This is a genomic window from Flavobacterium wongokense (genome assembly GCF_021608265.1).
Lineage (GTDB): Bacteria > Bacteroidota > Bacteroidia > Flavobacteriales > Flavobacteriaceae > Flavobacterium > Flavobacterium wongokense.
In genome coordinates, this window is the sequence record NZ_JAKIHP010000010.1 from 1 (window position 1) to 41,086 (window position 41,086).

Sequence of the window (41,086 nt, forward strand, 5' to 3'; positions counted from 1 at the left end):
TCCGGGAACTGAGCCTGAGCCGCAGCAAGAGCAGCAGCATCACTACATTCTACCGTTGCGTTAAGCGAACCAGCAGTAGTAGTCCATGTTGGAGCAGTTGTATCCTGAACGTTGATTACCTGAGTGAATGTTGCAGAAACATTACCACAAGCGTCAGTTACTGTCCATGTATTTGTATAAGAACCGGCATTAGCACAGTTAGCAGAAGCTACGAACTGACCAGCAACCTTCACGATGTTAGTCACATCAGCATCACATAAGTCAGAAGCTATCGGGAACTGAGCCTGAGCAGCAGCAATAGCCGCAGCATCGCTACATTCTACAGTAGCGTTAAGCGAACCTGCAGTAGTAGTCCATGTTGGAGCAGTAGTGTCCTGAACAGTGATTACCTGAGTAAATGTTGCAGAAACATTACCACAAGCGTCAGTTACCGTCCATGTATTTGTATAAGAACCGGCATTAGCACAGTTAGCAGAAGCAACGAACTGACCTGATACTTTTACGATGTTAGTTACATCAGTATCACATGCGTCAGCAGCTACCGGGAACTGAGCCTGAGCCGCAGCAAGAGCAGCAGCATCGCTACATTCTACAGTTGCGTTAAGCGAACCTGCAGCAGTAGTCCATGTTGGAGCTGTAGTATCCTGAACATTGATTACCTGAGTAAATGTTGCAGAAACATTTCCACAAGCGTCAGTTACTGTCCATGTATTAGTATAAGAACCGGCATTTGCGCAACCAGCAGAAGCTACAAACTGACCAGCAACTTTCACGATGTTCGTCACATCTGAATCACATAAGTCAGAAGCTACCGGGAACTGAGCCTGAGCCGCAGCAATAGCCGCAGCATCGCTACATTCTACAGTTGCGTTAAGCGAACCTGCAGCAGTAGTCCATGTTGGAGCTGTAGTATCCTGAACAGTGATTACCTGAGTAAATGTTGCAGAAACATTACCACAAGCGTCAGTTACCGTCCAAGTATTAGTATAAGAGCCAGCATTGGCACAACCAGCAGAAGCTACAAACTGACCAGCGACTTTCACGATGTTCGTTACATCAGTATCACATGCATCAGAAGCTACCGGGAACTGAGCCTGAGCCGCAGCAAGAGCCGCAGCATTGCTACATTCTACAGTTGCGTTAAGCGCACCAGCAGCAGTAGTCCATGTTGGAGCTGTATTATCCTGGATAGAAATAGTAACAGTTGCAGTATCGCAATTTGTTGGGTTTAATTTTTCACAGATTCTGTAAGTGAATGTATAATCACCACAAGATGCACCTGGCAATAGGATAACATTTCCACTATTATCAATAGAAACAGAAGGAAAAGTACCTGTAAGGATTGTTAAATTCACGTTGCTTAAAGTAGCAGCAGCTCCATTCAACAAATCGTTAGTCAGGATATTTGCAATGGTTCCTGTTGTTGGACATACAATATTCTGATAAGTATCATTCACAGCATCAATAACTGGAGGAGTACACACAATAGTAACAGTTGCAGGATCACAATTGGTTGGATTTAGTTTCTCACACAAGTTATATACGATAGTATATGTTCCTGCGGCAGTACCTGCTGGTACAGAAACTTGTCCGGTAAGAATATCTAAAACAGGAACCGGAGCTCCACCAATAGAAACTGCAGGAGTTGTAACAGTGATGTTAACCTGAGTAATATTAACAGGGTTGTTGTTTAATGTATCAGGACCATTACCATTGTTGCTTAATACGTTTCCAGCATTAGGATTTCCTGTAGTACCATTACCGCCAGACATAGTATCGTCCTGAGCAATGATTGCCGGAGGATTAACTGTAATAGTTACCGTTGCAGGATCACAATTTGTTGGATTTAATTTTTCACAAAGGTTGTATACAATAGTGTATGTTCCGGCTGGAGTTCCAGCTGGTACAGAAACCTGACCTGTAGTAGTATTTAAGACAGGAACCGGAGCACCGCCAATAGAAACTGCAGGAGTTGTAACTGAGATATTAACCTGAGTAATAGCAACGGCGATGTTGTTTAATGTATCGGGACCATTACCGTTATTGCTTAATACGTTTCCAGCATTAGGGTTTCCATTGAAACCATTACCGCCAGGCATAGTATCGTCCTGAGCGATGATAGTTGCAGCACTAACTGTAATAGTTACTGTTGCAGGATCACAATTTGTTGGATTTAATTTTTCACATAAGTTATATACGATAGTGTAAGTACCTGCCGGAGTTCCAGGAGGAACAGAAACCTGTCCTGTAGTGGTTGATAAAACCGGAACCGGAGCACCACCGATAGAAACTGCAGGAGTTGTAACTGTTATGTTAACCAATGCAATATTAGCAAGGCTGCCATTTAAAGTATCAATACCATGACCGTTATCATTTAAAACGTTTCCTGCGTTAGGATTTCCATTCAATCCATTACCACCAGACATAGTATCGTCCTGAGCAATGATTACCGGAGGAGTAACTGTGATAGTTACAGTTGCAGGATCACAGTTTGTTGGGTTCAATTTTTCACACAAGTTGTATACAATAGTATAGGTTCCTGCAGGAGTTCCACCAGGAACAAAAACCTGTCCGGTTGCAATGTTTAAGGTTGGAACCGGAGCACCACCAATTGAAACAGCTGGAGTTGTAACAGTTATGTTAACCTGTGTAATAGTAACAGCAATGTTGTTTAAGGTATCTGGACCATTACCATTGTTGCTTAATACGTTTCCAATATTAGGGTTTCCTGTTGTACCATTACCACCAGACATAGTATCGTCCTGAGCAATGATAGTAGCAGCACTAACTGTAATAGTTACTGTTGCAGGATCACAATTTGTTGGGTTTAATTTTTCACAAAGGTTGTAAACAATTGTATAAGTTCCTGCCGGAGTTCCAACTGGTACTGAAATTTGTCCTGTTGTTGTGCTTAAAACCGGAACCGGAGCACCACCAATTGAAGTTGCAGGAGTTGTAACAGTTATGTTAACCAGTGAAATATCAGCATTGTTATTGTTTAATGTATCAGGACCGTTACCGTTGTTGCTTAAAACATTTCCGGCATTAGGATTACCTGCAGCACCATTACCACCAATAATTGTATCATTTTGAGCAATGATAGTTGGAGCAGTAACCGTAATGGTTACAGTCGCAGGATCACAATTTGTGGAAGGGTTTAGTTTTTCACATAAGTTATATACGATAGTATAAGTTCCGGCTGGAGTTCCAGGAGGAACAGAAATCTGACCTGTATTGATGTTAATAACAGGAACAGGATTTCCATTTATTGGTGTAGCTGGAGTTGTAATCGTAATATTAACATCCGTAATTTGTGCAGGATTGTTATTTAATGTATCAGGACCGTTTCCATTGTTGCTTAATACGTTTCCAACATTAGGATTTCCGCTTGTACCATTACCACCAGCGATTGTATCATCCTGAGCAATGATAACCGGGCATTTAGTAATTGTAAAAGGGAAATTACATCCTGTACTTCCACCTGAAGGAACAGCATAATACGTTACAGTTGAACCAGCAACCAATGGAATAGGATTGGCATCTGTATACTGAATCGAATTGATTGTTACAGGGAAACTGTTGTAGAATAATGATCCCAATGGGAAGTTAGACGCAATTTGCGATGGCAATACAGAAGTACTTGCACTACAATAGGAGAAGTGTCTTGTGTAATCCTGGTTTGGACAATTTGCTCCAACATAGGCTGTTCCATTAATTGCAATATTAATAGGAGTAGGGATTGGTTCACCAACACAACTTCCATTTTGAGTATATCCCTGAATTAATGATGAGTTGTTCAAAGCTACATTAGTTGTGCTACCAATACCAGTTGAGCCACCATTTACAGCTATTACGCTGCCACATGATGTGTTACTCAAAATAGCACAATCGGTAGTAGATTTTAATTTGAATGTCAATCGAGCTAATAATGAAGCTGGATTAGCAGGTAAAACCAATGTTCCAAAATCCCAAACAATAGATCCGGTTGCTCCTAAGCTAGGATTGAAAGTGATGTTGTTTGGAGTAGGAGTTGTTTGTGGACTGAAAATAGTACCCACAGCACTTCCAGGAACATAGGTAGTGTTATAAGGAATTGGAATAATCAACTTATAATTGTTAACCGCTTCCGTTCCAATATTTCTGATATCAACGTTGAAACCAGCTTCCTGACCCGGTAAAATCGTGTAAGGCTGTACAGCAGGAGAACCGTTGATAGTTGCAGTAGTAATGATTCCTTCAACTTGAGGAACATAAGCATCAACCGACATTGCTATGGTAAAAATAGAGTAAGTATCTCCATTGGTACCATATAAGAATTTTGTTGATGTCTGACTGTTTCCAATAATACTATTATTGTTGTTCGGAATGTTGATGATACCGATATCAATACCGGTATTGTTATCCAAGTTTGGATTTCTTGTACCAGGAGCATTGATGTATGATCTAAAGAAGTTATCAGGATTTGGGATAACACCATCCGTAGTTCTGCTTAATGTTGTATAGTTCGCAGTGTTAAGATTTCTGATTTTAAAGTAGTCAGCAGTATATCCGATATCACCTTCACTGGCCATAACACCAATCTTCATTCCAACGTTACCAGATACGGTAGCGTTAAAACCAGACACAGGCAATTCGATACCAGCAGATGAATTTCCGGCTTCTACATAAGCATAACCATCAAAAATGGTTACGTCTCTCCATTTCATTTTAGAGTTTTCGTAAACAACGATAATACCCCATCCACCAGAATATCCGGTACCACCAGGATTACCTTCAAGCAAAGCCATATCGGCTACAGTATATTGACCTAAACCGTTGGTTCTTACATAATCAGTAATTTCCGCAAATGCAGAAAAGATATTGTCATCAGTTCCTGATGGATAGTAAATATCATTAGTACCAGCAGTAATGTCAGTATAAGCACCTGATAAAGGACCTTTAAGTTTTACAACTCTTTTGTTGAATGATTTGGTCACGTTAGTGTTAACGATGATAGTTCCGGCTACATTAACATCAGCAAATGAAGAAGATTGGGTATCATTTGTCGATAAGTTCGTTGCAGCATCACGGATTAACTTTTTGATTGTTAAGGTAACCGTTCCGTTTGTAATAGTATACGGAGTGGTTAGTGTAGCTTCTGTACCAGCAAGATTTATTGTTGCAGGAACATTTATCTCTGTTCCATTGTTGTTTAACATTACTGTTACCCTAGGAATAGAAAGTACATTATAGAATCTAAACGCATAACTAGTACCACCAGATGTAAAAGTATAGATTGGATATCTGGTAATATTGGTTGAACCACCTCTGCTTATTGCTAAGTTATAAGTAGTATTTGCAATGCTTTGATTGTGTCCTACAGTAAGGTTGTTGTTAATCGTCTGATTCGATGGGAATGCTTTAGTCACATCGAAAGTTGTATTGGCAGACGATTTACCTGTCCAGTATAAACCTGCAAAAACTATGTTTGAACAAGAAGGGACAGAACCATTTTCTGATGGAATCACTAATGTAGATGATGAAGAGTTCCAAGTATTTGAATCACTATCAGTATCTACATAAATCATTGTAGCATCATTATTATTTGTCGTCGCAGAATAATTCTGAGGAGTCAAACAAGTGTTACCCAACATTGTGAAATCACCTTTGATGTTATAGATAGTTCTATTAGGACTATAGGTTGAGGTTCTTTGGGTAAAAGCTTTTCTAACCTGAGCGTCAACTGCATTCGAAAATCCAAAAAGGATTGCCAGCAATACAATTGAATGCTTAAGTTTTTTTACGATTGAGTTAAAGTATAAATTTTTCATATATTCTCTTTTTATCAATTTTTATTGATTGCGGTCTCCTTTGTCTATTTTATACAATAAGTTGAATCTATTATCAAAGTTAACGATGTGGCTGGCAATAGCTTCGCTGGTCGTGTTTAGCTTTGTAATAAAATAGATATATTTCAAATTAGGGAAATTTGAAAAAGCAGCTAAATCAATAGTTGAATTTAATTCACTTGCAGTGTTTATACGAAGAGTAACAATCTCAATATTATCCTTTTGGGTAATTGCATTGTTAAGTTGGTTTAACGCACTTAAATCTGTAAAAAGATTTGTAGGCGCAGCACCATAGGTTTTAACAACTCCTTCATAGTAATAAGTCGAAGACTGAACCTGGGTTACCAAGGCTTTCAATCGCTCAACGTTTATCTGGCTGCTAGTAGTGCCTGCCATACGCGCTGAAGTTGATCCTGTTGAAAACAGTAGTGAATTCACATCTGTTACAACGATTGTTCCTTCAGCTCTGGTGCCTTGAGCAAAACTGACAGAGCAAAAGGAAACCAACATTAGAATTAATAATAGTTTTTGTTTCATAACTTGACTTGTTTTTTCAAGCAAACAGATTGCTTGATGGTTAAATAATACATTTGGGCTATTTGTTTTCATACAATAGTTTATCGGGAAAAATAATTTCGCAAAATGGGATTTCGGGCTCCGAAGTAGTTTAGATGTAGGCATATAGGTAATAGTTATTTTGGGTCATATCTATCTTGTCGGCTAAATTAGATAGGAAACTACTAACGCACCCAAATTTTTCTACGAATAACCCAAAAACTCGTTTAACTGACGATTTTCCTGCATTATTTCAAGTTCATCGATAATTTTTTTGCTTTTTTGTTTAAATTTTGACATCATGATTTGGGTTTTTTAGAGGTTATTTTTTGCTTTTTTTAACTCTTTAACAAATCGAAAGTAGATAGTTTTATTTTATCCACCAAAAAAAACATCGATAAAATGCTATATTTCATAGATAAAATGCATAATTTAACATTTTTAAATAGAAAAAGACTACAAAAATAATTAACAAGAACCTGTTTATAACATTTTTTGTTTTTAACATTTATTTTATTAAAATGAGAATTAAATTCTGTATAGTATGTTTCCTTGCGTTTATCGTTACCGATTTGCTTTTTAACAAAGAATTAATGTATTTACTTCCCAATGCTGTTTCATAATACACATTAAAAGCTTAAATTTATAACTTCAAACATTTTACAATACTCCGTTATGAAACAGCTAATATTGGTCAGGCACGCAAAATCAAGCTGGGACGCTCCGCTTCGGGACTATGACAGGCCCTTAACCAGCAAAGGAATCCAGGATGCACACCTAGTCTCTTCACATATTGGCAGTCAAATGCCTAAAACCTTTTTGGTATGGAGCAGCGCCGCAAAGCGCGCCTCAGAAACAGCCATGATTTTCGCCCAAAACATCTCATTTCCGTTTGACAGCATTATCTTTAAGGAAGAGCTCTATACTTTCGATGAAAGAAAGCTCGAGCAGATCATTAAATCTTGTCCCGATGATTACGAACATTTAATCGTTTTTGGTCATAATGAGGCAATTACCAATTTTGTCAATAAATTTGGAAATACTTTTATCGATAATGTTTCCACATCTGGGTTTGTAAATATTATATTTGACCAAACGAGTTGGAAATACATAGACAAAGGGGTAACTAAAAAAGTTGTTTTTCCAAGAGATTTAAAATTAGTATGAGTACAGAGAATGGTTTTCGATATATAGATAGAGAAAAAAGTTGGCTGGCATTTAACGCCAGGGTTTTACAGGAAGCTGCAGATGAGGCAGTTCCATTATTAGAGAGGCTTCGTTTCATTGGTATTTTTTCCAACAATTTAGATGAGTTTTTCAGGGTTCGCTTCGCGGCAATCCGAAGATTGAGCCTGGCTGGAATTTCAGGAGAAAAAATCCTGGGCGGAATATCAGCGCAACAACTGGTAAAGGATATTACGGAAACAGTTATCAAACAGCAGACAGAAAGCTTACGTGTCCTGGAAACCATTGAAAAGGAATTGGTTAAGCAAAATATTATCATCATTGACGAGAATGAGGTTAGTGACGAACATGAGAATTTTGTTAAGGATTTTTTCATCCAAAAAGTAAGCCCGGAACTTGTTACGATTATCCTGAATGACCTTGCGGAATTCCCTTTGTTAAAAGATACTTCGGGTTATTTGGCTGTAAAGCTGGTTATGAAAACCGAAGCCAAAACCAATGTGTTGGGTTTGGTAAAAAAAGTCAAGCCAGAAGTGCGTTATGCCGTTATCGAAATTCCAAAAAACACCAACAGGATTGTAGAGCTTCCTGAAAAAGAAGGCAGGCAGTACCTAATGCTGCTCGACGATGTCATCCGATATAACTTAAGCAGCATTTTCAATATTTTTGATTACGAAAGCATTTCGGCTCATATGATTAAAATTACCAGAGATGCACAGCTTGATATCGATAGTGATATGAGTAAAAGCATGCTCGAAAAGATTGCGACTTCGGTAAAGGAACGCCGTATTGGAGAACCGGTTCGTTTTGTTTTTGATAAACATATTGAAAAGGATACGCTCAAATTTTTCCTTTCCAAAATGGGAATCGATGCTTCCGATAGTATCATTCCGGGAGGAAGATACCACAACCGACGTGATTATATGAACTTCCCAAACCTGGGCAGGTTCGACTTATTATATCCTCCAAGAGTGCCACTTCCGGTCGAAGGATTGTCACTTGAGGGAAGTCTTTTGAACAAAATTGCAAGGAAGGATTATCTAATCAACGCACCGTTTCAGTCGTTTTCCTATCTGATAAAATTCCTGCGTGAAGCAGCATTAGACCCAAAAGTTACTTCGATAAAAATAACCTTGTACCGTTTGGCTAAAAATTCCCAAATCGTAAGTTCGCTTATCAATGCGGCCAAAAACGGGAAAAAGGTTACCGTCCAAATTGAGCTGCAGGCGCGTTTCGACGAAGCGAGTAATATATCGTATGCTGAGCAAATGCAGCAGGAAGGCATCGAACTTATTTTTGGTATCAAAGGATTGAAAGTCCACAGTAAGATATGCGTCATCGACCGTATCGAAGAAGGGAAATTGAAGCGCTATGGCTTTATTTCTACGGGGAATTTCAACGAAAGCACAGCCAAAATCTATACCGATCTGACCCTGTTTACCAGCCATCAGCAAATCCTGAAGGACGTTAATAAAATCTTTGATTTCTTTGATGTGAATTACAGGGTGCATCGTTACAAGCATTTAATTGTATCGCCACATTACACCCGTTCGAAGTTTTATAAACTTATCGATAGGGAAATAAACAATGCCATTATGGGACGTCCGGCGTACATCAATTTGAAAATGAACAGCCTTTCGGATTATCCAATCATTGACAAATTATACGAAGCCAGCAATGCAGGCGTGAAGATTAAACTGCAGGTAAGAGGGATTTGTTCGTTGATTCCAGGAGTGAAAGGAATGAGCGAAAATATCGAAGCAGTGAGCATCGTCGATTACTTTTTAGAACATACGCGTTCCTATATTTTCTGTAACAATGATGATCCTGAAGTTTATATTTCGTCAGCCGATTTTATGACGCGTAACTTAGACGGCCGTGTGGAAGTAACCTGCCCAATTTATGATGAAGATATCAAAAAACAGATCATTGATACCTTTAATGTAGGCTGGAAAGGGAACGTAAAAGCGCGTTATCACTCAGAGAAGTTTGAGAATAAATACCGTATTCGTGGTGCAGGTGAACCTGTGTTCCGTGCGCAGCATGAAACCTACAATTATTATAAGAACAGGCTCGAAGACAGTCAAAAGCAGATTAAGGAGAAACCCCAAAAAGCGTAAGCACAAGGCATCAGATGATTTCAATTAAAAAATATGCAGCAATTGATATTGGTTCCAATGCCATGAGATTGCTCATTACCAATATTGTCGAACAACAGGACAGGGAAACCCAATTCAACAAAAGTGCCCTGATTCGGGTGCCGATTCGTTTGGGACAGGATGCTTTTACGGTTGGTGAGATATCTGATGTGAATATCGACCGAATGGTTGATGCGATGAAAGCCTTCAAACTGCTGATGAAGGTTTATAAAGTCGAACGTTACAAAGCCTGCGCTACTTCGGCAATGCGGGAAGCCTATAACGGAAAGGAAGTGGCCGACATCATCAGGGAAAAATGCGATATTGACATTGATATCATCGACGGGAAAATTGAAGCTACGATTATTGCTTCTTCTGATTTGCACGATTTCCTAAAAACCGACAAAACCTATTTATATGTAGATGTTGGTGGCGGAAGTACCGAATTCTCCTTGTTTACCGATGGTAAAATGGTCACATCCAAATCCTTTAAAATTGGAACGGTCCGTATGCTGAACAATATGGTGAGCGACATCGTTTGGGAAGAAATTGAAAAATGGATTAAAACCAACACCGAAGAATATGACGAAGTTATCCTAATAGGTTCAGGTGGAAACATCAATAAGCTGTTCAAGCTTTCGGGGAAATTACAGGAAAAACCGCTTTCGTATTTATACTTAAATTCACAATACCAATACCTGAACTCATTGACCTACGAACAACGTATCGCTGAACTGGCAATGAACACCGACCGTGCCGACGTAATCATTCCGGCTACAAGGGTTTATTTGAATGCGATGAAATGGAGTGGGGCACGTCAATTGTTTGTGCCAAAAATTGGTCTTGCCGACGGAATCGTAAAGGCAATGTACCAGGGAAGTTTGTAAAGCCTACTCATTCACTTCCAACCCAAAAAGATTCCGCATCACTTCAAGATTCGGATTCAGTTCAGCCAGTCGGTTGTATTTTTCCTGTGCAGTATATCTCTTTTTCTCTACCAAAGTTTCATTCACTTTGACATTAATCTGAATATCGTGGTTGTGCAGTTTTCCTCTTAGGTAACCCAAAAGTTCGGGTTTTTCTTTTTCAAAATCTATTTTGGAACTCTCGTTTGGCAATTCATGGACAATCGTTGTGCCTTCCAGTATTGGATCATTGATGGTCAAAAGCGCGGCAATAATTCGATAGCCTTTGTCTTCCATACGCTGGGCATACTTAAGCCATTGCTCGAGCATTTCGGTTTCGGTAAAAGGTTCACTCGCAAGATGCACGACTTCCTTTACGGTCGACTTCAGGTTTTCAGCCATTTCCTTTTTAGCACGGATGCTTGCCAAAGACATCGATGAAACTTTTGTTCCGTTTTCAACAGCTTGTGGTTTTGCTGTGCTCGGTTCGGCCTGTGTTGGATTTGTAATAACCGGAACTTCTGCTTGAGGTTCAATTACAGTAGTTTCAATTTTAACTTCTGCTTGCTCAACAACTTCAGGTATTTGTGCTTTAGGTGCTTTTACTTCCGAAATTGAGTAGTCATTCCTACGGTAATATGTAGGCGGAATTATAAAGTCAGGCTTTTTTTTTTCTCCATCAAAGTTGATGGAGGCAAGCTGCATTAAGGCAAGTTCAACTAAAAGGCGTTGGTTTTGTGAAGCTTTGTATTTCAAATCGCAGTCATTGGCAATATCAATTCCCTTTAACAAAAATTCCTGATTGGTTTTTTGCGATTGCTGTCCGTATAGTTGTTGCGCCGCTTCACCCATTTCCAATAAGGAAAGTGTTGCCGGGTTTTTGGCAACCAATAAATCCCTGAAGTGGGATGCCAAACCAGCAATGAAATGATGCCCATCAAAACCTTTGGCTAAAATATCATTGTAGGCCAACAGCAACTCCGGAATCTTATTTTCCAGAATCAAATCGGTTACATTAATATAAGTCTCATAATCCAAAACATTCAGATTCTCGGTTACCGCCTGACGCGTTAGGTTATTTCCACAATACGAAACCACACGGTCAAAAATCGACAAAGCATCACGCATCGCTCCATCTGCTTTTTGGGCGATAATGTGCAAAGCATCATCTTCAAATTCCACACCCTGGCTTTTGGCAACTTCCGCCAAATGCTCCTTGGCATCCTTCACGGTGATTCTTTTGAAATCAAAAATCTGGCAGCGTGATAATATTGTTGGAATGATTTTGTGTTTTTCGGTCGTAGCCAAAATAAAGATAGCGTGCTTTGGCGGCTCTTCCAGCGTTTTCAGGAATGCATTGAAAGCTGCCTGAGAAAGCATGTGTACCTCGTCAATGATATACACTTTATATTGCCCGGTTTGTGGCGGGATTCGAACCTGGTCAATCAGGTTACGAATGTCGTCAACCGAATTGTTCGAAGCTGCATCCAGCTCAAATACGTTGAAGGCAAAATCCTCATACGGATCGTCATACCCCGGTTGGTTGATTTTACGCGCCAGGATTCGGGCGCAGGTTGTTTTCCCAACACCTCTCGGACCTGTAAATAATAGGGCAGAAGCCAGGTGATTGTTTTCTATGGCATTGAGTAAAGTATTGGTAATAGCCTGTTGTCCGACAACGTCTTTAAACGTTTGCGGACGATACTTACGGGCAGATACTACAAATTGTTCCATAGATTTTTATTGGATTACAAATATAGAATAATTGTTGATTTTGTTATTTCAGAAGTAAGCAAATTGAGGAAAACTTATCCACAATTTGAGCATTAATGTTGATTTAGCTTCGCTCCGTTCGGCCTAGCCTCGGGTCCCCCTGATGCTTATCTCGTGTAAAACCTTAGCGGCCTCACTCTCAGAATTGGGCGAAAAACCGGCAACGAAAACTCCTTTTTCTCCGGTATTGGATTTGATGCCATAAACGATTGCTTCGTCATCGGGATTGGTATCGCCTTCATAACGGTAGATGTGCAGGATTTCATAATGCTCGGGATGATGCATGATGTCTTCTTCGAGCAGATTGAAATCAACAGTGAAGCCCATGGTTTTGAGTTCTTCCAGGGCTTTTAAAACGGAGGCGTAATGATAGCGGTTTTTCATACCTTAAAAATAATGAATTTTATTGGAATAGAAAATACAACTTTTAATTATCCTATAAGAAAGAATACGTCTCCTTAGCCCCGATTGAAGCAAGCTGCCATGCAGCGCGAAAAGCGGGAGCATTTATAATAGAAAGACAAAACTTGTGCTCCTAAAACTAACAGGCAACTTCGGCAATGGTTTCGTTTTCAAGAAGTATTACGAGCGCATATTCTTCGTTATTGAGTTCGGACTTAGAACTGTTGGGCTGGTATTTCCAAATGGTTCCTCTTTCAAAAGCGGCGATTACTGTTGGATGCACATAGTATTTTTTGCAGACGGTTCGTGTGTTTCCGAGTTTGGAAGCCACTTCGTCCAAAACTTGGACAACCTTATGTTTGAATTCGGTTTGGGTTTCGGGTTGGGATAGTTTCTGAAAAGCTTCGAGCGCATTAACGCTTCCTGCCCAGCAACGAAAATCCTTGGCAGTGAAATCCTCTCCGGTAACTTCCTTTAAATAATTATTGATGTCAGAGGAACTCACGCAGCGGTGGTTGCCTTCGGCGTCATAATATTGAAACAAATCCTGGCCCGGAATGTCCTGGCATTTTTTGACCAATTTCGCAAGTTTCATGCTTTCGAGGTTGATTTTATGCGTGATTCCTTTTTTGCCCACGAATTCAAATTCAATTTTATTTTTTTTGAAATGAACATGCTCATCCTGCAAAGTGGTAAGCCCGAACGAGCCGTACAACTTTTTATAGGCATCATTCCCAATTCGGATGTTGGTCATTTCAATGAGTTTGACAACCAATGCCACCACTTTCTCATAAGGCAGTCCTTTTTTGTTTAAATCGATTTCGACCTGTTTGCGGATTGCCGGTAGTGCTTTGGCAAAACTACGAAGCTTGTAAAACTTGGATTGATTCCTGATTTTATTCCACTGCGGATGATAACGGTATTGTTTGCGGCCTTTGGCATCAATCCCGGTTGCCTGTAGATGTCCGTTTTCATAAGGGGAAATCCACACATTTTCCCAAGCTGGTGGAATAACCAGTTTTTGGATGCGTTCCAAAACCGTTTTCTCACGAAGCTGTTTTCCGTTCTCATCCTTATAAAGGAAACCTTCGCCTTTGCGAATACGGAAAAAGCCATTGTTTACATTTATGGAATAGCGAAGCCCAACAGACTTGGCTGTGGTTTGGGGATTCCGGCCTATTTTTTCGAGTTTTGATTTGAGCCTTTCCATTATAAATGGTCAATTAGCTTAACCGCTTCCTTTTTTTCTGGCTCGCTTGGTTTGTTGGATTCGTCACAATCCGCATTCATTTCGGGATTTTGTTCGGGATCTTTTTTGTTTTTAATGCTCAGCTCGTTAAGAACCATGGCAGCACTGTTTTCGGTGTATGCCTGATGGCCAGCCACAAAAACCCCTTTTTCACCGGTGCTCGATTTGATTCCGTATACCGTAGCTTCATCGCCTGGATCACTTTCACCTTCATAATAATATAAATGTACAATGGTAAAATCGTGCGGGCTGTTGATAATCCTTCCTTCCTGATTGTTGAAGTCAACGGTAAAACCTTTTTCCTTTAATTCTTCCAATGCTGTAGAAACGGTGGCGTAGTGGTACATATGCGGATCCATGATTACTTTGATTTAATGGTTATTTAATGAAATAAAATTAATCCTTACCCACTGCTTTTGGGTTACAGAATTAAGTGGGAATGTTATAAAATTATTATTGTAAGTTTGCACCCGCAGACCGCCTTATCGTCTCAAGCAATTGAGGAGGAAAGTCCGGACACCAAAGAGTAGCATATTGGGTAACACCCAACCGTCGTGAGGCGAGGACAAGTGCAACAGAAAGCAGGTACAGGTAATGCTGTAGTGAAACCAGGTAAACTCTATGCGGTGAAATTCCAAGTATATCGGCATTTAAGGGCTGCTCGTCCGTTGCCGAAGGGTAGGAAGCTTGAACCAATGAGTAATTGTTGGTCTAGATAAATGATAAGGGTTTTGAGCAATCAAGATACAGAATCCGGCTTATAGGTCTGCTTTTTTTTAAAAAATAAGTTGCAAAGTCTCAAAGTTGCAGAGTTGCAAAGTTTATTTAGGAGCACACGTTTGATCCTTCATTCACTTATGCTCCCGCTGTCCGCTATATCTCGCTTCGCGAGGATGCCGCTTCCATCGGGGCTATCGGGACGATTCGTTACTCTTCTTCATCGTCCTCTGAACCAAATTCAAAGAAAGTAAACACCGAACCTCCATAGTTTTTCTGGAAGGAATAATTAGCCATTTGCTCCAGTTTGGTGTATTTCGAATGTTCTACAACCAGCATTCCTTCTTCGTCCAATAATTCGTTTTCAAAAATCAGTTCGATGATTTTCTCGAATTCCTTTTGTGCCATTCCATAAGGCGGATCGGCAAAAATGATATCGTAGTTTCCCTTATGTTTTTCAAGGAATTTAAACACGTCACTTTTAATTGCGGTAATGTCAAACTCAAATTCCTTAGCCGTTTTTTTGATAAAACCTACACAGCCCATATCGCCATCAATGCATAAAATTGGTGAAGCACCACGCGAGGCAAATTCGTAACTAATGCTTCCGGTTCCGGCAAAAAGCTCCAAAACGCTAAGCTCCGAAAAATTAAAATGGTTGTTCAGCACATTAAACAAGGCTTCCTTGCTCATATCGGTTGTGGGACGAACGGGAAGATTTTTGGGTGGGGCGATTCTTCTGCCTTTGTATTTGCCAGAGATGATTCTCATGAGTGGAGTAATATAAAGTGTTCGCGCTTTTCGGCTTCGGTCAGCGCACCAGATATTGAGCCTGCGTCAAACAAACAGGTATTGCGGATGTATTTATAGGCAATGTCGTAAAGTGCATCACCTTCGGCAATTTTGCCCAATAATTCCAATTTGAAATTTTCAGGATTCAGGAACAATTGCTCAGCAGTAAATAAGATATAGTAGATAAAATCTTCAGGCGTTTTGTATTCGAAGGTATTGTAAAGCAGTAATTTCTGATTTTGGATCACCACAATTTCGAAATGCGAATCGCTGACATGCACAAACATCTTGCGTTCTTCATTGTTTTTGGACAAATCCAAAAGCTTGTTGACCAAAATCGTATTAGCGTGTTTGTAGTCGAAAGTCCCAAACTGGTCAATAAAATAATTGTTCATGTTCACATACGGAATGTACACATTGTTCATTTCATAATTCCCCAATTCGTCAAAGGCAAAAAAATCGGTTTCAAAAACCTTGGTATTGAACTGCAGGTAACTTCCTAAATACTCTTCGTCAAACAAAGGCGTTGGCACAAAGGTCGATAGGTTGTTGCTGTGGATAATGATGATTTCATCATAACCGGCTTTCAGTTCGGGATGATTCAGGAATGCTTCGGCAAACAAATCTTCAATTTTGGTCGTAACATTTACTTTGCCCAAATCGATTTTCTGCAACTGCAGGGGCTTATTCATCAGCGTGTCAAACGTAGCAAACGACAAGCCGTTCAGTGAAACCTGAATTGCCAGTTTTTTGTACATTTTGTCGATAACACTCGTATTCTGCCACATAATTGCATTTGTTTATTGCGGAAGGCAAACTTACAATTTAATACAATATAATATATTAAAAATGTACTATAAATATAAACCGAACCCCTATCTTTGAAATCCAATTTTCAGCATAAATCCAAATGACTTCCAGCCAGTTTTACAGTATGTTACAAAAGCAGTTTCCGTTTCAGCCGACTGTAAAGCAGGACATTTTTTTTCAAAAGATTTCAGATTTCCTGACCAATTCCCATTCGGATGAAATTTTTGTACTCAAAGGTTACGCCGGAACAGGAAAGACCACAGTGATTTCTACCATCGTGAATAATCTGGGAGCAATTAATAAAAAATATGTTTTATTGGCACCCACAGGAAGGGCAGCCAAAGTCATTGCCAACTATTCGAACAAACCTGCATTTACAATCCACAAAAAAATCTATTTCCCAAAAAAAGGAAAATCTGGTGGTGTTTCGTTTACGATGCAGACCAACAAATTCAAGAACACGATTTTTATTGTTGATGAGTCTTCAATGATTTCGGATGTGAATACCGAATCGAAATTGTATGAAAATGGGTCGCTGCTCGATGATTTGATTTCGTATGTCTATAACGGGCAGAACTGCAAAATGATCCTGCTTGGCGATACAGCCCAGCTTCCGCCGGTGCAATTGGATATAAGTCCGGCATTGGACACCGAAAAACTGGCTATGAATTACAACAAGGAAATCTTTTCGATAGAATTGGATGAGGTAATGCGCCAGGAAGAGTATTCGGGGATTTTATACAACGCCACTGAATTGCGGGAACTATTGAAGAGTTCGTTTTTGGATGATTTCAAATTCAACCTCAAAGGTTACAAAGATATAGTCCGTTTGACTGACGGTTTTGATATCCAGGATGCAATACAAACCGCTTACAGCAATTACAGCATTGAAGATACCTGCTTTATTGTGCGTTCCAATAAAAGGGCAAACCAATACAACCAGCAAATACGCTCGAAGATTTTGGATAAGGAAAGTGATTTGTCTGTGGGCGATTTACTGATGGTGGTGAAGAATAATTATTTCTGGCTGAAGGAAACCGACGAAGCCGGATTCATTGCCAATGGCGATATCATTGAAGTGTTGGAGATTTTTGGCTTTAAGGAATTATACGATTTCAAATTTGCCAAAGTCAAAATCCGAATGGTTGATTATCCCGACCAGAAACCTTTTGAAACGATGCTGCTGCTGAACACAATAACCAGTGAATCACCGTCACTAACCTACGATGAAAGTAATCATTTGTACCAGGAAGTATTAAAGGATTATGAAGGCGAAGCACAATACCGTAAGTTCCTCAAAGTTAAAAACAACGAATACTTCAATGCGCTTCAGGTAAAATTCTCGTATGCGATTACCTGTCATAAATCACAAGGAGGCCAATGGAACACCGTTTTTATCGAGCAGCCGTATCTTCCGAACGGTGTTGATATCGATTACATCCGTTGGCTATACACCGCAGTAACCCGTGCCAAAGACAAATTATACCTGATTGGTTTTAAGGATGAGAGTTTTGCGGAATGATAATTTATTCCTTAACAATCTTCTCCGTATTACTTCCTTTGTCAAATGTCATCCTCAAGAAATAAACACCTTTCGGCTGGTTGGAAATATCCAGTTTCAAATCGGTTGCATCGAGTTTTTGGCTCAACAGGATTTTACCCTGGATGTCAGTTAATTGATAGGTTCTTATCGCATCAGTGGATTGGACATTAATAAAATCTGCCGTTGGATTTGGGAAAATATCATAACTGTAAACATTAAATTCGTTTAGCCCAAGCGTATTATTCTGACCCTGCAAATACAAGGATACCGGAATGTAACCCTGAGCACCTACAAATACAGCGGTTGGAACGGTGATTTTAAAGGAATGATTTCCTGAAGCCATGTTTCCTAAATCGATGGTTCGGATTGGGATTACTGCCCCAGGACACCAATTGCTGAAAGACTGCCATTGCGCCGGAGTTCGTGGCGATGCTCCATAAATGCCATTAGCCTGTGTATTGTAAACCCTGTAAGGCTCACAGGTTAATTCTCCCGGTTTGTAATTCAGGACTTCTACGTCGTCATGGTAAATATAATGGAATCTTCGGTTGTATTCCTCACCACCGCTATTGGAACCATGGTTGGAAGTAATCAGGTAGTATTTGGCATTATCAACAGCATTGGGTAAAGTATAGTTGATGGTTCTTACAGTTTGGCCAATCACATCAGTGGCTCCTGCCTGATAATTGTTCAAATCCTTTTTGAAATTCAAAGGCAGCAAAAAAGTAGTGTTGGGAATAGTTGTATCTTCATTGGTAATAAAATCAAGAGTGCCGTAAAAAACATCATTCCTTCCGCTACATCCAGAAACCTGCGTTTGCGCGGCATACGGAACTCCAAAAACCTCAAATTCTACCCAAAAATCATAAACCAGATTCAGCGCGCTGTCTTTTAGGATTTTGGCAGCATTGTCTACATTAAAAACATAAGGAACGTCAAACGGGGAAATGTTCTTGTTCATAAACGGGGTGATGAAACGCCCTAATTCAATTTTTTGTGCTGTTGCGGTATTATAGGAAGCATCGCCTTTGGGTACCAAAACCAAATTAACATTGCCAATCCGGTCATAGTTATCACAGGCAGAAGTAATTAAAACGCTAAGCTGTAAGGTGCTTCCAACAGCAGCCAATTGTTCGGGCAATAATTTTGTGGTAAACAAATCATTTCGCAGCCTTATTACACCTGGAGTTGTAGGCTGATTGACAAGAGCGGCATAACCATCATAAAAAAGTTCATAGCTGTACACCGGAATGGTAACCTGGCATTTGGCAGAATTTAAAAATAAGGATGCTAAAAACAGGAATAGTAGTTTTGTTTTCATTGTAGAAGTAGTTAGTTTGTTGTTGGTTACAAACCTACGAAAAACAATTTTCATTTTAGGAATTATTGTATAGCCGCCTTAAAGTGTCGATATTATTATAGCTGTTGGTTTTATGCAATAGTTCTCTATATTTGGGTTTAATATTTTTATAACTATGAGGAAAAGGTTTTATCTGATGCTTGCTGTTTTGCTTTCGTTTTCTGCCCAGGCCCAATTTTCAAATGATGATTTCGAAATTGGAAGCAGAAAATACAATAACAAAGAATACAAGGAAGCGCTTGAAAATTTTGAAAGCGAGGTTAAAAAGCATCCTAATAATTACGAAGCCTATAATTTAATTGGAATGTGCTACTACAGAATGGGGAATTTTTTTGAAGCTCTTAGGAATTTCAATAAAACCTTATCCCTTAATCCAAGCTACAACAGGAGTTTTTATTTTAGTGCCGCTTCAAAAACCGCTTTGGCCGATTACAAAGGTGCTTTGGAAGATTTCGAAAAACAGGTCGAGTTATTTCCTTCTGACCCTATAAGTTATAACAATAGGGGAAATACTTTAAACGAATTGGAGCAATACGAAAGAGCGATAAAGGATTTTAATACAGCCATCAATTTGAATCCGCAATATGACGGCGCCTATTACAACAGGGGTCTTGCTGAATTCAATATGAAAAAATACGACGAAGCGTTGAAGGATTTTGATAAGTCAATAACGATGGATCCTGCGAAAGGCGACCGTTATATTTACAGGGCCAAGGCAAGATACAGTCTTAACGATATCAATGGCGGTTGTGCTGATTTAAATAAAGCCGCAGAATTAAACCAACGTAAATTGGATGTTGACTGCAAGATATGGCTCAAAGCGGACGATTTATTCGATCAGTCTAAAGAGAAGCGGGAACAAGGTGACTTTAAGGGTGAAATTGCCTTGCTTGACAAAGCCATTCTTATTTACCCTATCAAGGCTGAATTGCATGCCTGTAAAGGAAAAGCACTGGGCAATTCAAAAGATTTTGCCAACGCAGTTAAGAGTTTTGATAAGGCAATCAGTATTGATGCAAATTCCTATCTGGCCTTTTTGCACCGAGGCTATGCAAAAAGCCAATTGAAAAATTATAGTGGTGCGTTGAAAGATTACGATCAATGCATAATGATGAATAACTCCGATGACCAGAATTATTACAATAGAGGTGTTGCCAAATACAATTTAAAGGACTTTAGAGGAGCCTTGAATGATTTAGATATTTGCCTGCGGATGAACCCCAAAAATATGGATGGTTACTACTACCGCGGGTTTGTAAAGCAGGAACTTGGCTATTTTTCAGGTGGTGTTGAAGATTTTGATTTATTCCTTGCGTCCTCACCTTCAGATGAATTTGCACGCTGCGGCCGTGGATACTGCAAAATGAGAATGAACCAGTACGAAGAAGCATTGACAGATTTCGATGCCATTTTAGCAGTTAATCCAAACAGTATTAATACCCACGATTACAGAGGACAGGTTAAGGGAAGCCTTGCGGATTTTAAAGGAGCGTTGGAAGATTTTAATTTTGTTCTGCAAAAAGAACCCAATCGTAAACAGGCACTGATAAACAGGATAGCGGTTAAATTGGCACTTGATGACAAAACTGGCGCCTGTGAAGACTATAAAAAAAGCTTAAAGTTAAAGGATACAAAAGTAGACCAGGATGCGAACAACGCTGCGATTGTTAAGGAAATTGCAGAAAGTTGTAAATAAGGTTTTTGCTTCTCTCGGAAATCAGGCAAAATCTTAGTAACTTAGCTACTCATCAACTTAGTTACCTTAAAAATGAAAAACTGGATTCTCTATTCGCTGATTTCGATGTTTTTTGCCGGAGTAACTTCGGTGATTGCTAAAATCGGATTAAAAAATGTAAGTTCCGATACAGGCGTGGCGGTCAGGACCATATTTGTATTCCTGATTGTGTGGCTCAATGTATTCGTTTTTCAGTCGGTAAAGGATTTTAAAAACCTGACCAAGATGGATATTATCTACCTCGGAATATCGGGAGTTACGACTTCCTTATCGTGGATTTTCTATTACAAGGCCATTAAAATTGGAAATGTTTCGCAGGTCAATCTTATTGATAAAGCCAGTATTTTAATCACAATTGTATTGTCATTCGTTATCCTAAACGAGCAAATTACCTGGAAAACAGCAGTCGGAGGTAGTTTGATGCTGGCGGGACTTTTAATTTTGACATTGAAATAATCTCAGTAACTTAGCACACTTAGCAACAATACCAAAAATGAAAATCATCGCCGTCATTCCAGCCCGTTATGCCTCAACCCGTTTTCCTGCAAAGCTTATGCAGGATTTGTGTGGAAAAACAGTTATCCAGCGTACTTATGAATCTGCTGTGAATACTAATCTGTTTGACGATGTTTTTGTGGTGACAGATTCAATCCTGATTTATAACGAAATCATCAATAATGGCGGCAGGGCCATCATGAGTGTCAAGGAACACGAAAGTGGAAGCGACCGTATTGCCGAAGCTGTTGAAAACCTTGATGTTGACATCGTAGTGAATGTTCAGGGAGACGAACCTTTTATCAACAAGGAACCTCTGGCAAAAGTATTGGATGTTTTTCGGAATGACTATGATAGTAAAGTCGATTTGGCTTCGCTGATGTTTCAGATAACCGATGTGGCTGAAATTGAAAACCCAAATAATGTAAAAGTCGTCACCGACCAAAACGGTTTCGCGCTCTATTTTTCACGTTCTGTAATTCCGTATCCACGCGATGTGAATGCTGGTGTGCGTTATATGAAACACATTGGGATTTATGCTTTCCGCAAACAGGCATTGTTGGATTTTTACCGTTTGCCAATGAAATCGCTCGAAGCTTCCGAAAAACTGGAGCAGCTTCGTTACCTTGAATTTGGAAAAAGAATCAGAATGGTTGAAGCCAATCAGGGAAGCATCGGAATTGATACACCCGAAGATTTGGAACAGGCACGAAAACTACTGTAGTTTCTTTATTGTAAACAATTCGTTGTGGATTTCCACTTTCGGATACATCCTTAACGAATAATTCCCGTTGAATTTTGATTTGTAAACCTGGTTGCGCTCTTCCTGTTGGGTGTTAATCACCATCGTATTGAAAAGGATAAAACCATTCAGGTTCAACAGCGAATTAATCCGGTTGATGAAAAAATCCTGAAACAGGAAATTTGGCATCGTCGTATCCTGGAAAATATCAATGATGATTAAGTCGTAGGTTTTTTTGGTTTTCAATACAAATTCAAAAGCATCGTCAATCACGATTTCAAGATTCGGGATTTTATCCAATTCAAAATATTCATTGGCAATGCCTATCACGGCTTCGTCGATTTCAACGCCGGTAATCTGCCCTTTGAATTTTACTTCGTCAACCAATGTTTTAATCACGCTTCCGCCGGCAACGCCAAGTACCAAGATGCTTTCAAAATTGCGTACGCGTTCAAAACCTATATATTTCAAGCCTTTCCGAAGGATACGCTGCAGGCTTCCATAGGAGTAATTGGTACTTTTACTGTCCAAAACCAATTCGCCGTTATTCCAGGTGACCTCAAGCGATTTGCTCACTGAAGAGTTTTTCCTGTAAACGTTAATCGGAATGAAATAGCTGAACAGTTTTCGGACCATCAAATAAATATTTTTATCAAAAGTAAGACAGAAATACTAAATTTACGCAAAATATCTCCCATGCGACAACGACTTTACAAATTTATATTCTTTCGGTTACTCGGATGGAAATTTATTGGTTCAGTCGATCCCAACATCAAAAAATGTGTCATTATCGTGGTGCCGCATACTTCAAATTTGGATTTTATCATCGGATTGCTCGTTAGGGGAATTTGGAATATCAAGATTAATTTTGTGGGTAAAAAGGAATTGTTTGCCTTTCCGTTTGGGTATTATTTCAGAAGTGTTGGCGGTGCGCCCTTGGACAGAAGTGGTGGAAAGAACAATGTAGATGCTACTGTTGAGGTTTTCAATCAGCACGAAATTTTCAGGCTGGCCATGTCACCCGAAGGTACCCGAAAAAAAGTAACCGAACTCCGCACCGGATTTTATTATATTGCCCTAAAAGCCAACGTTCCAATAATTCCGGTTGCGTTGGATTATGGCAAAAAGGAAGTCAGGACAGGCAGTCCAGTTTATGTGACCGGCAATTATGAGGAAGATATGAAACAATTCATTTTGCCACATTTCAAAAACGCGATTGGAAAAATTCCGGAAAGAAGTTTTGAAGCTTAAAAATACATTATGGATTATCTACAACTACATCAGGACTATAAAGAACCATCAATTTCCGGGCGTTACATCACGCTGGATGATATTGAACCTTTACTGGAAAAACTTAAACCGGAAGTTATCGGTCAGTCCGTATTGGGAAAACCAATTTACAAGCTGGAATTAGGAACCGGTAAAATCCGAATCCTGATGTGGTCGCAAATGCACGGCAACGAAAGCACTACAACCAAAGCCTTATTTGATTTTATTAATCTCCTGCATTCGGGTTCTGATTTGGGTAAAAAGCTGTTGGGCGAATTTACCTTTTGCCTGCTGCCGATGCTCAATCCAGATGGAGCCAAATTGTACACTCGTGAAAACGCCAACGAAATCGATTTGAACCGCGATGCGCAAAATCTTTCCCAACCTGAAAGTGTTGCATTGCGAAAAACATTCGAAGTATTCCAACCTAATTATTGCTACAACCTTCACGACCAAAGAACAATTTATGGCGTTGGGCAGACCAACAACCCGGCTACGGTTTCGTTTTTGGCACCGGCCTACAACTTTGACCGTGATATTAATGAAGTTCGTACCAAAGCCATGAACGTCATTGTCGCTATGAATGAAATTTTGCAGCAGTTTATCCCCAACCAGGTTGGGCGTTTTGACGATTCATTTAATCTGAATTGCGTGGGTGATACGTTCCAATATCTGAATGTCCCGACAATTTTATTTGAAGCCGGGCATTATCAGGGAGATTATGATAGGGAAATTACCAGGAAGTATATTTTCATCGCATTAGTTGCTGGTTTACAATATTTTTACGAAAACGATATAGTTCACAATAAAATTGATGATTACGTGAAAATTCCGCAAAATAAAGTGGTTTTTTATGATTTTGTTTATAAAAATGTTAAAATAAATTATGACGGTATCGAAAAAAACAGCAACTTTGCATCTCAGTTCAAAGAAGTTCTAAAAAATAGCAAAATCACTTTTGAAGCAGAAATTGCCCAAGTGGATAATTTAGAGCATTATTTTGGTCATGTTGAGATTGACGCTCAAGGCGGAAGTTATCACGATGACAAAAATAATTTTCCGGAAATCGACGCAAAAGCTGATTTTAATTTAGGGAACATTAAGATTGTCAACGGAAACATTGCATAGTTAGTGTCTTTGAACTTCGAAATTTAAATGAGATTAATACAAAATGAATTATATGAGCAAGTTTAAACTAGACGAAGTAGACCACCAAATCTTGGACATGTTGATTGACAACACCAGAATCCCATTTACAGACATTGCAAAAAAATTGCTTATTTCTGCAGGAACGGTTCACGTAAGGGTGAAGAAAATGGAAGACCAGGGAATTATCATGGGTTCTTCATTGTCATTGGATTATGAAAAACTTGGATATTCTTTCATCGCTTATGTGGGTGTGTTTTTGAACAACACTTCACAAACCAAATTTGTATTGGAAAGAATCAACGACATTCCGTATGTAACTGTTGCACACGTAACTACCGGAAAGTTCAACATCTTCTGTAAAATCCGTGCAAAGGATACCAAACATGCCAAAGACGTTATCTTCATGATTGACGATATCGAAGGTGTTTACAGAACCGAAACGATGATTTCGCTTGAAGAAAGCATCAACGACAAAAAACGTTTGATGCACACTATTTTCCAGGAATTGGACTAGTCATCAGCTAAAATAAAAAACAGACCTCAAGTGCAAGCTTGAGGTTTTTTTGTACATTTAGAATTCAATTCTTCCGCCATGTATACCTTGCCAAAAATCGAGCGCTTCAATCAGAATGTGTTGTCAAAATACCACATCTACAACAGTGTGTTCATTACGCTGCCGTTTGACGCCATTGACAATACCGGAGTTTTACTGCCTTTGTTTTCTGAAGTGTGTGAGAATGGTTTTAAAAAGAATTGGTCCCCAAAAAAAATAGTCGATTTCTTTGCCGAAAAATACCTCGACCACGCCACTGAAGAACAGAAAATTGATTTGATGTTCCGGTTTATTCAATACGTGGAAAGGCAGATTGTGCTTTTTGATGCTATAGAAGATGCCGCTTTTCCGATTGTCAACAACCTCGAAGGAAGAGGGTCTTTGCGAGACATTAAGGAGAAATCAGAAGCCAAAGACAAGCATGATGAATTGATTAGCTTTCTGGAAACCTTTAAGGTCAGGACTGTGTTGACGGCACATCCGACGCAGTTTTATCCCGGCTCTGTTCTGGGAATCATCACCGATTTGACCGAAGCAGTCCGGCAGAATGATTTGCTCAAAATCAAACAATTGTTGGCACAATTAGGCAAAACACCATTCTTCAAAAAAGAAAAACCAACTCCTTACGACGAAGCAGTAAGCCTGGTTTGGTACCTCGAAAATGTATTTTATCAAACCATTGGCGAAATGATGCAATACCTTCAGAAGAATATTTTTGGAGGCAGTATCATCGAAAACCCAATAGTTAATTTGGGCTTTTGGCCTGGTGGAGACCGCGACGGGAATCCTTTTGTAACTCCCGAAATAACCCGAAAAGTTGCCGACAGGCTACGAAACTCCATCTTAAAATGTTATTATTTTGATGTTAAGGCGCTGCGGCGCAAACTCACGTTTAATGGTGTCGATTCGATTATCATAAGCCTCGAAAATCGATTGTATCGTTCAGTCTTTTATTCGCAGGGCGATATTTTCATTACGCTTGATGAATTAGCAATCGAACTCAACAAGGTAAAGCAAATCATAACCAACGAGCATCATTCGTTATACCTGGATGAGGTCAATCTGCTATTGCAGAAAATCAATCAGTTTGGGTTTCATTTTGCATCATTGGACATTCGTCAGAACAGCCACATACACAATCGGGTTTTTGATGATATTATTGCTTATCTGAAAAAGGAACAGGCTGTCAATTTACCTTCAGATTTTGACTCTTTATCGGAAAGTCAAAAAATGGAAATCATTGCCAAACTTCAGTTCGACCTGACTAAGCACACTTTTGAAAACGAATTGACCGCTTCCACTTTGGATACCATAAAACTGATGCGTGAAATTCAGGATAAAAGTGGCGAAAAAGGCTGTAACCGTTACATCATAAGCAATAATGAAAGCGCATTGAACGTAATTGAAACTTTTGCCATGTTCCGTTTATTAAATTGGGAAAATCCAACGGTTGACATTGTTCCGTTATTTGAATCGGTTGACGATTTGCAAAAAGCCGATGTTATTATGGAACAATTATACCAAAACGAAGTGTATCGAAACCATCTGAAACAACGAAATGATAAGCAAACTGTGATGCTTGGCTTTTCTGATGGAACTAAGGATGGCGGCTATTTAATGGCAAACTGGAGCATCTTCAAAGCCAAGGAAACCATTACAGAAGTTTCAAGAAAATATGGTATCAAAGTTATTTTCTTTGACGGCCGTGGCGGGCCACCGGCAAGAGGAGGAGGAAAGACGCACAAGTTTTATGCTTCGTTGGGTTCCACCATCGAGAATCAGGAAATTCAGGTTACGGTGCAAGGACAAACGATTAGTTCCAATTTTGGGACTTTGGATTCCTGCCGTTATAATTTGGAGAATCTGCTGAGTGCCGGTGTGGCTAACCAGGTTTTTAATAAGGATGAAAATAACCTAACGGATTCGGACAAAAAAATTATTGACGAACTGGCGGACATTGGCTATCAAAAATACCTCGACTTTAAGGCGCATCCAAAGTTCATCCCGTATCTTGAAAAGATTAGTACACTGACCTATTTTGCCAAAGCCAATATTGGAAGCCGTCCTTCCAAAAGGAACACCGATGATAAATTAAATTTTTCCGATTTGCGTGCCATTCCCTTTGTAAGTGCGTGGAGCCAGCTCAAACAAAACGTTCCCGGATTCTTCGGAGTAGGAACAGCACTCAAACATTATGAAGATACCAACCAGTGGGATCAGCTGCAAAGGCTTTATGACGATTCGTTATTTTTTAGGACTTTATTGGAAAACAGCATGATGTCGCTGGCAAAATGCTTCTTTCCGTTAACTGCCTATATGAAAGATGACGCTGAGTTTGGTGCCTTTTGGCAGATTATTTATGATGAATTCCTCGAAACCAAAAGATTGCTGCTCAAAATTGCCGGCCACAAAGAGTTGATGGAAAATTATCCCGATGGAAAAGCATCCATTGCAATGCGGGAACAAATCGTGATGCCTTTATTGGCAATCCAGCAATATGCTTCTTCGCAAATCAATGAAATGAGACGCACCAACAAAGTTGACGAAAAGCTCATGGGTGTTTACGAAAAACTGGTAACGCGTTCCTTGTTTGGAAACACCAATGCAGCACGGAATTCGGCTTAAATCTTTACAAACTTTAACTGATGGGTTTCAGCAATGGTCGTAATTTGTAAAAAATAGATTCCGTTTTGTAAAGTTTGAATATCAATGCCTTCAAACCCGTTTACCGAAACGCTTACGGCTTTACCCGTAACATCAAAAATCTGTCCTTTGACAAACACAACATTCGGACTTGCTTTAACATTTAAGTAGTGTTTTGTTGGATTTGGATATAATACCAATCCCTCATTGTTGGTAAAATCATTTGAGCCAAGTTGGGTACAAATTACTTCAGCGGGTGACCGCCTAATTTGGTTATCTCCCAAGCCCAGCCTGCCATCGTCATTATATCCGAAGGCAAAAAGGTTTTTATTTGAATTTAATGCTAGGGTATGGGCATACGAAAGTTGAATGTCAACCCAGTTTCTCCCAGCACCAACCTGCGTTGGGATTAATTTTGATGTTATTGTGGCACTTCCAATTCCGAGCTGCCCCAAACTGTTAGAACCCCAGGTCCATAACGTTCCATCCGATTTGATTGCCGCTGTATGATAACCGCCCGCATTGGCGTTAAGCCATTGTCCTGTTCCAATCTGAATCGGTTCATAAGAATCGTCATTGGTATTGTTCCCTAACTGTCCGTGTAAATTCCATCCCCAGGTCCACAATGTCCCATCAGTTCTAATACCTACGGTATGATGATAACCTGCATTGACCAATGTCCAATTGGTATCAGTTCCCACTTGGGTTGGAAAAGTGGTATTGCCCAATGTTCCCAACTGCCCGTAATCTGCGCTGCCCCAGGCCCAAAGTGTGCCATCAGCCTTAATTCCAAAAGAGGTTTGTTGCCCTGCAGATATAGAGACCCAATTCGTGCTGGTTCCAATTTGTATCGGATGGTTTTTGATTACCAAAGTCCCGTCACCCAACTCTCCAGCGTAATTGCTGCCCCAGGCCCATAAGGTTCCGTCGGTTTTTATGGCCAGTGAATGATAGGCTCCGCCCGCAACTTTTGCCCAGTTGGTTGCAGTTCCAATCTGTATCGGTGTATGGACGCCGGTAAAGCCATCGTTGCCAAGCTGCCCCGAAGAATTAGATCCCCAGGCCCATAAAGAACCGTCGAGCTTTATGCCCAACATATGGTTGTAACCCGTCGTAATTTCCTTCCAGTCAAAGTTACCGGCGACTAAAGTTGGTGAATTCCTGTTTGTCGTTGTTCCATCTGCAAGCTGTCCTTCAGGATTATAACCCCAGGTCCAAAGTGAACCATCTTCCTTAATGGAAACTGACTGCCCATTCCTGGCTGATATTTTTTCCCAGCATTGGGCATATCCATTTAAAAGTCCAAAAATAAATAACGCGGAATAGATAATTTTTTTCATGGCTTACAATTTAGGAAATAGACTACTCAAAGCTAAGTAATTTTTTGATTGTAACGCACTTACATTAAGTTATTTTTATCATTAAGCATTTGCCTTAATGGATATGACAAAAAAAACGAAGCTGCTATTTTTCTTTGTTTTCCCTTTGTGCCTTAATGTCTTTACTTCGTTGCCTGGCAATGTAAATGGTGATAAAAAAGAACACCGGAATCTTGAAGAACAAAAAGAAGAAGGCCAATTTAGGCATGAAGAAACTCAGTATCATGCACAATAATCCGTTGAGCATATCAAGATTGAACATGTCCCGGAAACGCTTGCGCTCTTCCTCGGTAATCTTTTCGGTATTGATAAAATCTTCCTTCAGGTTGGCACTGTCCCAAATAAAATTCTGGCAGCAGGCCAATGAAAAAATGTTCAGGCTGTATAAAAATATTGCCGGTGAATCCCCAAAATGGGTACTCAAAACACTCGTGGCAAATGGCAGCGTCACAATAAAAAACAACCATAAAACATTATAGGTCATCGTGCGGTCATTCATTTTATGGATGTAAGTATACATATTGTGATGCGTACGCCAAAAGGCTGCAATATTGATGAAGGAAAGAATGAATGCGAGGTAGTTTTTCCAAGGCAGTAACAAATCTTCAAAAGTAAGGTGATGGCTTTCGGGTAAATTGAGTTTTAAATCCAATGCCAATAACGTAATTGCAATTGCAACGATCGCATCGCTGAAAAACAGCATGCGCTCATACGGGATTTCTTTTTTGAGGTGTTCTTTCATCCTTACAAATTTAGATTATTTAATAAAAACTTCCATCTTTGTATGATAATAAACACTTCTCATGAAACCAACCGATTTAAAACCCGATGAATTTGCATCGTACTATGGTACCTATATCAATCAGGTATCCAATGAATACAATCTTGTGGAAGAACTCGAAATTTCGGTGCACCGATTGATAAAATTCGTGCAGAACATTCCATTAGACAAATTTGATTACCGTTATGCTGAAGGCAAATGGACCATAAAGGATATCATCCAGCATATCATAGATGCCGAACGTATTTTTGCCTATCGCGCTTTGCGTTTTGCACGCAATGATCAAACACCGTTGGCTAGCTTTGAGGAAAATAATTATGTTGATGAAGCCAATGCCAATAAAAGGAGCATCCAGGAATTGCTGACCGAACTTGCAGTCGTAAGACAGGCAACCTTATCACTTTTCAAATCCTTCTCCAATGAAGAATTGATGCGAAAAGGAATTGCTTCGAATAATCCGATGTCGGTGCGGGCTTTGGGTTTTGTCATCATTGGGCATCAAAACCACCATCAGCGCGTTTTTCAGGAAAGGTATTTATAACTACGTCACTTCGAGTGTTTTTGGCAAAGCCAAAAATGTATCGAGAAGCTCGAACTGACGTCAAATAAAAAATCCCAAACTCAATTTGAATTTGGGATTTTCTATTTTATAGGTAATCAATTATTCATCATCGTCTTCGTCTTCCACAAAGTTGTCCGAAGATTCGAAATCATCGTCGTCCTCGTCATCGTCACCATCATCATCAGAACCACCTTTGTCTTTTAGTAAATCTTCTTCCTCTTCTTCTGCATCAGGGTCAGATGGCATGTCATCGTCATCATCCAAATCCTTAATTGGATCGATTGGTTCCACTACTGAATCGATATCTTCTTCCTCGTCGAATTTTTCCATACGACTAGCAAGTTTGGTACTTACCTTTACTAAGTAAATGGTGTCTTCTGTTTTTACTTCAACGGCTTCAATCAACTCGTTTTGGGCATTTCTAAAACGAATGATGTCAGAGTCGTCATAACCTTCAGGAAACTTATCTACCAATAGGTTCAGGATGTCTCCGGTTAGTTTAGCATAGTCTACGATTATTCTTCTCATAAAAAAACTTTTTATAAATCTAGTAAGTAAGCAAATATTAAAGGTACAACAATCGTTGCATCCGATTCGACAATAAATTTGGGCGTATGTATGTCAAGTTTTCCCCAAGTGATTTTCTCATTAGGAACTGCTCCCGAATAGGAACCATAACTTGTAGTTGAATCTGAAATCTGGCAAAAATAACTCCAAAAAGGAACATCGTGCATTTCCATGTCCTGGTATAACATTGGAACCACGCAGATAGGGAAATCACCTGCAATTCCACCACCAATCTGGAAGAATCCAATACCTTTTCCAGAGCAGTTTTTAGTATACCAATCGGAAAGCCACATCATGTATTCAATTCCGCTTTTCATGGTTGTAGGCTGGAATTCACCTTTGATGCAATACGAAGCAAAGATGTTACCCATCGTACTGTCTTCCCAACCAGGAACAACAATAGGTAGGTTTTTCTCAGCTGCAGCAACCATCCATGAATCCTTTGGATCGATTTCGTAGTATTGTTGCAATACACCGGAATTGATCATTTGATACATAAATTCGTGCGGGAAATAACGCTCTCCTTTTGAGTTGGCATTATTCCAAATATCATATAAATGTGATTGTAATCTTCTGAAAGCTTCCTCTTCCGGAATGCAGGTATCGGTAACCCTGTTGTAGTGATTTTCCAATAAATCCCATTCTTCCTGTGGCGATAAATCCCGGTAATTTGGAACTCTTTTATAGGAATTGTGAGCCACCAGGTTCATGATATCTTCTTCAAGGTTGGCCCCGGTACAAGAGATGATGTGTACCTTATCCTGACGGATCATTTCCGCCAATGATTTTCCTAATTCAGCAGTACTCATAGCACCGGCAAGGGAAATCAGCATTTTACCATTGTCAAGCAAATGCTCTTCATATCCTTTGGCTGCATCAACAAGCGCAGCTGCGTTGAAATGAAGGTAATGTTTTTCTATAAATTGACTTATAGGTCCTTTACTCATTTTAGTAGTTGTTTTTTCCGCTGCCTTCCATAATTTGGTTAGCATCGGTGTTGTTTGTAGTTGCTGGGTTCAAAGAAAAACTTTTTTTCTAAAACTACAAACAGTTTTTATAATTTAATTTGGTTAAAAATTACAGTTGCATATAACTGTAATACTTTACTGTTTTTTCTCGTAGCCCAATATTTTCAAGACATCATCTGAACTTTGCTGTTCAGAGAAAACTTCGGTTGCTAAGATGCCATTTTCATCGCGGTCAATCAAAATGTGCTTTGGCTGTGGGATTAAACAGTGGTGCAAACCTCCAAAACCTCCAATGGTTTCCTGATAGGCACCTGTGTTGAAGAAACCAATATATAATGGTTTTTCCTTATTGTATTTTGGCAGGTATACCGCATTCATGTGTTGTTCGGAATTGTAATAATCGTCGCTGTCGCAGGTTAGTCCACCTAATAAAACCCTTTCATAGGTATCATTCCAACGATTCACCGCAAGCATTACAAAACGCTTATTGATTGCCCACGTATCGGGTAGTGTAGTAATGAATGAACTGTCAATCATGTTCCAGTTCTCTCTGTCATTCTGTTTCTTTTGGTATAAAACCTGATAGATCGCACCACCAGATTCCCCTACGGTAAACGAACCAAATTCAGTGAAAATATGCGGAACATCAATCTCGGCTTCATCACAGGCAATTTTGATCTGATTCACGATTTCGTCAATCATGTATTGGTAATCGTATTCAAATGCCAAAGAATTTTTGATTGGGAAACCACCACCGATATTCAAACTATCCAAAGTTGGACACTCCTTTTTCAGGTTGATGTATACTTTCATACATTTCAACAACTCGTTCCAGTAATACGCCGTATCACGGATTCCGGTGTTGATGAAGAAGTGAAGCATTTTCAACTCCACCTGTTTATTTTCCTGAATCTGTTTTCTATAAAAAGGTACGATGTCTTTGTATCCAATTCCAAGGCGCGAAGTATAAAACTCAAACTTTGGCTCTTCCTCAGCAGCAATACGGATTCCGATTTTGAATTTATTGGTAATCGATTCCTGAAGCAAATCCAATTCCTCGTAATTGTCAATGATAGGCACAGTTTTGCTGAAACCGCCATTAATCAATCGCGCAATGTTCTCAATATATTGTTCTCTTTTAAATCCGTTACAGATGATATAAGTGCTTTTGTTGATTTTTCCCTGCGCGATCAGGTTCTCCACAATATTAATGTCATAAGCAGAAGACGTTTCAATATGGACATTGTTCTTAAACACTTCATTCATAATGAAACTAAAGTGCGAGCTTTTGGTACAATAGCAATAGTAATATTTGGCATCGTACTTATTTTTCTCCATCGACTTCCTAAACCAGCCTTTGGCTTTGTTGATGTTATTGGAAATAGCCGGAAGATAGGTGAACTTTAATGGCGTACCATATTGCTCAACCAGTTTCATCAAATCGATATTGTGAAACTGAAGATGGTCTTTGTTTAATGTAAATTCCTCCTGTGGGAAGTAGAAAGTCTGGTTAATTAAATCGAAATATTTAGTGTTCATTGAAGTGTATAGATTATAGCGTTTATTTAAGTTGTAAAAACAAAGTAAAAGCTATAATTCAAACTCTAATATTTGCGTAGATAATCGGCAGTTTTTCCTGGAATAAATACCTGATTTGCGAACACATAGCAATAAAGTCGCTTTTTCCCCTAAAAGTATTGTCGGAAACCGCTAAGAAATCATTGCTGATTTCCTGGCTATAATTGCTGTAAATATAAGTGTTGGCACTTTTTTTCATCTGGGCAAATTTAAAAAATAATATTTTCGAAATGCAAGTAATAGCGTGAAAAAAATGTTAACTTTTATAATCTGCGAAAGATTTTATAATTAATTCATTTTCAACTTCTTGGTTGATTTTGATATTTCCAATTCCGTCCAGCAAAGCAAATTGGATTTTTCCGTACTCATTTTTTTTGTCGTGAATCAGTAAATCCAGAATTGGATTTAGGTCGTTTTCCTCAAAAACCACAGTTCCGAAAACCCTTTTGATCATCGTTTTTATTTCAAGGTATTCGACCGCTGAAATCAACCCTTTCTTCCAGGAGATATAGCTTTCCAAAATCATTCCGACAGCAATGGCTTCGCCGTGTAACAGGTTTTGTTTTTCTTCGTTTTCAAGGAAATAACTTTCAATCGCATGTCCTAAAGTGTGGCCAAAATTCAATGCTTTACGAATGCCGTTTTCGGTTGGATCCTGCATTACGATTTCGTTTTTAATTTCTATCGAGCGATAAATCAAACTATCAAAATCAGCAAAATCAACATTTGTTAAATCCCTGAATTCTGTCCAATACTTCGCGTCCAAAATTAAGCCGTGCTTTATCATTTCTGCAAATCCGGAACGGATTTCATTTTGCGGCAATGTTTGTAAATAGTCGGTATCAATCAGCACCATTTTTGGAACATTGATGACACCAATCTGATTTTTAAGGTTGCCCAGATCCACACCATTTTTACCTCCAACTGATGCATCGACCATCGCCAAAAGCGTCGTTGGAATATGGATGAAATCGATTCCGCGTTTAAAGGTTGAAGCTATGAATCCTCCAATATCGGTAATCACACCACCTCCAAGGTTAATCATCAGGGTTTTCCTGTCGGCGCCCAAATCGGTTAATATGCTCCAAATTTCCACACAGGTTGTGATGTTCTTTTCGCTTTCACCGGGCTCGATTTCAATGATTTCAATGGTTTTGTCGGTTGCCAATAAAGGCAGGAAGCCTGATAAACAATATTCGTTAGAGTGTGTGTCGACCAAAATAAAGATGTTGGAATACTTATTTTCCTCAATAAAAGTATTGAGAAAACCATATCCTTCATCACCGAAAAAAATTGGATAACCGTTGGCTTGTATAGATTGCATTTTTGCTAAAATTCTGGCTCAAAAATACTGTAAAAATTAATAAATAATCACCAAAGACTATTTATATTTGTCGCATTATTACAAAAAGGATGGAAAAGATTTTCGACAATACTAAAGTCGCGTTTGCACTGAAATCGGATACGGAACTTGACCGTGCTTATTTTTTATTCAAAATGATTGACAGCGAGCCATTAGTTCGAATAGGAACTGCGGTAACCAACTTTGCGCTGAAAGCACATTTACCTGTGGAAGGATTAATCAGGGCTACCGTTTTTGATCATTTTTGTGGCGGAACAACCGAGATGGACTGCCTTTCTGTAGTGGATAAAATGTATACCAAAGGCGTTTCGTCTGTGTTGGATTATTCGGTGGAAGGAAAAGAGGAGGAAGAGCAGTTTGATGCTGCTTTGGAAATGACCCTGAAAACGGTTGAATTTGCCAAAGAGCGAAAAGCCATTCCTTTTGCGGTATTCAAGCCAACAGGTTTGGGGCGTTTTTACCTTTATGAAAAAATAGGGGAAAAGCAACCATTGACTTTAGAAGAACAAAAAGAGTGGAACCGTGTGGTTTCCCGCTTTGATTTGATTTGCAAAACAGCTTACGAAAAAGATGTAGCGCTTTTAATTGATGGTGAAGAAAGCTGGATGCAGGACGCAGCCGATGATTTGGTTACCGAAATGATGCGCAGATACAACAAGGAAAAGTCCATTGTTTTCAATACGCTGCAGTTATACCGTTGGGATCGTTTGGATTACCTGAAGAAACTGCACGAACAGGCAAAAGCCGAAGGTTTCTTTGTTGGGATGAAGCTTGTTCGCGGAGCCTATATGGAAAAAGAAAACAAGCGTGCCGAAGAAAAGGGATATCCAACTCCAATCTGTGAAAGCAAGGAAGCAACCGATATCAATTATGATGTTACCATGTCTTATATGATGGATAACCTTGACACTATGGCAATTTTTGCAGGAACACACAATGAATTGAGTTCTTACAAAGTCATCGAACTAATGAAAGAGAAAGGCATAGCCAAAAATGACGACAGGATTTGGTTCGGGCAATTGTATGGGATGAGTGATAATATCAGCTATAATTTGGCAGAACATGGCTACAATGTTGCCAAATATTTACCTTTTGGTCCTGTTAGGGACGTTATGCCTTATTTGATTCGAAGAGCCGAAGAAAACACCTCAGTTGCTGGTCAGACCAGCAGAGAATTAAACCTTTTAAAAACGGAAAAGGATAGGAGGAAGGCTGACAAGCGCTAGAACGAAACCTCATTGTTATGAGGTTTTTTTATGCATTTTACCTTAAAATAATATTGTACTTCCATTAAAATCATATATTTGACTTTTGTTTTTTAACAAAAAATTAATAAATTTAATAAGCCCTAATAATACAGTTATTAAAAAAATGAAGATATTTACTTTTATACATAAGCTATTGTTTGTTGTGATAGCCTTAATTTCTTTACAATCATACTCGCAAAACCTTTTGGTTAACGGTGGTTTTGAAAGCGGTGGTGTAGGTGTTGGTTTTACTACAAACTATACGCTTCCTATAGCTCCTGGAAACAGCAATGCTGGGAATTACAACATTATTACCGACGCGTTTACGATGAACACTGCCAACTTTGGCCACGCAGGAGATTATCCTACAGGATCTGGAAGAATGATGGTGGTTGACGGTTCAGGAAGCGCCAGTACAAAAGTATGGGAGTTATTGAATGGAAATACCATCGGAGTGATAAGCGGAAGGACTTATGAATTTACCTATTATATTCGTTCCATATCGAGTCAGAACAACGTAAGCAATTCGGCAATTATTGATGTCAATACCAATGGGACAACGACGATTCCGCAATTAATGTCAGGACCGTCAATATGCCCTATTGGAAACCCATCGGCATGGACCAAAGTGGTTTACCGATGGACGGCAACCACAACAAATGCGCAGATTTATTTAACAGACAGCCAGACTTTTGGAACTCCGGCAGGAAATGATTTTGCAATCGATAACTTATCTCTTGTGGATATTGCGTCAATTTGCCAGACACCTGTTGCTACGGTGACTCAGCCAACATGTCCCACTCCAACGGGAACAGCTGTTTTTACAAGCCCGTTAAATACCAATCCTGCTCCTCTGGTACCTACGGATTTATTTATCTCTGAAGTAACAGACGAAAGTACGGGAGCGTTGTCCTACATTGAAATATATAACGGAACGGGAGCGCCAAAAAATCTAACAAATTATAAGCTTAAAATTTATAATAATGGTAACCCTGGACCTTCACTTAATTGTGATATTCCATTATTGGGGATACTGGCCAACAATGATGTTTTTGTTGTTTCGGTTGGTAATGTAACCAATCAGGGCGGAGTCATACCCGATATGGTTGTAAATCTATGCCCGGGTTTTAATACGAATGACAATGTACGTTTAACAACCAGTGCAGATGTATTGATTGATTTATGGGGAAGGACCGACGGAGTAGATTTTACTCCTAGTAACCAGGATGGCTACACATATAGAAGACTGGCCAACGTGATACATCCAAGTACAGTATGGAATCCGGCAGACTGGACAGCATTAGACCCACAGGATTATACGGATATCGGTAATTATGTGATGACTATTTATGAGTATAGCCTGAATTCAACAACCTATCAATCAAGTCCAACGTTTTCGGGATTACCTCCTAACACTACTTACAACAACGCAACAATAAGGGATGTAATTTCGGGCTGTGTTTCGGTGCCAATTACCATAACTATAAATGCTATTGCGCCATTGGCAGCACCAACTGTTGCTCCGGTAACCTATTGCCAAAATGCAACTGCGACTCCTCTTACAGCGACTCCTCTTACCGGAGCTACGCTAAATTGGTATACAGTGCCGGCACCTGGTGGTACGGCTTCAGCCACAGCTCCAACACCATTAACAACAGGAGCAGTAGGTTCTGTTGTACATTATTATGTAAGCCAGACCATTGGTACCTGTGAAAGCCCAAGAGCTGATATTGCAGTTAGCATAGTAAACAATACTCCAACAGCGGCACCTTTCTTATTTTGTGATGGCGCCAATACAACTACTACTTCAGTAGCTTTTGATTTCAATAATGTTGGGCAGACCAACTTCACTTATAGTTACAGCATCGAAGGTGGACCACCGGTTACCGGAACACATGTTTCACCTTCCCATTTTGATGTTCCTGTTACCGCTCCAGGACAGCAGGTTACTTTTACCATTACATGGAACGGTGTGTGTACGCCAAGTTTAACCAGGACTTGTTATGCAAGTTGTGTTACAACACCAGTCTTGTCGATTCATAATCCTGCTGCTGTTTGTGCACCAAATACTGTAGATATCACAGCTGCTGCCGTTACGGCTGGAAGCACCGGCGGTGGTACCTTGACTTACTGGACAGATTTAGCGGCTACTGTGCCATTGGCTAATCCGGCAACAATAGCTGTAGGCGGAACGTATTACATCAAAAGTGCTTTAGGAGCCTGTGATGATATTGATCCTGTAGTGGTTACTATAAATACACCACCATCATTAACTATTACAAATCCTACTGGGGTTTGCTCGCCAAATACGGTTAACATTACTGCAGCTGCAGTTACCGCTGGAAGTACGGGTGGAGGAACATTGACCTATTGGACCGACCCTGCTGCAACAACGGCATTAGCCAATCCATCAGCGGTTGCGGTGAGTGGCACTTATTATATTAAAAGTACTGCAGGAAACTGTACAGACATCGAACCTGTTTCGGTTACCATATTTACCACACCGGCATTAACAATAACAAATCCAGCTGCAGCTTGTTCGCCTGGAACTGTTGATATTACCTTGCCGGCTGTAACAGCCGGAAGCACAGGTGGCGGTACTTTAACTTACTGGACCAATGCAGCAGCAACCACTACTTTGGCAAACCCAACAGCAGTTGCTGTTAGTGGAACCTATTATATTAAAAGTACTTTAGGAACCTGTACAGATATTAAACCGGTAGCGGTGACTATAACAACAACACCATCGTTGACCATTACAAATCCGGCTGCAGTCTGTGCCCCAAATACAATCAACATTACTTTACCTGCAGTCACTGCGGGAAGTACCGGTGGAGGTACATTAAGTTATTGGACAAATGCTACTGCAACTACTGCTTTGGCAAACCCAACAGCAGTTGCTACAGCAGGAACTTATTACATTAAGAGCACTGTTGGAACCTGTACAGATATTGAACCAGTCACAATTACCATCAACCCAACACCATCATTAACTATTACAAATCCGGCTGCTGTTTGTTCGCCAAACACAGTTAATATCACTTTACCTGCGGTTACCGCTGGAAGTACAGGAGGAGGAACTTTGACGTATTGGAACAATGCAGCAGCTACCACAACATTGGCAAACCCTTCTGCAATTGCTACAGCAGGAACTTATTATATCAAGAGCACTTTGGGAGTTTGTTTTGACATCGAACCAGTAACGGTAACCATAAGCCCAACACCATCATTGACAATAACAAATCCGGCTGCGGTTTGTTCACCAGGTACCGTTGATATTACTTTACCGGCTGTTACTGCTGGAAGTACAGGAGCAGGAACATTAAGCTATTGGACAAATGCCACTGCAACTACAGCATTAGCGAATCCAGCTGCTGTTGGTGTAGGCGGAACCTATTACATAAAGAGTACAGTTGGATCTTGTTCGGATATTGAACCGGTGACAGTCACCATTAATCCGACACCATCATTAACTATTACAAATCCGGCAGCAGTTTGTTCGCCAAATACAGTCAACATTACTTTACCGGCAGTTACCGCGGGAAGTACTGGTGGAGGAACATTAACATATTGGACAAATGCGGCAGCTACGACTGGCTTGGCAAATCCAGCAGCAGTTGCTGTAGGTGGGACTTATTATATTAAAAGTACATTAGGTTCATGTTCTGATATCGAACCTGTAAGTGTTGTAATAAATACGACTCCGGTTTTAAGCATTACCAATCCGGCTGCTGTCTGTGCACCAAATGTAGTTGATATTACTGCAGCTGCAGTTACCGCTGGAAGCACAGGTGGAGGAACGTTAAGCTATTGGACAAATGCTACTGCTACAACTGCATTGGCTAATCCATCTGCTGTTGCCATAGGAGGTACTTATTATATCAAGAGTACTTTAGGAAGCTGTTCCGATATTGATCCGGTAACAGTCACTATTAATCCAACACCATCACTAACAATAACAAATCCGGCTGCGGTTTGTGCGCCAATTACCGTTGACATCACAGCTCCTGCAGTTACCGCAGGAAGTACAGGAGGAGGAACATTGAGTTATTGGAGCAATGCAATAGCAACTGTTGCCTTAACCAATCCGAATGCTATCGCCACAAGCGGAACTTATTATATTAAGAGCACATTGGGTTCTTGTTCTGATATCGAATCAGTAGTTGTTACCATTAATAACCCGAATCTTGTAATCACAAATCCACCGGCAGTTTGTTCGCCGGATACTGTTAACATTACGTCATCGGCTGTCACTGTAGGAAGTACAGGTGGTGGATTACTGAGTTACTGGACAGATGCTGCAGCTACAATACCTTTGGCAAATCCAAATGCGGTTGCGGTGGGAGGAACTTATTATATTAAAAGTACTGTTGGGACTTGTTTCGATATTGAAGCCGTAGTGGTTAGCATTAATGCCAATTTTACTGTGACTATTCCTCAGCCATTGCAAAGATGTGATCCCAACAATGATGGTTTTGAAACATTTGACTTAACACAGGTTATCAATACAATTACAGGTGGAAATACAACTTATACCGTGACATTCCATGAAACACCGGATGATGCGAATATTGGAGGAACCTCTATTCCGGTTCCGGCGAGTTATGATAATATCAATCCTTGGACACAGACAATTTACATTAGGGTAACTTCTACTACTTCTACCTGTTTCCAAATTATCCCGTTCCAGCTAATCGTCAACCGAACCCCAGAGGCTACAGAGCCTGCAGACTACCCGCTCTGCGATACCACAGGTGCGGTGCATTTCGAGGCCTTCAACCTGACGACAAGGATTCCT

Annotated in this window: 31 protein-coding genes and 1 other RNA gene; 15 read left to right on the forward strand and 17 right to left on the reverse strand. The window is 39.8% G+C overall.

Annotated elements, in window-relative coordinates; genetic code table 11:
• On the reverse strand, positions 1 to 5,810 hold a 5,810-nt coding region (locus L1S31_RS14415; protein ID WP_236465490.1), incomplete at its 3' end, for a beta strand repeat-containing protein.
• 21 nt (positions 5,811 to 5,831) lie between these two features.
• Positions 5,832 to 6,437: a hypothetical protein gene (locus tag L1S31_RS14420; protein WP_236465491.1), complete on the reverse strand. Its 606-nt coding sequence runs from the start codon at positions 6,435 to 6,437 to the stop codon at positions 5,832 to 5,834.
• 621 nt (positions 6,438 to 7,058) lie between these two features.
• On the opposite strand from L1S31_RS14420, the gene L1S31_RS14425 reads away from it, so the two are divergent.
• Genes L1S31_RS14425 through L1S31_RS14435 form a run of 3 tightly spaced genes read left to right on the forward strand, consistent with a single transcriptional unit; the run spans position 7,059 to position 10,593 of the window.
• Positions 7,059 to 7,550: a SixA phosphatase family protein gene (locus L1S31_RS14425; RefSeq protein WP_236465492.1), complete on the forward strand. Its 492-nt coding sequence runs from the start codon at positions 7,059 to 7,061 to the stop codon at positions 7,548 to 7,550.
• Positions 7,547 to 9,688 (forward strand): polyphosphate kinase 1, encoded by a 2,142-nt coding sequence (gene ppk1 / locus L1S31_RS14430; protein ID WP_236465493.1) that lies wholly within the window; start codon positions 7,547 to 7,549, stop codon positions 9,686 to 9,688. Before L1S31_RS14425 ends, ppk1 begins: the two co-directional genes overlap by 4 nt.
• Positions 9,689 to 9,702: 14 nt before the next feature.
• A complete protein-coding gene (locus tag L1S31_RS14435; RefSeq protein WP_236465494.1) occupies positions 9,703 to 10,593 on the forward strand; it encodes a Ppx/GppA phosphatase family protein in 891 nt (296 codons plus the stop codon).
• A 3-nt stretch (positions 10,594 to 10,596) separates the two neighbouring features.
• On the opposite strand, the gene L1S31_RS14440 is transcribed toward L1S31_RS14435, so the two are convergent.
• From L1S31_RS14440 to L1S31_RS14455, 4 genes are all read right to left on the reverse strand, one after another.
• A complete protein-coding gene (locus L1S31_RS14440) occupies positions 10,597 to 12,345 on the reverse strand; it encodes a DNA polymerase III subunit gamma/tau (RefSeq protein ID WP_236465495.1) in 1,749 nt (582 codons plus the stop codon).
• A gap of 123 nt (positions 12,346 to 12,468) precedes the next feature.
• Positions 12,469 to 12,768: a hypothetical protein gene (locus L1S31_RS14445; RefSeq protein ID WP_236465496.1), complete on the reverse strand. Its 300-nt coding sequence runs from the start codon at positions 12,766 to 12,768 to the stop codon at positions 12,469 to 12,471.
• Positions 12,769 to 12,925: 157 nt separating this feature from the next.
• Positions 12,926 to 13,996, reverse strand: coding sequence for a DNA topoisomerase IB (locus tag L1S31_RS14450; RefSeq protein WP_236465497.1), 1,071 nt, complete (start codon positions 13,994 to 13,996; stop codon positions 12,926 to 12,928).
• The gene (locus tag L1S31_RS14455; RefSeq protein WP_370637884.1) at positions 13,996 to 14,394 is read right to left on the reverse strand and encodes a hypothetical protein; all 399 of its coding nucleotides are present in this window, start codon (positions 14,392 to 14,394) and stop codon (positions 13,996 to 13,998) included. Before L1S31_RS14455 ends, L1S31_RS14450 begins: the two co-directional genes overlap by 1 nt.
• Before the next feature lie 110 nt (positions 14,395 to 14,504).
• Here L1S31_RS14455 and rnpB point away from each other — a divergent pair.
• Positions 14,505 to 14,812: RNase P RNA component class A (gene rnpB, locus L1S31_RS14460), an RNA gene on the forward strand.
• Between the two features lie 150 nt (positions 14,813 to 14,962).
• On the opposite strand, the gene rsmD is transcribed toward rnpB, so the two are convergent.
• Together rsmD and L1S31_RS14470 are read right to left on the reverse strand one after the other, a co-directional pair.
• Positions 14,963 to 15,523 (reverse strand): 16S rRNA (guanine(966)-N(2))-methyltransferase RsmD, encoded by a 561-nt coding sequence (gene rsmD, locus L1S31_RS14465; RefSeq protein ID WP_236465498.1) that lies wholly within the window; start codon positions 15,521 to 15,523, stop codon positions 14,963 to 14,965.
• Positions 15,520 to 16,332 carry a DUF3822 family protein gene (locus tag L1S31_RS14470; protein WP_236465500.1) on the reverse strand — a complete coding sequence of 271 codons (813 nt, stop codon included), beginning with the start codon at positions 16,330 to 16,332 and terminating at the stop codon, positions 15,520 to 15,522. Before L1S31_RS14470 ends, rsmD begins: the two co-directional genes overlap by 4 nt.
• 122 nt (positions 16,333 to 16,454) lie before the next feature.
• Between L1S31_RS14470 and L1S31_RS14475 the strand changes: the two genes are divergently transcribed.
• Positions 16,455 to 17,876, forward strand: a complete 1,422-nt coding sequence (locus L1S31_RS14475) for an ATP-dependent DNA helicase (protein ID WP_236465501.1) — start codon at positions 16,455 to 16,457, stop codon at positions 17,874 to 17,876.
• 4 nt (positions 17,877 to 17,880) lie between these two features.
• Here L1S31_RS14475 and L1S31_RS14480 read toward each other — a convergent pair whose 3' ends face one another.
• Positions 17,881 to 19,218, reverse strand: a complete 1,338-nt coding sequence (locus L1S31_RS14480; protein ID WP_236465502.1) for a peptide-N-glycosidase F-related protein — start codon at positions 19,216 to 19,218, stop codon at positions 17,881 to 17,883.
• 154 nt (positions 19,219 to 19,372) lie between these two features.
• On the opposite strand from L1S31_RS14480, the gene L1S31_RS14485 reads away from it, so the two are divergent.
• From L1S31_RS14485 to kdsB, 3 genes are all read left to right on the forward strand, one after another.
• Positions 19,373 to 20,953, forward strand: a complete 1,581-nt coding sequence (locus L1S31_RS14485) for a tetratricopeptide repeat protein (protein ID WP_236465503.1) — start codon at positions 19,373 to 19,375, stop codon at positions 20,951 to 20,953.
• Positions 20,954 to 21,025: 72 nt separating this feature from the next.
• The gene (locus L1S31_RS14490; protein WP_236465504.1) at positions 21,026 to 21,448 is read left to right on the forward strand and encodes an EamA family transporter; all 423 of its coding nucleotides are present in this window, start codon (positions 21,026 to 21,028) and stop codon (positions 21,446 to 21,448) included.
• 37 nt (positions 21,449 to 21,485) lie between these two features.
• The gene (kdsB, locus tag L1S31_RS14495) at positions 21,486 to 22,211 is read left to right on the forward strand and encodes a 3-deoxy-manno-octulosonate cytidylyltransferase (RefSeq protein ID WP_236465505.1); all 726 of its coding nucleotides are present in this window, start codon (positions 21,486 to 21,488) and stop codon (positions 22,209 to 22,211) included.
• Here the strand turns inward: kdsB and L1S31_RS14500 are convergent.
• The gene (locus tag L1S31_RS14500; protein WP_236465506.1) at positions 22,203 to 22,865 is read right to left on the reverse strand and encodes a spermidine synthase; all 663 of its coding nucleotides are present in this window, start codon (positions 22,863 to 22,865) and stop codon (positions 22,203 to 22,205) included. The genes kdsB and L1S31_RS14500 overlap by 9 nt on opposite strands.
• A gap of 60 nt (positions 22,866 to 22,925) precedes the next feature.
• Between L1S31_RS14500 and L1S31_RS14505 the strand changes: the two genes are divergently transcribed.
• The 4 genes from L1S31_RS14505 (at position 22,926) to L1S31_RS14520 (ending at position 27,825) form a co-directional block, all read left to right on the forward strand.
• Entirely contained in the window at positions 22,926 to 23,480 is a 555-nt protein-coding gene (locus L1S31_RS14505; protein WP_236465507.1) for a 1-acyl-sn-glycerol-3-phosphate acyltransferase, read from the forward strand.
• A gap of 9 nt (positions 23,481 to 23,489) precedes the next feature.
• Positions 23,490 to 24,626 (forward strand): M14 family metallopeptidase, encoded by a 1,137-nt coding sequence (locus L1S31_RS14510; RefSeq protein ID WP_236465509.1) that lies wholly within the window; start codon positions 23,490 to 23,492, stop codon positions 24,624 to 24,626.
• 52 nt (positions 24,627 to 24,678) lie between these two features.
• A complete protein-coding gene (locus tag L1S31_RS14515; protein WP_236465510.1) occupies positions 24,679 to 25,161 on the forward strand; it encodes an Lrp/AsnC family transcriptional regulator in 483 nt (160 codons plus the stop codon).
• A 78-nt stretch (positions 25,162 to 25,239) separates the two neighbouring features.
• Entirely contained in the window at positions 25,240 to 27,825 is a 2,586-nt protein-coding gene (locus tag L1S31_RS14520) for a phosphoenolpyruvate carboxylase (protein ID WP_236465511.1), read from the forward strand.
• On the opposite strand, the gene L1S31_RS14525 is transcribed toward L1S31_RS14520, so the two are convergent.
• Together L1S31_RS14525 and L1S31_RS14530 are read right to left on the reverse strand one after the other, a co-directional pair.
• Entirely contained in the window at positions 27,822 to 29,183 is a 1,362-nt protein-coding gene (locus L1S31_RS14525; protein ID WP_236465512.1) for an RCC1 domain-containing protein, read from the reverse strand. The genes L1S31_RS14520 and L1S31_RS14525 overlap by 4 nt on opposite strands.
• Positions 29,184 to 29,307: 124 nt before the next feature.
• Positions 29,308 to 29,964 carry a TMEM175 family protein gene (locus L1S31_RS14530; protein ID WP_236465513.1) on the reverse strand — a complete coding sequence of 219 codons (657 nt, stop codon included), beginning with the start codon at positions 29,962 to 29,964 and terminating at the stop codon, positions 29,308 to 29,310.
• A gap of 61 nt (positions 29,965 to 30,025) precedes the next feature.
• Between L1S31_RS14530 and L1S31_RS14535 the strand changes: the two genes are divergently transcribed.
• Positions 30,026 to 30,544 carry a DinB family protein gene (locus L1S31_RS14535; RefSeq protein ID WP_236465514.1) on the forward strand — a complete coding sequence of 173 codons (519 nt, stop codon included), beginning with the start codon at positions 30,026 to 30,028 and terminating at the stop codon, positions 30,542 to 30,544.
• A gap of 120 nt (positions 30,545 to 30,664) precedes the next feature.
• Here the strand turns inward: L1S31_RS14535 and L1S31_RS14540 are convergent, their stop codons facing one another.
• The 5 genes from L1S31_RS14540 to aroB form a co-directional block, all read right to left on the reverse strand.
• Positions 30,665 to 31,093 carry a DNA primase gene (locus L1S31_RS14540; RefSeq protein ID WP_236465515.1) on the reverse strand — a complete coding sequence of 143 codons (429 nt, stop codon included), beginning with the start codon at positions 31,091 to 31,093 and terminating at the stop codon, positions 30,665 to 30,667.
• An 11-nt stretch (positions 31,094 to 31,104) separates the two neighbouring features.
• Positions 31,105 to 32,079: a deoxyhypusine synthase family protein gene (locus L1S31_RS14545; RefSeq protein WP_236465522.1), complete on the reverse strand. Its 975-nt coding sequence runs from the start codon at positions 32,077 to 32,079 to the stop codon at positions 31,105 to 31,107.
• 156 nt (positions 32,080 to 32,235) lie between these two features.
• Positions 32,236 to 33,639, reverse strand: coding sequence for a type III PLP-dependent enzyme domain-containing protein (locus L1S31_RS14550; RefSeq protein ID WP_236465516.1), 1,404 nt, complete (start codon positions 33,637 to 33,639; stop codon positions 32,236 to 32,238).
• A 58-nt stretch (positions 33,640 to 33,697) separates the two neighbouring features.
• The gene (locus L1S31_RS14555) at positions 33,698 to 33,877 is read right to left on the reverse strand and encodes a hypothetical protein (RefSeq protein ID WP_236465517.1); all 180 of its coding nucleotides are present in this window, start codon (positions 33,875 to 33,877) and stop codon (positions 33,698 to 33,700) included.
• A 57-nt stretch (positions 33,878 to 33,934) separates the two neighbouring features.
• Positions 33,935 to 35,002, reverse strand: coding sequence for a 3-dehydroquinate synthase (gene aroB, locus L1S31_RS14560; protein WP_236465519.1), 1,068 nt, complete (start codon positions 35,000 to 35,002; stop codon positions 33,935 to 33,937).
• A gap of 89 nt (positions 35,003 to 35,091) precedes the next feature.
• Here aroB and L1S31_RS14565 point away from each other — a divergent pair, with 89 nt between their 5' ends.
• Together L1S31_RS14565 and L1S31_RS14570 are read left to right on the forward strand one after the other, a co-directional pair.
• A complete protein-coding gene (locus L1S31_RS14565) occupies positions 35,092 to 36,267 on the forward strand; it encodes a proline dehydrogenase family protein (RefSeq protein ID WP_236465520.1) in 1,176 nt (391 codons plus the stop codon).
• 145 nt (positions 36,268 to 36,412) lie between these two features.
• The coding region (locus tag L1S31_RS14570) for a beta strand repeat-containing protein (RefSeq protein WP_236465521.1) at positions 36,413 to 41,086 on the forward strand (4,674 nt) is incomplete at its 3' end.

Bases quoted from the DNA above. Each gene is read 5' to 3' on its own strand.
- L1S31_RS14505 (WP_236465507.1), top strand. From the start codon at position 22,926: ATGCGACAACGACTTTACAAATTTATATTCTTTCGGTTACTCGGATGG.
- L1S31_RS14435 (WP_236465494.1), top strand. From the start codon at position 9,703: ATGATTTCAATTAAAAAATATGCAGCAATTGATATTGGTTCCAATGCC.
- L1S31_RS14475 (WP_236465501.1), top strand. From the start codon at position 16,455: ATGACTTCCAGCCAGTTTTACAGTATGTTACAAAAGCAGTTTCCGTTT.
- L1S31_RS14445 (WP_236465496.1), bottom strand. From the start codon at position 12,768: ATGAAAAACCGCTATCATTACGCCTCCGTTTTAAAAGCCCTGGAAGAA.
- L1S31_RS14425 (WP_236465492.1), top strand. From the start codon at position 7,059: ATGAAACAGCTAATATTGGTCAGGCACGCAAAATCAAGCTGGGACGCT.
- L1S31_RS14530 (WP_236465513.1), bottom strand. From the start codon at position 29,964: ATGAAAGAACACCTCAAAAAAGAAATCCCGTATGAGCGCATGCTGTTT.
- L1S31_RS14470 (WP_236465500.1), bottom strand. From the start codon at position 16,332: ATGTGGCAGAATACGAGTGTTATCGACAAAATGTACAAAAAACTGGCA.
- L1S31_RS14485 (WP_236465503.1), top strand. From the start codon at position 19,373: ATGAGGAAAAGGTTTTATCTGATGCTTGCTGTTTTGCTTTCGTTTTCT.
- L1S31_RS14540 (WP_236465515.1), bottom strand. From the start codon at position 31,093: ATGAGAAGAATAATCGTAGACTATGCTAAACTAACCGGAGACATCCTG.
- L1S31_RS14555 (WP_236465517.1), bottom strand. From the start codon at position 33,877: ATGAAAAAAAGTGCCAACACTTATATTTACAGCAATTATAGCCAGGAA.
- L1S31_RS14500 (WP_236465506.1), bottom strand. From the start codon at position 22,865: ATGGTCCGAAAACTGTTCAGCTATTTCATTCCGATTAACGTTTACAGG.
- L1S31_RS14510 (WP_236465509.1), top strand. From the start codon at position 23,490: ATGGATTATCTACAACTACATCAGGACTATAAAGAACCATCAATTTCC.
- L1S31_RS14450 (WP_236465497.1), bottom strand. From the start codon at position 13,996: ATGGAAAGGCTCAAATCAAAACTCGAAAAAATAGGCCGGAATCCCCAA.
- L1S31_RS14490 (WP_236465504.1), top strand. From the start codon at position 21,026: ATGAAAAACTGGATTCTCTATTCGCTGATTTCGATGTTTTTTGCCGGA.
- L1S31_RS14480 (WP_236465502.1), bottom strand. From the start codon at position 19,218: ATGAAAACAAAACTACTATTCCTGTTTTTAGCATCCTTATTTTTAAAT.
- L1S31_RS14520 (WP_236465511.1), top strand. From the start codon at position 25,240: ATGTATACCTTGCCAAAAATCGAGCGCTTCAATCAGAATGTGTTGTCA.
- L1S31_RS14525 (WP_236465512.1), bottom strand. From the start codon at position 29,183: ATGAAAAAAATTATCTATTCCGCGTTATTTATTTTTGGACTTTTAAAT.
- L1S31_RS14565 (WP_236465520.1), top strand. From the start codon at position 35,092: ATGGAAAAGATTTTCGACAATACTAAAGTCGCGTTTGCACTGAAATCG.
- kdsB (WP_236465505.1), top strand. From the start codon at position 21,486: ATGAAAATCATCGCCGTCATTCCAGCCCGTTATGCCTCAACCCGTTTT.
- L1S31_RS14550 (WP_236465516.1), bottom strand. From the start codon at position 33,639: ATGAACACTAAATATTTCGATTTAATTAACCAGACTTTCTACTTCCCA.
- aroB (WP_236465519.1), bottom strand. From the start codon at position 35,002: ATGCAATCTATACAAGCCAACGGTTATCCAATTTTTTTCGGTGATGAA.
- L1S31_RS14420 (WP_236465491.1), bottom strand. From the start codon at position 6,437: ATGAAAACAAATAGCCCAAATGTATTATTTAACCATCAAGCAATCTGT.
- L1S31_RS14535 (WP_236465514.1), top strand. From the start codon at position 30,026: ATGAAACCAACCGATTTAAAACCCGATGAATTTGCATCGTACTATGGT.
- L1S31_RS14545 (WP_236465522.1), bottom strand. From the start codon at position 32,079: ATGAGTAAAGGACCTATAAGTCAATTTATAGAAAAACATTACCTTCAT.
- ppk1 (WP_236465493.1), top strand. From the start codon at position 7,547: ATGAGTACAGAGAATGGTTTTCGATATATAGATAGAGAAAAAAGTTGG.
- L1S31_RS14440 (WP_236465495.1), bottom strand. From the start codon at position 12,345: ATGGAACAATTTGTAGTATCTGCCCGTAAGTATCGTCCGCAAACGTTT.
- rsmD (WP_236465498.1), bottom strand. From the start codon at position 15,523: ATGAGAATCATCTCTGGCAAATACAAAGGCAGAAGAATCGCCCCACCC.
- L1S31_RS14515 (WP_236465510.1), top strand. From the start codon at position 24,679: ATGAGCAAGTTTAAACTAGACGAAGTAGACCACCAAATCTTGGACATG.
- L1S31_RS14455 (WP_370637884.1), bottom strand. From the start codon at position 14,394: ATGGATCCGCATATGTACCACTACGCCACCGTTTCTACAGCATTGGAA.